Genomic DNA, 57,671 nt, shown 5'->3' with positions numbered 1-57,671 from the left:
CAAGGAATTGGTATTATGGAAAGTCTGCACCGAATTTTGACTTTCCGTATGAAGAAAAATAGTAAATACTGGGGAAGAGGTTTAGAGGCAATGGCTTGGTTATTGACCACGAAACGCAATGGTACACTAAAAGAAATCTTTTTAGAGAAGTGGAAAGAAGCCTTTGCGTTGGATGATCGCTTGGTGGCAGAGCTAGGAAATTGCCCAAATCACTTTTTCGAGGACGAACGGCAAAAAGTAGACGATGTAAAAACCTATGCCATCAACTATCACAACCCCTCCAAACGAACCAAAGAACGCTTGGATTGGTACAAAGGCAACGAAAACTAAAAAAACTCTTTGCAGAAAGTGCAAAGAGCCACGTAAACTAGTCGCGCACTGCAATCAGTCTACTTAATCGTTCTTTAATTTAGACAAACTAATTTTACTTTGTTTTTGCGCTATTTACAAGGGGGAACGTTAATTCCCCTTCGTCATAAAATAAAACGTTTAGAAAAAATTTTTGACTTCTTACTTGAAAAACGAGCGAAATATGTTAAAGTAAAAGGGAAGAAAACAGTCAAGGAATAAATAAAACGTAAATAAAATAACAAAAGATAAAAGCATGCGCACAGCGTGTTTTTAATCTATCTTTAATTTAGACGGGAGAAAAGAGCTTCTGGGAAAATTAGAGACACATACTAAATAACAAACAGACTTTACAAATAAAGTAGAAAGTCCTATAATAGATTTGTTTCAGGCCAGCTTAGCTCAGTTGGTAGAGCAACGCACTCGTAACGCGTAGGTCACAGGTTCGATCCCTGCAGCTGGCATCTAAAAAAACAGACAGGCACTACCATCTGGTAGTGCCTGTCTGTTTTTTTAGATAAAATATTGGATTAGTGCAAATGAAGCAATGCCTACCAGTACAATAAGCAATAAGTTTTTAGTAAGTATTGCGGCTAAAATGGTAGGAAATGAAGCGAATAAATAAGGAAGATTGAGGCTTGGTAAATGTCCTATTCTTTGTTCAAATAAGCTACTAAACCATAAGGCGGACATAATCACAATGGGAACAAAACTTAGATATTCTAATAATTTCTGTGGCAGACAGATTTTTTTTAAAAGTAAAAATGGCAGTATTCTTGAAAGCCAGGTTGCAACGGTACAGCCTAAAATTGTTAAAAAGAGATACTCAGAAGAAGGCATGTTTTATCATCACTCCTATTCCACACCCGATTAACGTGACAACTAAGACAATTAAATTACTGGGAATAAAAATTAGTCCAATAGACATCAACCCAAAAGTAATCAGGACCATGATGAGTTGTAAAGCGATTTTCATGGAACGATCACTAATTATCTGCAGATAAAGTAAACCAATGAACATAGCCACGACCGCAAACTCAAGACCTAATGCTTGAGGGTTTGCAATAAAGCGCCCTAGATAGGCACCGATAATCGTCGAAAAAAACCAAGTCGCATAGGAAATCAAATTGGCAGCATTAAACCACTCAAAACTTAAACGTCCTTTGGTGTGGTTTAATTTATTCATTCCTAGTGCAAAACTTTCATCCGTCAGTAAGGTTCCCAACCAGAGATTTTTACCGAGAGATTCGGCTTTAAAGTAAGGCGCAATGGTCATTCCCATAAGAATCATACGTGCATTTACTAAGAAAGTCGCTAACACAATAGATAAGATAGGGCTGCCGCCAGTCAACATACTAACTGTTACAAACTGAGCAGATCCTGCAAAAATAAAAAACGACATCGCACTAACAATAAGAGGGGAAAAACCTGCTGCTTGTCCTACGATACCAAAAGCAATGCCAATACCAATATAGCCAAAAACCGTTGGCAAGGCTTCACGAATGCCAGTGCGTGCATCTAATTGGTGGTTCATTCTCTTTTTTTCCTTCTTTCTGTATAAAATTTAAACACGTGTGTATGAAAATCTAGACCTTCGATAATGAGACACAACGAGCGAATGAGCGTTTTCATTATTAACCACTCCTTTTGAACAACTAAGATATATATTGTATAATACAATAAAGAATACTTTTGTTCAATATATTAAACTTTTGGATGATAAAAAGAAACAGAAGGAGCAACTATTTTGGAGATTAATACAATTATTGGCAATAATTTAAAAAAAATTAGACAAGAAAAAAAACTTACGTTAGATGAACTAGCTGGGATAACCGGAGTGAGTAAAGGGATGCTTTCGCAGATTGAAAAAGGAACCACCAATCCTACCATAAATACAATTTGGAAAATAAGTAATGGACTCAATGTTCCATATACGTATTTATTAGAAGATGACTATGTTAAAGAAAATCCCGTGGTTAAAAAAACTGAGACGGTAACACAACATTCTGAAGATCACTCCTATCGAGTCTTTAATTACTACTCGGACAACCAGGAAAGAAACTTTGAACTCTTTCAGTTTGAATTAGATCCAGGGAAAAAGTATCAAGCTGTTGGGCATTCAAAACGTTCGACAGAATATGTCATGGTTATTCAAGGAGCATTAGCTCTTGAAGTGGGCGGTCAGAGATACCTTCTTCCAAAAGACGCCGCTATGTATTTTGATGCTAATCAAGTACACACGTATATAAATGACGGAACAGAGAAAGTCCAAGCTGTCGTCATTAACTATTATACGTAACAGTGGAAAATAAACATTAGGAAATTGCTGCATCTGTTATTTTATGGACAAAAAAAGTAAACAATGCTACCCTAAAAATAATAGAAAATGAAAGATAAAAGAAGAGGTCAAAATGAATAAAAAAATTGAAAGTCTTGGTAATACAGCATTAAGTTTACTAAGTAATACGATTATTGTTGTGCCTTATTTACTTTACATTCAATTGAGTGATGGACACAACCTTCTAACAATTTTACCATTTGTCTTATTTTATACATTGCGTATGACAGGCATTTTTCTGGTTCGAGGAATTAATTTGTCTTTGACTAGTCTAGGTCTACTAAAGATTTCTCTATTGCTAGGCTTGGCAGGTTCCTTAATTGGGATCGCCGGCGCTTTTTCTTTCCCGCTTTATAGTATTTCAGGAATGTTGTTAGGACTTAGTGGGGCGTTGTTGCCACCAAGTAATCAATCAATTCGCTTTTTCTTGAAAGAAGAAGGTCAAAAAATTAGTCACAGCAATCTTTTAACGACAGTCTTATTGACCGCTGTTTTATTTGGCGCTTTATTTTTTAAAGCGACTGAGATTGGACTGGCGTTATTGGTGTACGCGCTCTATTTTCTGGTTGCTTTAGTAGCAATCAAGAGCTATCCTGTTTCATTAAACGAGCTAGAAGAAGAATCAGCAGAAGTTTCACGAAAAGAATTAATTCTGTTTGTTATCTTTTTTGTGTTATTACTTTTATTAAGAAGTGGTCGCTTATTAACGAATGCGGTGGAATTTGATTATGCGATTGTTGGCGCCTGCTGTTTCTTTGTGGTGGCTGTCCTTTTCGTTAGTCATTATGGCAAACGCGGCGCATATAAAGTATCATTAGAAATGAATCTTGCGACCTTGATTAACGGGATTGTGGGGAACTATTTATTTTTATTTGGTTCCATTTATGTTGCAGGGGTTTACGGCAGAGCTCATATGGGCATCTATCTCTATTTACCTTATGTTTTAGGGATGATTTTTGCAATGATTGCAGCTAGTAAAACGAAACAATGGTCAAACAACATACCAATGGTTGGTCTGGCGGGAAGTTTGGGAATATTACTTTTTACCTCGTGGACTATTTTAGGCCTGTTTCTCTTGAGTTTTTTCAAAAGCACATTGAACAGCTTTTTAGCTAGGCGATATTATCAAGAGACAGATTTGCCTAAAGATAGCCGCATCCTTATCAAATATACAACACAAACAAAAGGGAGTTTATTCCATCAATTTATTTTGATGGCGCTTATGTTAGTCACTGTAGTAGGCAAAGGTGGTACGACACAATTTTTATTAGAATTGACTGGCGGCAAAGGCATTTCAATGCAAACAAGTCAATTTTTAACTTTCATTAAAAATAGTAACTCGCTCTTAGTGTTATTGTTTATTGCAGTTTATTTCGTGGTCGTTTTTCGTCAAAAGAAACGATAATTTACAAATATTAATAAAAAAATACTTGGAAAAACAGTGATTGTAGCTGATTTTCCAAGTGTTTTTTTATGAAAAGATGTTTTTTTTTTCGAAGATTCAAAAAAAATTAATCAATTGTTTCATTTTTAACAAGCTATTATTAGGTTATATGAATTTTATTGAAAGGGGATTAGTATGAAGAAAAAAACTTTTTCTTTTGTGATGTTGAGTATACTTCTCGCACAAAATTTCGGGTTTGCCGCAAATGCCTATGCTGTAACAACGACAGAAGCACAAACAGAGACCACTGATACAGCAAAAAAAGAGGCAGAGTTATCGAACTCAACACCATCTTTACCTTTAGCAACAACGACTACTTCAGAAATGAATCAACCAACTGCAACAACTGAATCGCAAACCACAGAGGCGAGCACAACAGCTTCCAGTGATGCTGCTACACCATCTGAACAACAAACAACGGAGGACAAGGACACCTCACTTAATGAAAAAGCCCTACCAGATGTTCAAGCGCCAATTACAGATGAACTACTTGACAGTATGAGTCTTGCGCCGATTGGTGGAACAGAATACAGCCAAACAGAGGTTCACCGCGAATTAAATACAACACCGGTAACCGCTACGTTCCAATTTGCTGTTGGAAACACAGGTTATGCACCTGGATCAGTTTATACAGTTCAATTACCAGAACATTTAGGTTATTCAACTGTCAGCGGAGAAGTGACAGGCATTGGCGCAACTTGGGCAGTCGATGCGGCGACCAAAACATTAAGTATTACGTTTAATCAACGAGTTTCAGATACTTCCTTTAAAGTAGAACTAAAAAGTTATCTAACAACACAGGCGGAACCATTAGTCAAAATTGAAACTCCAGGAAAAAATAAAAAAACCTACTCGTTTGATTTATATGAACAAGTGGAACCAATTCAATATAACGAACGAACCAGAACGACGGGGTTAGATGGCGAAATTTTTTATAATTTAGACCGGACATTAACTGGCAATCAAACATTAGAATTATTAACAACAGAGACGCCAGGCGCTGTCTTTGGAAAACAAGATAACTTGGAACCTCAAGTTTTCAGTTACGATGTCGATATTAGTGGTCAAATTTTACCAGAAACGCAAACCTTGTTAACACCTGGCAAAGATTATACATTAAGCGATAATTCACTCGGGCGGATTGCTGTAACTGTTCCAAACATGAATCAACAAAAAGCCTATTCCTTATCGATTAATCGGACAATTTATTTAGAGAGTGCTTCGGACTATAACTACTTATATTCGCAGCAGTATCCAACAACAAAAATTGGGTCAATTTCTTTGAAAAGTACGACAGGAACTAAACAAACAACCGATTTTACTGCTAAGACGAGTCAAACAAGTAAAGTAATTGCTGATCGTGAAATGCGTAGTATGTCCTATATCAGTTTTCAAAGCAAAGGGAAATATTATGTAACAATTTATGGCACATTAACAGAAACAAAAGTGGGTCAACAAATCGTATTAGAGAGTACAAATGGTCAAGAAATTAAGAATCCTAAATTTACGGCGTATGGTCCTTTATATGAAAATGTAAAATTGGAAGACTATTTTGATATTAAAACTGAAGGTGGCAAGCTTACCTTAACGGCCACAAAAGATAGCTATTTAAGAATAAATATTTCTGATTTAACAATGGATTTTGACAAGAAGGACATTAATCTATCATTAAGTACACCTGTAATTGGTCCCAATAAAGCCATTCAATTAGTATCCGATCAATATATTGAACCAATTAGTGTTGTTAATCCTTTGAATGCTGAAACTGCTTGGGGTAATTATGATCAAAATGGTGCCTATTCATCAAGAACAACTGTCTCAGTTATGGGAAGCAAAGAGACACCGATTCAAAATTTAGAAATTAAAGTAAAGCATCCTAATTATCTTTCATTACGAGCTACAAAAGAAATTTATTTTTATTACAAGTTAGGAACGGATTATACAGTAACGCCAACGTCAGATGGTTCAGTTATTAAGTTCACTACGCCAATAACCAACGAAATCCAAATTCCAATTGGTTTTAATTATGTGCCCGATAGTTTGCCAAAAGATAAAAGTATCCCAGTCGATACGATACCGATAACAATGAGTGCTGAAGGTTTAACTCCAGTTGATACGACAGTAACTACTAATAGCAAGCGTGGTTCTGAACGAACACTTCAAAGTAGTAAAAATCAATTCCTTGTCAATGCACGAAATGATTCTTTTGACTCACTAAGCGTCCGTACAAAAATTCCAGCTGGCGCCGATGTTCTTTTTGACATTTATGATGTTTCAAACGATCAGGTAGATTCAATTTATCCACAATACTGGGATCGTGGCTATTATTTTGATAAACCAATGTCACCAGACAGTCCTGGATACCCAACGATTACTTTTGACGAAAATACCAATAGTTACACGTTTGATTTTGGAAAAACCAACAAACGTTACATTATTGAGTATAAAAATGCCAATGGCTGGATCGACGTGCCAACTCTTTATATAACAGGGACAGCTAAAGAACCACAATCGAATAATAATGAAGGGTCTGCTTCGGTTTCTGTTCAAAATGAAGCGTTAGACATTTTGAGTGCAACACAAGCGGCGAATCCAACATTAAAAAATGTAACAAAAACGACAGTAACAACAAAAAATATTGATAATAAAACACATCGTGTGAAAAATCCAACGATTGAATTAACACCAAAAGGCACAACCAATGCTCAAATCGATTTGAATTCTATTACCGTGAAAGGCGTGCCAGAAGATGCTTATTCATTAGAGAAGACTACAAACGGTGCGAAAATTATTTTTAAAGACTATACATTGACAGAAAACATTACGATTGAATACAATACTGTCTCTGCAAACGCTGGCCAAATCTATACAGAAACAACAATCGACTCTGAAACATTGAACCAGATGTCTGCTAGCAAGAAAAAAGTCACCACTGCACCAATCACATTGAAATTCTCAGAAGGCGATGCGGAAGGCATTGTTTATTTAGCAACTGCCACATTCTATACGCATAACATAGAGGATGAAAACCAAGCAATTGCGAAGGTTTCTTTTGAACTAATTGATAATGTCACGCATACAGCAACCGAATTTACAACAGATGAAAAAGGTCAATACTCCTTTGATGCCATCATGACAGGTGATTATACTTTGCGAGTAACGAATGTACCGCAGGAATATTCCGTGGATGAAGAGTATTTGACAGGAAAAGCCATTAAGCTGGTCAAAGGAGACAATCAACTAAAAATTCCATTAACTAAAACAATTGATCACAGTCGCTTACAAGTCAAAGATACAACGATTTATGTCGGCGATTCATGGAAACCAGAAGAGAACTTTGTTTCAGCAACAGATAAAACAGGTCAAGATGTTCCCTTCGAAAAAATCACTGTTTCAGGTCAAGTTGATACTAGCAAAGCAGGCGTTTATCCAATCGTATACAGTTACGAAGGTAAAGAAGAAACAGCTAATGTGACCGTCAAAGCCGACCAGTCTAAGTTAGAGGTCAAAGATACAACGATTTATGTCGGCGATAAATGGAAACCTGAAGATAATTTCGTTTCAGCAACAGACAAAACAGGTCAAGATGTCCCGTTTGAAAAAATTGACGTTCAGGGAACAGTGAATGTCGATAAAATAGGCGATTATGAAATTGTCTATAAAAATGGCACAAAAGAAGCGAAAGCAATCGTTCATGTTCGTGATGACAGTCGCTTACAAGTCAAAGATACAACGATTTATGTCGGCGATTCATGGAAACCAGAAGAGAACTTTGTTTCAGCGACAGATAAAACTGGTCAAGACGTTCCCTTCGAAAAAATCACTGTTTCAGGTCAAGTTGATAACACCAAAGCAGGCGTTTATCCAATCGTATACAGTTACGAAGGTAAAGAAGAAACAGCCCATGTGACCGTCAAACCCGACCAATCTAAGTTAGAGGTCAAAGATTCAACGATTTATGTCGGCGATAAATGGAAACCTGAAGATAATTTCGTTTCAGCAACAGATCGTGACGGTCATGCTATATCCTTTGATAAGGTTCAAGTAAAAGGGGAAGTTGATACAAAGAAAACAGGAGAGTACCAGATTTCCTATACCACTGAGCCAGTTAATGAAACCAAACCAGCTGTGCAGTCACGACTTTTCTCAATGTTTTCAAACGAAACACCTCGTCAATTAACGACAGTAGCAACTGTTCATGTGATTGATCGTAATCCTACACCACTACCAGATAAAAATGAGAACAACCAGACTAGTTCTTCAACGAATCAAACCACGATAAAAAGTAGTCAGTATGTCACACACATTGTGAAACCTGACAAGCAAGGACGTTATCCCAAAACGGGAGAACAAACTAATGGTTTATATCGTGTGCTAGGACTTGTTGTGTTACTTATTGTGATTATTAGTGGTATAGTCATCAAGAAGAAACGAAAATAATTAAATGAGCGTGGGGCAAAAGTTTAAAGTAACTTTTGTTCCACGCTTAAAAGATGAATAAGTGCATGAATGAGGGTAGCTGTTTCCTTGGAAAATAGGAAGTTTTACAAGTGACTTTTATTTTAAGAACAGCTATTAGCAGGTTTTTCTGTTAAGATAGTTATTTTTATGAAATAGTTTGGAGGAATAATAAACGAGATGAACCAGCGAACTATTTATTATGGTAGTATCGGCACAGCCTTATTTCTTTCTTCAGGAATGTTGATTGCTTCAGTGAATAGCTATGCAAACGAAGCGACAACACCAGGCAAATACACCGTGACTTATGAAGTGGATGGCAAAATTGAAACAGCAACCATTACGGTCAAAGAAAATCAAACGGAACTTAAATTAAAAGACACGTTTTTAGGAGTTAATCAAGCATGGTCACCCTTAGACAATGTCGTTTTTCTAAAAGATAAAGAGGGTCGCCCTTTAAATTTAGAAAATGTAATTATAGAAAATAATGTAAATACTCAAAAAGTAGGCCTTTATTTTGTAACCTTCCGTTACGAGTCATACCTTTCTATTGCGAAGGTGTATGTCAACCCTACTAATTTTGCTGCAGAGGGGAATATGCTTGCAGAGCTTCCTTATAGTCAAGCAATGATTGGCCCAGAAAGACCAATTATTGCCTCGAGACAGGACAAGGAGCAACAAACAAAACAGGAGAAAAAGAAAAATAAAATTGAACAGGAACGAGTAAATAAAAAGGTGCTGTTAAATGATGAGTTGTTGAAAAAAATAGATACGATAGCCCCAGTGGAAATTACTGGAGGAGCGGCAAGTGGGTCCTCTCAATTTGGCACCACTTTAAGCTTCCTGTCAGGCTCACTTTTGTATGGAACAAGGAGAGTTTAAATGGAATTCTTGTTATTAGATGATCGGGAAAATTTAAAATTAGCGATTATTAGAAAGTTAGAGCAACAATATTCATTTTCTGAACGAAAAGATCGTTTATGTAAGCAATTAGCTATTTCTCCTTATTTGCTAGAACGGAACATAACAGAAATCAATGCAGATTTGCAACGCTTTGGTCTGATTAATGAGATGGAAATCAGTGAAAAAAATAATGAAATTTTGTTATCTCAAAGCCTTCGTATTTCTTCAAGTATTATTGAAGAATATTATTTAAAAGACTCGTTAGAATTTAATCTATTAAAAACGATTTTCTTTCATCAGTTTACCTCAATCAAAAAATACGGTGAAAAGCACGGGATGAGTCGAACGGTTGTATACAAAATTGTTGACCATATCCGGAAAGAATTAGGTCAATACGGTATTAAGTTATCCAAAAATTTACAACTTAGCGGCAATGAAATGGCGATTAGACAATATTTTACTATGCTTTATTACCGAATTTACAAAGATTCTGAAGAATTATATAATCAAACAGATCTTCGCGCAGTGAACCAATTATTGGCTCAATTGAAAGGCTCTTATGAAAATATCACTAATTTTCATTTATTTAAACATTATGTATTGGTGGCGTTAGAACGAACGCAAAGAAAAGCTAATTATTTTTTATCCCAAGAAGAAAATCCATTCGTTTTTGACGAAGAAAGTTCGATTTATCAAGAAATTCAATGTTGGATCAACGAAGTGATGAAGGCGACTCATGCAGAGAAAAACGCAGAAATTCAAGGGATTATCGGCAATTTATCGGTCTATCAAAGTGAACTTATTTCGGAACATTTGCTGAGTTCTCACAATGAGGCAATTACGGCTACGAAAACATTATTCTTTTCTTATATGCCGTTTACAATTTCGGACGAAGAATTTTATCAAGAAATTGTTCCGATTATTTATCAACATCGTTTTATTACGCCGTTCATCGATATCACCTTACGAATTATGGATTTAGAATTTTTTCAGGAACGCTACCCAATTGTTTTTAATAGCTGTCGTCAGTTTTTATTTGCGTTGGATTGCTCGGCGTTTGAGTTTAGTAAGCTTTCTTTATTTTTTGATTTGCTATTAGTGTTATCCCGTCTTTATGACCAAAGGAATGAAAAAAGCACGATCAATCTTTATGTGAATTTTACGCAAGGAGAAAAATATACTCAGTTTATCAAAGAACAAATCAAAATATTCGAATCTTTCAGCATTCACTTTCATTCAGCGATTCGACCAGATACTGATTTAGTAGTTTCGGATTATTTACCAAAAACGTTATTTTCAGTAAAATGTTTAATTTGGCTAGCGCCCCCGCGAGCCAGTGACTGGCAAAATTTTGGCAACGAAATTGTCCGAATTAATAAAGAGCTACAACAAACGAAACAAAGAAAAAGCGAATAAAAACAGTCGCAACGTGTTTTAGTTGCGACTGTTTTTTGTTACTGAATGTTTATAGTAAACTTTCTCATTATCACTGATGTAAAAAATTTTAAATAAAAGCCAAATAGGATTGAAGAAAAAGAAAAAATTGCTAGTGAAGGACCAATTCTCTAAAGTTTTTCTCAAATATAGTAGAATTCCTTTCTTTTCTTCTGTGAGAAAGATATAATAAAAAACGTATGAACAAAGGAAAAGGGATGACGAATGAATAGAAAAGAGAAAACAAATTTAGATAGTCGAATTGATTACGGCGTGATATTACCAGTTTTTCTTTTATCACTAATTGGTATGCTATCGCTTTACGTAGCGCTTTACAATGATCCAAGCAAACCTAAAATTGGTAGCTTGTTAATGAAACAAGGACTGTGGTATTTAGTAGGAGGATTAAGTATTGTCATTATTATGCATTTTAGCTCAAAATTACTCTGGCGGTTAACGCCCGTTTTTTATGCACTTGGATTAGTATTAATGGGATTACTACTGAAATTCTATGACCCCGTGCTAGCAGAGCAAACAGGTTCTAAAAACTGGATTCGCTTTGGTGGCACCACATTCCAACCATCGGAATTGATGAAGATTGCGTTTATTTTGATGTTGGCCTATATAGTGACCATGCATAATGTTAAATATGTGGACCGAACACTCAAAAGCGACTTTTGGCTAATCGCTAAAATGCTATTAGTGGCGATTCCGGTAATTGTTTTAGTACTTTTACAAAAAGACTTCGGGACGATGTTAGTTTTCTTAGCCATTTTTGGGGGAGTTTTCTTAATGTCTGGCATTACTTGGAAAATTATTGTGCCAGTTTTTATTTTAGCTGCTCTAGTGGGGGCAGGAACTATTTACTTGATTACAACAGAAACAGGTAGAGATTTATTGTCTAAGTTAGGGGTCGAAGCCTATAAATTTGATCGGATTGATTTATGGCTAAATCCTTTCCATACAGATCCAGATCGCTCATTCCAACCAGCGCTAGCATTAACAGCAATTGGTTCTGGGGACCTTTTCGGAAAAGGCTTTAACGTGAGTGATGTGTATGTCCCTGTTCGTGAGTCAGATATGATTTTTACAGTTGTTGGTGAAAACTTTGGCTTTATTGGTGGCTGTTTCATTATTTTGTTGTATTTTATTTTAATCTACCGCATGATTCGCGTTTGTTTTGATACAAATAATGAATTCTATGCCTACATTGCCACAGGAATTATCATGATGATTTTGTTCCATGTTTTTGAAAACATTGGAGCGAATATTGGTTTACTACCATTAACTGGGATTCCATTACCGTTTATTAGTCAAGGTGGTTCTTCCATTTTAGGTAACATGATTGGGGTGGGCTTAATTATGTCCATGCGTTACCAACAAGAAACGGTTCGTACCAGAAGTGGTCGTTAAAGAAAGAAGAAAGAAGGGGTAGAAATGTACACACTTTATGAATATCCTAAATGCTCAACTTGTAAAAAAGCGAAAGCGTGGTTAGACCAACAAGGCGTTAAATACCAAGCAATTGATATTAAAGCAACACCGCCTAGTAGTGAACAATTAGCAAAATGGATGAAAGAGACCGGCTTGCCTGTTCGTCGTTTTTTTAACACAAGCGGGGTTTTATATAGAGAACAAGGCTTAAAAGATCTTGTTGACAGTTTTTCTATTGAAGAAGCAAGTCAGCGTTTAGCTGCGGATGGCATGTTGATTAAGCGTCCAATTCTCTTAAAAGACAATACATTTCTAACGAATGGTTTTAAAGAAGCAGATTACGAAGGAGTGCTTGGAAAATGAGTGAAATGAAACAAATCGATCAATTATGGATCTTACCAACAGAAGCAGGTTATAAAATTGGTTTAACCGCCGAAGCCCAAGAGGATTTAGGGAAGATTACTTTTGCGACATTTCCCAAAGTCGGACAAACATTAGCTAAAGGTGATTCTTTAATTGAATTAGAAGCAGAAAAAGCAGTCAGTGAATTCAGTAGTCCATTATCTGGTAAGGTAGTTGCGATTAATGAAGCGGCTGATCAAGAGCCAAGTGCATTAGATGAAGAAAATGCCTGGATTGCTGTTTTAGCAGATGTTGAACCAACAGAATTTGAAAATCTTTAGTCTTACGTTGACAAGGCCAATGATTATTGCTATAATTTTCTCAATCTAATCAAAAGAAAGCTTTGAAAAGAAGAGTACATGTTAAGGACGTTTGAAGAGAGCCCTGTTTGCTGAGAATGGGTAACAGATTTAAGATGGAAGATGGTCTTTGAGCAGAGTAAGTGAGCGAAGCAGTGAACTTACTACGGGGCGCCCGTTACAGCCAACGGTATGCGAAGAATCAAGTACCGTATGAGGTTATTATTGAGAAATAATAGCGAATTAAGGTGGTATCACGAAATGACAAACTTTCGTCCTTTTTGCTGTAATAGCAAAAGGATGGAAGTTTTTTTGTTTTTATTAAGCAAATTCGTTTCATAAAAAGTGCGAAACCTTCAAAATAAGAAAGTAGAACAGAAAGAAGAGGAGAACAAAATGGCATTAATTGAATTACGTCATGTAAAAAAAGAGTTTTCCGGTAAAGCGGGTAAAGTCACGGCTTTAAAAGATATTGATTTAACAGTTGAATCAGGTGATATTTATGGCATTATTGGCTATTCAGGTGCAGGAAAAAGTACGTTGGTTCGCCTATTGAATGGACTTGAAACACCTACAGAAGGTGAAGTAGAAATTCAAGGACAAGATATTGCATTGTTGCCAAATAAAGAACTACGAAACTTCCGTAAAAAAATTGGGATGATCTTTCAACATTTTAATTTATTATGGTCACGGACGGTCCTAGAAAATATCATGCTCCCATTGGAAATTGCTGGCGTTCCAAAACAAAATCGGAAAAGCCGCGCAGAAGAGTTAATCAAGTTGGTTGGTTTAGAAGGACGGGAAACCGCCTACCCAAGTCAACTCTCTGGTGGGCAAAAGCAACGAGTGGGGATTGCCCGTGCCTTAGCTAACAATCCTGACATTTTGCTTTGTGATGAAGCAACGAGTGCTTTGGATCCGCAGACAACTGATGAAGTGCTAGAATTACTACTAAAAATCAACCAAGAATTAAATTTAACGGTTGTATTAATTACCCACGAAATGCACGTGATTCGTAAAATTTGTAATCGCGTAGCTGTGATGGAATATGGTGAAATTGTTGAAGAAGGTAAAGTGATCGATATTTTCAAAAAGCCTCAAACAGAAATTGCGAAACGCTTTATCCAACAAGAAGCGGATAAAAACATTGAAGAAACGGAACTGGTTGTTGAAGAAATGTTGGAACAATATCCGAATGGAAAAATTGTTCGCCTGCTTTTCCACGGTGAACAAGCGAAATTGCCAATTATCTCGCATATTGTCCAAGAATATCAAGTAGAAGTTAGTATTATTCAAGGGAACATTCAGCAAACAAAGCAGGGTGCAGTGGGTTCTCTTTATATTCAATTATTAGGCGAAGAGCAAAATATTCTAGCAGCCATTGAAGGATTACGTAAACTTCGTGTAGAAACAGAGGTGATTGGAAATGAATAATCGTGGCTTAGCAAGTTTCTTTGATTTTTCCCAAATTGATATAAGTAAACTACAAGAAAAAACGATTGAAACACTTTATATGACAGGGATTTCAATCATAGTGGTCGCCATTTTAGGGCTGATTTTAGGACTACTACTTTTTGAAACGTCAGGCAGAAAAGGGATTTTGAGCCGATTACTGTATTGGCTAGTGGCCATTTTTGTAAATATTTTCCGTTCGATTCCGTTTATTATCTTAATCGTTCTGTTAATTCCTTTTACAAAAATTATTTTAGGGAGTATGTCTGGTGTCAAAGGTTCCTTACCAGCATTGATTATTTCCGCAGCACCTTTTTATGCTCGCATGGTCGAAATTGCTTTTCGTGAAGTCGATAAAGGCGTGATTGAAGCAGCCAAAGCAATGGGGGCCAATCGTTTCCAAATAATTTGGAAAGTGCTATTACCAGAAAGTCTGCCAGCACTTGTTTCTGGCTTAACCGTTACAACCATTTCTTTAGTGGGCTACACTGCAATGGCGGCTGCTATTGGAGCGGGCGGTTTAGGAAGTTTGGCGTATCAAGATGGCTTCCAACGTGGTCAAAATACAGTTACCTTAGTAGCAACGATTTGTATCTTAATTATTGTCTTTGCGATTCAATGGCTTGGGGATACAGTCGCTAAAAAAATAGATAAACGATAAATGGAGGGAATAAGATGAAAAAACGTACATTATGGTCAGTAATTACTGTAGCAGTAGCTGTCTTAATTTTAGGGGCTTGCGGCAATAAAAAGAGTGATGACTCGGTCTTGAAAGTTGGGGCTTCACCGGTTCCACATGCAGAGATTTTAGAACATGTAAAACCTTTATTAGAAAAAGAAGGCGTAAAACTAGAAGTGACGACTTATACAGATTACGTGCTACCTAACAAGGCGTTGGAAAGTGGCGATATCGATGCCAACTATTTCCAACATGTGCCGTTCTTTAATGAAGCGGTTAAAGAAAATGATTATGACTTTGCGAATGCAGGTGCGATTCATTTAGAACCAGTTGGGCTTTACTCGAAAAAATACAAATCGTTACAAGAAATTCCTGATGGTTCAACGATTTACGTTAGCTCTTCTGTTTCAGATTGGCCACGTGTTTTAACGATTTTAGAAGATGCTGGTTTAATCACGCTGAAAGAAGGGGTAGACCGGACAACTGCTACTTTCGATGATATTGATAAAAATACTAAAAAGTTGAAATTCAATCATGAAAGTGATCCAGCAATCATGACCACTCTTTATGACAATGAAGAAGGGGCTGCGGTTTTAATTAACTCAAACTTTGCCGTGGATCAAGGATTAAATCCGAAAAAAGATGCGATTGCCTTAGAAAAAGAAAGTTCACCTTATGCCAATATTATTGCGGTTCGTAAAGAAGACGAAAACAACGAAAATGTAAAAAAATTAGTCAAAGTGTTACGTAGCAAAGAAGTCCAAGATTGGATTACGAAAAAATGGAACGGTGCCATTGTTCCAGTCAATGAATAAAAAGAAAAAGACAATAGAATAAAAACTTGAGGTCGGGACAGGCGTGTTAAGCTTCAAGAAATAAGAAGAAAGTTCTGAAAGATGCTTTTTGTCTCTCAAGGACGTTCAGCTTATTTCCGAAGAAGCTGCTCCTGTCCCGTTGTTTATCTAAAATTTTAGGGCTAGGCAGATACATCATGTTGATTTACTTGCCAAGTCTAAGTTTTTTTCTTTTAAAAAAGGACCATAAATGATAAAGTTACAAGGAATTTCTTAATTATCAGGAAAATTCAGGGACTATGCATAGGCATTTGCATTAGTTATTGTTATAATAATTAAGATAGATTTTTTGGAATGGAGGGAAAAAGATGTTACGTTTTTTTCCGCAAAAAAATAAATATGTAGAAGAAGCAAGCCAGTACGCCTTTGATAAAGAAGGCCAAATTCCGCAGCACATTGCCATTATTATGGACGGAAATGGCCGGTGGGCACAGAATCGAAGACTGCCGAGAATTGCTGGACATAAAGAAGGCATGGATACGGTTAAAAAAATAACGAAGCATGCTAGTCATTTAGGCGTTAAAGTTTTAACACTTTATGCATTTTCAACGGAAAATTGGAAGAGACCAACAGATGAAGTCAATTTCTTAATGCAATTGCCTGTTGATTTTTTTGATACATTCGTGCCTGAATTAATTAAGGAAAATGTTAAAGTCAATGTAATGGGCTACCAAGAGTTTCTACCAAGCCATACGCAAGATGCTGTTAAGCGCGCCATTGAGCAAACCAAGGACAATACGGGCATGGTTTTGAACTTTGCTTTAAATTATGGGGCGCGTGCGGAGCTACTAACTGCCATGAAACAGATTGCTGCAGAGGTTTCAGAAAAAACATATACGGCAGATGAGATTACAGAAGAAACGATCGCAGATCACTTAATGACTGGCTTTTTACCCACGGAACTTCGTGATCCAGAATTGTTGATTCGAACAAGTGGGGAAGAGAGAATTAGTAATTTCTTGCTATGGCAAATTGCTTATAGCGAGTTGTTTTTTACAAAAGCATTATGGCCTGATTTTTCAGGAGACACTTTAGAAACCGCGATTGCTTCTTTCCAAAATCGTAATCGTCGTTTTGGTGGTCTAAAAGAAACTACAGAAACAGAAGGGAGCGATCCGCAGTGAGACAACGTGTCATCACAGCTATCGTCGCATTAATCATCTTTATTCCAATTATCTGGTATGGTGGTTTTGCAATTGAGATTGCCGCTGTTGCTTTGGCAGTAGTCGGCGTGTACGAGTTATTCCGTATGAAAGGATTAACGTTATTAAGTTTTGAAGGTGTTTTATCAGCATTAGGGGCCGTTTTTTTAGTTATCCCGACAATTAAATGGTTAAACTTTTTGCCGGAAATGCAAACAAATTTCATTTTATTTTATGTCACTGTAATGTTGTTGTTAGGTGCTTCGGTAATTTCTAAAAATACATATACGATTGAAGAAGCTGGCTTTCCAGTTATTGTCAGTTTATATGTAGGGATGGGGTTCCAGAACTTTATTAGTGCCCGTTCCGCAGGTTTTGAAGTCTTGTTATTTGCTTTATTCATTGTCTGGGCAACGGATATTGGTGCATATCTATTTGGACGCCGATTTGGTCGTCATAAATTGATGCCAGATGTTTCACCCAACAAGACAATAGAAGGTGCACTTGGTGGTATTTTATCAGCCGTCGTTGTAGCAGCGTTGTTTTTAGTTTTCACAGCTAATAAAGGGCTATTTCCTTATCCAATGCCGGTGATGCTTGTATTGACGGTTCTATTTTCTATAGTAGGGCAATTCGGTGATTTGGTTGAATCTTCTATCAAACGTCATTATGGCGTGAAAGACTCTGGTAACATCTTGCCAGGTCATGGTGGTATTTTAGATCGTTTTGATAGTTTATTATTTGTTTTCCCAATTATGCACTTATGTGGATTATTTTAAATTGATTAACAAAATTTAAAAAAAGTATCGTTAAATAAGCAAAAATCCAGAAGAGAGACTCTTCTGGATTTTTGCTGTTTATTGGGTTAGTTTAGGTACCTTGTGAGTTATTTAATTTATAAGAGTAATTGTATAAAGGCGGCTAAAGTTTCTAAAAATTAAATAGGTGATCGGATGTTAAATATCTGAACATTCAGAGGGAAAGTCGATTGTTAAAAATTAAATTATAACAATCGAATAACACTGGAATGTTTATTTCAATAAAGCCATTGACGTTTAGCATAGATAAATTTATACTTAAAAGAAGAAAAGCAAAATAATGTATTTTACATGCTTGTTCAATCGTGGTGAGAGTTATTCATAAATTTAAGCAAGTAAAGAGAAGAGAATTTAGAGATTTGTGAACGCGTTCTTCATACAAAATTATAGATTAGGATTATATTTTTGATAATCTAATGTAAAGGATTAATTCAATGAAAAAATTTTTAGAGAATAGTATGCACCAAGCCGTAAAAGCTTGTTTTTTCTTTTTAGGTAAACTACCTAAAAAGAAGTTATTTATTTTTGAAAGTTTTCATGGAAGACAGTATAGTGATAATCCACGTGCAATTTTTGAGTACATAAGAGATAACTGTCCTGAATATCAATGTATTTGGGCAGTCAAAAAAGGATATGAGATGCCTTTTGTGGAAGAGAATGTTCCTTTCGTCAAACGATTAAGTTGGAGATGGCTATGGTTGATGCCAAGAGCTCAGTATTGGGTTTTTAACACGCGGATGCCAGCTTGGATGTATAAGAATCAAACAACAATCTATATACAGACGTGGCATGGGACCCCTCTAAAGAAACTGGGCTTAGATATTGAAACAGTCAAAATGCCAGAGCATGAAACAGAGAGCTATAAACTAGAAGTTATTCAAGAAGCAAAGCGTTGGGATTATCTCATCTCACCTAATGCATACAGTACTAGAGTGTTTCGACAGGCCTTTCATTATGAAGGGAAAATATTAGAAGTAGGATATCCGAGAAATGATTTGTTAGTTTGTGAAAATAAGGACAAAATAGCTTTTTCTGTTCGCAATCAGTTAGGCCTTTCAGCCAATCAAAAAATTATTCTTTATGCCCCCACGTGGCGCGATGATGAGTCTATCCGAAAAGGAGCCTATCGTTTTACCAATCATTTGCCAGTTGAACAACTTTTAGAAATTGATTCTTCTATTGTAATACTTACACGATTACATTATTTAATTGCAGAAAGTTTTGATATAAGTGCATTTGGTTCACGTGTAATCGATGTTTCTTCTTATCCAGATATCAATCAACTTTATTTAATCGCTGACTTATTAATTACAGATTATTCATCGGTTATGTTTGATTTTGCATTAACAAAAAAACCGATGCTATTTTTTATGTATGATAAGGAAAAGTATCAAAATAGTACAAGGGGATTCTATTTTGACCCAACAGCAATTTTGCCTGGGAAAATTGTGACAGATACGGATAGCCTAGTAACGTCTGTAAAAAACGTATTGTTTTCTAAAACGGAACAGGAACAACGTTTATATGTGCAGTTTTTTCGTGAATTTTGCCTTGAAAATCAGGATGCCACTAGACAGCTGATTTCAGAAATTTTAAAGAGATAAAAAGCCGGAGGGTGTAGGTTGGAAAAACAAAAAGAAGTCCAAAAAGAATATGAAGAGTATCAATATATGTTAGATAATGAAACGTGGAAAAAGGAGTTAAGTCAATTTAAGCTGTTTTCTTCAGAAAAAATATCAAAAAATCCTAAAGTCTCAATCATTATTGCTAATTACAATAATGCACCATATCTTAAAAAGATGATGGATTCTCTTGTTCAACAAACCATTGGGATTGAGCAATTGCAAGTGATGTTTATTGATGATTGTTCCACAGATCATTCGTTAAAAGTAATAGAGCCATATCTTGAAAGATATCCGAATATTGAAATTTATCAGCTACTTGAAAACACTGGAGGCGCTCACGGCCCAAGAAACGTAGGGATTGTAAATGCACGTGGTGAGTATAGTGTCTTCTTAGATGCAGATGATTGGTATGATTTAAATGCATTGAAATATTTATCAGACCTACTAGATGACTCTCACGATGATTTTGCTGTTTCTGGTCTAATACAGAGTACGGATGGCCACTTAATGTTAAAAAGTAAGCCATATTATGTGGATGGGTCATTTAAAAATCGGTCTATCCAAGAATTGCCAGCTGAATTTTATGGTTGGTTAGGACCGCAAGCTATCATGTTAAGAACTTCACTGATACACAATAATAATTTACACTTTGTTAATCAACGGGTGGCTGATGATGTGCTGTTCTTTTATGAAGCCATGCGATTTTCAAAAACCATTACACAAGGGGAAAGGTTAACGACTTATTTAAATCGAGATGCAGATAATGAAAGTTTAAGCAAATCAATTAATCGGACATTTATGCTTTCTTGGTTGCGTGCGTTAAGTTATATCAATCAACAGTTTCCAGATGATTTGTCTAAAGAACGGATGTTAGCACGCCGTTTAGAATGGCTAATTTATGACTTTTGTATTCGGAGGGATACTGGGTATCCATTCAGTAAAAAGCGATTACAAGACTTTAAAGTACAGATGGATCAGTATTTAGGCGAATTAAATTTTGATCCTAGCCCGTATTTTAGAAGTGATGTGCGCCAAATCATTTGGACATTTTTACAAACTAACGATATTGATGGTTTGTATTGGTTTATTCAATGTCAGTCCATTCGTTGGGTGTTAGTCAATCGCTTTGGTTATGTTTCAAAAACAGAGAGAAGTTATTATTATCCCAGATTATTGAAACGATTCCCAGCAGTTCGCATGAATGCTTATGCAGAAGCAACGCAACGTGAAGGCAATATGCTTTCTTTAAATGTGTATACACACCAAAAAATTACAGGATTTGAAATAAAAGAGCTGAAAAATCCTTTTGAAACAAGACAGAGGCTGGCGTTTAAAAAAATTAGTGAAACTAGTTATCAGGTAGAGTTGCCAGAAAAATTTTCAAATAAAGAAAGTAGATTTACGATAGTTTTTGATAATTATTTAGAAATTGGGGTTAAAGATTTTAGTAAGTTTTTTGCTTAAATTTTGTCCGTTTAAATCAAGATATTTTGAGTATACAACTATAAATGATAAGTGAGGGAAATTTGTTTTATGGAAAATGTGAAAGTGTCAGTCATTGTACCCGTCTATAACGTAGAAACCTATTTAGAAGAGGCATTAATGAGTTTGAAAAACCAAACATTGAAAGAAATTGAATTCTTAATTATTAATGATGGCTCTACTGATAATAGTCAAAAAATTATTGAAGAAATTGCACAAGATGATCCACGTTTTCGCGTTTTCAATGTTAAAAATGGGGGAATTGGAAAAGCCTTTAACTTGGGTGTTTCAGAAGCAAAAGGTGAGTATATTGCTGAATTTGAAAGTGACGATTATGTAGCGTTGCATGCCTATGAGCGTTTATACAATACGGCTAAAAGTCATCATGCAGATGTTGTCCGTTGTAACTGGGTTGAATTTTCTTCGGAAGAAGAGGTTGAGCGAGATATATTATGGCAACATCCCGATAAATACAATCAATTGATTGACTTAAAAACAACGGATTTAATTGTACAAGTTTATCCATGGAATGCCATTTATAAAAAAAGTATGATTGAGAAAGAAAACGTAACTTGGGATGAGGAAATTAAAAGTTATGGGGACACTGGTCTATTTTGGAAAATCAATTCAGCATCTCAGAATGTTATTTTTATTAAAGATTGTTTGTATTTTTATAGACAAGACAACCCAAATTCGACAGTAAATAATGTGGCAACAAAGGTTCCTTTCTTGTTTCAACAATTTAAACTAATTCGTTCAAACTTAATTGAACAAAATAAATTTGAACGCTACAAAGGTTATTTTTATAAACAAATGTTCGAAAAATACTTTTGGGCGATTGAAAAACTAACACATTTACGTGACGAGTCGGTTTATGAAGTGATTCAAAAGGTGGCTGTAGATTTTAAACAAGCTATAGAAATAGACCAGCTGAATGATATCGATTTTGAATACATCAAACAATTTTATCAAATTGCGAATGATCCAGTAGCTTATTATGAGGACTACTTGAAGAATCTGTATAAAGTTAGTGTAGTCATGCCGATTCACAATGCGTCCAAATATTTAAGACAAACATTAGAAAATGTTTGTGAGCAGTCTTTACGTGAGATTGAAATCATTTTAGTAGAGAATGGCTCTACGGATAATACAATGGATATTATTAACGAATTTGCAGTAAAAGATCCGAGAATTATGGGGATTTCTATTGGTAAAAGTAATCCTGGACACGCAAGAAATGTGGGCATTTCGATGGCACGAGGCCGGTATTTACAATTTTTAGATGCAGATGATCATTTTGAAGTGAATTTATTACAAGACGCTTATTATCGTGCATATGATAGTGCAACAGATATTCTTTTATTTGGTATGAAAGAAAAATTGCCAAATGGAGAAGTGCACGTGGTTCACAATCCATTACTAACTAATGGCGGACGTATGTCTGGTGAAGAAATTTCATTGGATGAAGTAACTCCTTATTTATATGACAAATTATTTTTATTAGAATACATCAAAGAAAATAACTTGGTAAACTTAGAACAATTTGTTGGCGAAGACGCTTATTTCACTTATACCGCATTATTAGGTACTGAAAAAATTGTTGCACTAAACAAATATTTGCTGACTCGAATTGTTAGACAAGATGGCTTGATGTCTACGTATGGAATGAATTATCGTGATGAGTTCAATTTACATGATAAAATGTTGGAGTACTTAAAACAACATGCTCCAAATCGGATTGAAGCATATCGTTTAAAAATTATTAATACATTAAACTGGTTTATTTTTGACATGAATCGTGTTGATCAAGCATTTAAAGAACGTTTCTATCAAGAATTAAAAGAGAAATACATCCAACAATTAGGGCTAGACTTAGTGAAAAAAGAAAAATATTCTAATGATCCAGAACAAGTAGAGCGTATCACACGAATCCAAAATATTTTACAATACAATCTAGAAATATATCAAAATATTTATAAAGATTTTGGGATGAAAAAAACCTTCATTATTCCGAATGTTCATATTCAAGAGCGTGGAGGTAAAGTAATTTTTGGACAAGAGAAAGCCCATGGAAATGGGACGGCAATTGAAATGTTTTCAATTATTATTGCAGATAACGATACAAGTAATGCCAGTGGAGTGATTGATTTCGTTTATATGGGTGACAATACAAAAATAATTCATGATAGTTTATTAGTATCTTTATTAATTAAAAAAGAAGGTACTACTTTAAAATCGATTGTTTTACAAGCCGAGTGGGAAAAAGGCTATACCTTACTACAAGAAAATATGTATTATACTTTCGTAGACAATGTTTTTACAATTTGGGCGGGCTATACTCAAAAATATGCAGCATTTGATTACAGTGTTCGAATTTTGACCTCTCGAGAAGGGGAAACACATTTTAGTGTCGTTCGACAAAACCAAGGCTATATCCAAGATACAATGACAAGTATCGGTAACGAATTAACACCTATCAATAAAATTGAAGGAAATGAACCTACAACAATTAAAAAAGCTGTATCAAAAAGTCTTAAAAAAGCAAAAGGGTTGTTGAAATAACATGTAAAAAAGATTCTTAAACATGAACGAATAATAAGTAATTAACAGAGAAAGTAGGAGCGGAAGAATGAAAAAAGCAGCAATTATGGGCTGGTGGTATAACCAAAATTATGGATCAATCTTAACATACTATGCTCTAAACAAGTATGTACAGAATAAAGGGTACGAGACGGTTATGATTGATGGACCACTAGGTTATAAAAACAGAAGTAACTTTCGAGCATGGATGCCTTTAGCGTATAATTTTTTTAAGAAAAATAATATGCCCTATACTGAACAATTAACAAAAGAAACGTTACCGACATTGAATGATTTAGAAAATCTAGATACCTTTATTTTAGGCTCTGATCAAATGTGGAATCCGTGGAATGGTTGGGTAGACGACGATGATTTCTTAGATTTTGTTTATCCTCGTAATAAAACAATTGCTTATTCTGTTTCATTAGGAAAAGCAGATACAAGTAAATATGATCCCAAATGGGTTGCAAACCGCAAAAAAGATATTACACAGTTTAATCATGTTTCTATGAGAGAAGATTTTTCTGTACAAATTATGAAAGATATTTTTCAAGAAGAAGTTATTCAGGCTTTGGATCCAACCTATCTTGTTGAAAGAAGTGAATATGATTCTTTAGCTGATCAAGCTACGTTTAAACGACAAGAATCAGGAGATTATATGGCTGTCTTTTTCTTGGATATTAACAAGGAAAAAGTTCGTGTAGCACTAGCGATCGCAGAAAAATTGGGACTGAAATTAGTGGTCTTGCCTAATCCCTTAAAAGGACGTGAACTAGCGAAAAAAACGTTTCCTAATACAGTAGAATATGTTTCTGAAGATACACCAGAAAATTTCTTAGCTGTTTATCGAGAAGCCAAATATATTATTACTGATTCGTTTCATGGCACTGTTTTTGCGACTATTTTCCAAAAACCGTTTTCAATTTTTTATAATGAACAACGTGGAATTGACCGCTTTAATAGCTTGATGAACCTGTTTGAGCTTGGCGAAACTAGACGTGTCTATGAGCAAAACACAAAACAAGAAATTGAAGAAAATAAAAATATTAGTTTAGCACTTGACTATCAAAAGACCGCTGGAAAGATTGCTAGAGAAAAAGAGATTTCAGATAAGTGGTTAACTGATGCGTTGACAAGTAAATTTAGCCCAGATGAAGACGAAGTATATGATGAATTTAGACGATATATTATCAATAAACCTTTGGATTTTTATCGAGCTAAAACAACTGTTCCGATTTCCGCAGCAATTATTTTATCGCCAAATGGTACGATAAAAAATTCCAACCCTAATGAAAGCTTTTGGAAGCTAACAGATAAAGAATTAATTTTTATGAATAATCATCGTGAAGTCACCACAAGATTTAATCGTGAAAAATTTAAGGGAAAAGAAACGTTCAGTCCTTTTAGAATCGTCGGCAAATATGTGAAAGATGAAAAAATCGAACATGTTATGTATTTGCATCCGATACAAAAACCTAAGCCTAAACCGAAACAAGGTACAGAAAAGAAAGCATTAGCAATTCCAGAGAATCTTTTAACAAGAAAACAATTAATTATGAAAATTGTACAAAATAAGAGAATTCGTTCGTGGAAACAAGATCTTTTAGAAGAATTACCAGATTTGGAATTATTTGTAGGTCGTGAGTTAAAAGAATATGCTTCGAATTTCGTTGGTGGTCCAGCAGACCTTTTAATTTTTCCAAAAACGATAGAAGAAGTTGCTTTAATTGTAAAATATGCTAAAAATAATCAAATTCCTTTAACTGTTATCGGTAAAGGTTCAAATATTTTAGTCCGTGATGGTGGTATCCGCGGGATTACTTTAAATATGACTGCGTTGAATTATCGTAAAATTACGGGGAATGTTTTAACAGTTTCGGCAGGTGCAAGTTTAATTGAAACATCTTATTATCTACTAGAACACTTGAAATGCGGTTTAGAATGGGCAGATAATATTCCAGGAACCATTGGTGGCGCAGTTTATATGAATGCTGGGACAGTTAAGGATATTAATAGTATGTTTCTTGAAGCTACGATTGTAGATGAAAATGGAGAAATTAAAGTTTTAAATAAAGAAGATGTTCAATTTAGTCATCGCTATAGTTCATTTATGGATCATCCTGAGTGGATTATTCTAGAAACTAAATTACAGATTTCAGAAGGTAATTTAGAAAACATGGTAAATGACATGGTAGGAACTGTCGAAATTAGAGAAAGGATGCACCCACTAACACATCCAAATCATGGGTCAACTTTTACTTGGGGACGGGCGCCTCGATTAATTCAACAAGCTGGCTTAGTTGGTACTAGAATTGGCGGAGTAAAAGTATCTGAAAAACATCCAGGTTTCTTTATCAATGTTGAACAAGCCTCTGCTCAAGACTATGAAGCATTAATTTATTTAATTATTGCAAAAGTTTATGAATTTTCTGGATTTTTATTAAAACCAGAAGTGAGAATTTTAGGTGCAAATATGTGGGAAGCAAGTTTAACTTTTAAATAAACGGAGGAGTGTGTGACATGAAAAAAATAATCACGATAATTGTGTCTTTAGCAATTGGTATCGGTTGTGGTTTTTGGTCAGGATATTACATCAGTAAAAAATATTCAGAAAACCAAGAGACAACTATTTCTAAAAGTACTAACTCAGAACAACCTTTGATTGCAAATGGAGAGTATCAAGTAACAGCTAATTGGGATTGGAAAACATTAGTTGTTAAAGATAATGTGTGGACACTGGATGGCAAACGTATTTATGATGTTTCCACTACAAATGATAATATTGTGATTTTAAAGGGAAAAAATTTGAAATCACTTGTAGTTTATAAAATAGAAAAAGATAACGAAAAAATCAACTTATATTCTTACACAAAAGAAGGCGTTGGTAAAAAAGTACTGGCTACTTTAGTGAAAAAATAAATAATGCATTTAGTGTTTGAAATAAATTGAAAGTAACTTTGTTAGGAGAAGTTAGTTAATGAAATACAATACGAAAAATTATGACTATTTAATTGTTGGTTCAGGACCTTTTGGGGCAACGTTTGCATGTGAAGCAGCTAAACGAGGAAAAAAAGTATTAGTTATTGAGAAACGTGCTCATATTGGTGGCAATATGTATACACATAAAGAAAATGGCATTAATGTCCATGACTATGGTGCTCATATTTTTCATACTGACAATAAAGAAGTATGGTCTTATGTCAATGAATTGACGGAATTCAATGGCTACATCAATCAAGTAGTTGCTAATTACAAAGGAGAGCTCTACAACCTACCATTCAATATGAACACGTTCTACCAAATGTGGGGGGTAAAAACGCCAGCTGAAGCACAAGCAAAAATTTCAGAGCAACGGGAGGCAGCTGGGATTAAAGGAGCTCCAAAAAATTTAGAAGAACAAGCGATTCGTTTGATAGGAACGGACATCTATGAAAAATTAATTAAAGGCTATACAGAAAAACAGTGGGGACGTAAGGCTACGGAATTACCAAGTTTTATTATTCGTCGTTTGCCAACTCGTTTTACTTTTGATAATAATTACTTTAACCATCGCTATCAAGGCGTACCTGTCGACGGTTATACAGCTATGTTTGATAAATTATTAGAGAGTGAATTAATTGATATTCAATTGAATAAAGACTTTTTGGCAGAGAAAGAAACTTACTTATCAGAGTTTCCAAAAATTGTTTATACAGGGATGATTGATGCATTCTTTGATTATTCTTATGGCGAACTAGAATATCGTTCAGTACGTTTTGAAAATGAAACAGTAGATTCAAACAATGCACAAGGTAATGCCGTAATTAATTATACAGATGCGGAAACTCCCTATACACGGATAATGGAATGGCGACATTTTGATCAAAAGGCCGATGAAAACAAAACAATTTTGACGAAAGAATACCCACAAGATTGGGATCGTTCAAAAGAAGCGTATTATCCTGTTAATGATGAGAAAAATTCGCTTTTGTTTAGAAAATACAAAGAAAAAGCAAACGCTCAAGAAAAAGTTATTTTTGGTGGACGTTTAGCCAATTACCAATACTATGATATGGACCAAGTTTTCGGAGCAGCTTTGAAGGCAGTCGCTAAAGAATTTGGTGAAATGGCCAACTAGTGAACGGTTAGACTCGGAGGAACAAATGGAAAAAGAACTGAAAGTTAGAACAAAATTACTTACCAAAGAATACAGTTTAGCGCAAACACGTATTGACAAATTGAAGACACTTTTTAGTATTTTTCAAAACAAAGTTCCCACATTTTGGGCGTTAAAAGGTGTTAGCCTCGACGTATATTCTGGAGAAACAATTGGTATTATTGGTTTAAATGGTTCAGGCAAATCCACTTTATCAAATATTATTTCAGGCATCACCCCTCAAACATCAGGAGAACTTGAAATAAATGGTGAAGTGTCAATTATTTCGATTGGTGCAGGACTAAATAATAATTTGACAGGACGAGAAAACATTCGAATGAAATGTTTAATGTTGGGAGAAAAAAATAAAGAAATTGATGCCAAAATCGATGATATTATTGAATTCTCAGAATTGGGTGTTTTTATCGATCAGCCTGTTAAAACTTATTCTAGCGGTATGCGTGCTAAGCTTGGTTTTTCAATTGCGGTTCATCAAAATCCAGATATTTTAGTGATCGATGAAGCGTTATCTGTAGGAGATCAAACCTTCTATAATAAAGGCTTAAAAAAAATGCTTGCATTTAAAGAGCAAGGCAAAACTATCTTTTTTGTCTCTCATTCTATTCAACAAGTAGAGCAAATTTGTGATCGTGTCGCTTGGATGCATTATGGGGACTTACGTGCATTTGGTGAAACTAAGCATATTTTAAAAGAATATCGTGCTTTCTTGCACCGTTATAATCATTTCACTGAACCGCAAAAAGAATCGTATCAGAGAGATGGCAAGGCCAAACAGAGAAATTTTTCTTTGGAACAACTTCAAGAAACAATTCTTGAAAAAGCCAATCAACAAGTAGGCAGTCGCCGGACGACTAAAGAAGTCATAAAATTTACTACTAAAAATAAGATTGGGGATAAAATGACTCTTGGTACGAAGAGCTTGTTAATTTTGCTACTTTGTATGATTTTTTATGTAAGTCTTACCTTTGTAAAGGGTATTTCATTAACAACAGCTTTCATTCATCCAGCGGAAACAATTCAACGTATATTTGTTCCTGAGAAAGTAGCAGGGAAGGATACAAACGCTGTGAAAACTACTAAAACTAAACCAGCTTCAACAAAAGAATCTAGGCAGCAGGAGGAAGTTCAGCCTAGCTCAACGAACGTACCAGAAAATAATAATAGCGAACAAGCTGTGTCAACGTATACTGTGGAAGTTGGAGATTCAGTCAGTTTGATTGCTGAAAATCACGGACTCACTATAGAACAACTTCAAACTTTGAATCCAGAAATCATTGAGGTACCTATTTATCCTGGACAAGTGTTGAAATTGAAAGAGGTGACTGAATAATGCGCGAGGTAAAATTAATTTTAGCGGAACAGTTTTCATACTTAGGCGTTGCACAACGAATTGCTAAATACAGTAATAAAGCATTATACCAAAGCCACATCTTAGGAAATTTATGGCAAATTTTAAGTCCTTTAATTCAGTTAGGTGTCTATTATTTTGCTTTTGGGATTGCCCTTGGTGGTGCTCGAACCGTAAAAGGAGGAGTATCCTATATCGCTTGGTTGATGGTAGGATTAAGTACATGGATTTTTTTAAGTACAGTAACGAAACAAGCTTCTAGTTCTGTTTATATGCAAGTTGGCATGGTCTCTAGAATGAAGTTTCCAATAAGTATTTTGCCAATGGTTAAAATATTTTCTGAGTTACCAAGTTATTTTGCATTCACTACGTTAGCAGCAATTGTGTCAATCTCGACAGGCGAAAAGATTTCTATTTATTGGATTCAGCTACCTTACTATATTGTAGCGATGATTATCTTTTTATATAGTTTTAGTCTAATTAATTCAACGATTGCTGCATTAATTAGGGATTATCAAATTTTCTTGAATTCTATTATCCAAGTATTAATGTATATGTCAGGGGTCTTTTGGGATTTGAGTACAAAGAACTTACCGTCTTGGTTATCAAAAATTCTTATGTTGAATCCTTACGCATATATTATTAATGGATTTCGAGATACATTTTTCTATAAAAGATGGTTTTTTGAAGATAAGCCCCAGCTTGTTGTTTTTTGGCTAACAACATTAGTAATATTTATCGTAGGAGCTCATTTACATGTTAAGTTCAGAAGCAAATTTGTTGATTATATGTAATATATGAAGAAGTAAAACCACCGTATACTGACAAGAATACGGTGGTTTTACTCTTTAATTGACAATAGCCTTCTCTTTAAAGAGAAGGCTATCTAACGAATCAATATTATTATTTTAAAGTTGGATCAGACTATTTCTAGTATTCAAGTATTTTTCATTTAAGCGATGTATTCCCTACCTCTAATACATCCTTGTATCTCTCTAGACACGCCAGTTTTGAATAAAATCATCAAAACAATTGAATGGTTCGTTTAAAAATATTTTTCGTGTTCTAATTATTATAACATAAAACTCGTCAACTGACCACTAGCTGACGAGTTCATAATTTTTCCAGATAAATAGACAGCCGTTTTCCGCCGACTGTCTAAGATTAAGATAGATTTGTAAAGAAGTGAATAAATGCTTCCTACTATCTCTTTATAACATGAGGAAAAGAAAACTGCAAAAGATAGCTGTGTTTTTTGAAAAAAAGATCAGCTGGTTTCCGCCAGCTGATCATCCGTTGAAAAGAGATATAAAGAAGTGAATAAAGCTTGCTTTACCTCTATTTTATACCATGTTTTGATTCAAATAACTATTCAGTATTAGTTATACTTAAATAATAAATATGTATACGGATGTATTATTTTGAGGTATAGTCATAGAGAAAAGAGGGAACGTTTATGAAAAAATTTTGTTTAAGTTATAGCTCTGGTAAAGATTGTTTATTGGCGATGGATCGATTGATACAAGCAGGAAATCAGCCAGTAGCGTTAGTGACAACACTAAGTGATGAAATTAATCGTTCTTGGTTTCACGGGATACCAATCTCCGTCTTAGAAGCAGCGGCTGAAGCGTTAGATTTACCACTTGTTATCTCACATAACAATGAAACAAATTACACAGAAAAAGTGGTTGAGGCACTGCAGGAAACCCAAAAATTAGGTGCAGAAACGGTTTGTTTTGGCGATATAGATATTGAACAAAATGGTGCTTGGGATCGCCAAGTTGCATTAAGTGCTGGACTTAAACCACAATTACCTCTTTGGCAGGAAAATCGCGAAGCACTTGTGAAAGAATTCTTGGCAAAAGGGTACACAGCAATTATCAAAACGGTCAGCAAAGAGGCAGGCATTCCAATAAAATTTTTAGGAGAACCGTTAGATGAAACATTTATCACGTACCTTAAAGAACATCAATTAGATATTTGCGGAGAAAACGGGGAGTACCATACGTTGGTAATTGACGGCCCGCTATTTAAAAAGAGGCTCAATTATTATACTTCAGGAATTTATGAAAGTCCTTATGCTTATTCTTTGATTATTGATGCTTAAATGAAAGTAAAAGGACACAAGCTGCCACTTTTTCTAGCGATATGCTATAATTGACTTAAGAAAAGTAGAGAAAGTGAGTGGTTAATTATGGAAGAAACTGTCTTTTTTAATTTAGGAAATGCCCTTGCTTCAAAAAGAGATCAAAAAGAATTAATTAAAGAAGCCCAAATTGCGAAAGATACTCGAAAGATTCCAGGAAAACTGATTATCGTTGAAGATGAAGAAAATGGTACCCATATTTTATTTGAATTAGCTGATCAAACAGAACCGTCTGCTGAAACAAAAGAATTCAAAGTGAAAAAAGTGATTGATTAATAAAAAAGCAACTAATTTTTCTAAATTCGTAGTGCGCCCCCAAAGTTAGATTTTTTGGTCTAACTTTTGGGTCTCACTACAATTCGTTGCTTTTTTATATTTTTTTACACAAATGATACAAAAAGAATATCAAAATCAAATAAATGATTAGTATACTTGAAGAAACAAATAGGAAGCAAAGAAAACGTTTTGAGGTGTTCTTTCATGGAAAATCGAGGAATTTTATTTGATAAAGATGGTACGTGTATTCGTTTTGATACTCTTTGTCAAGCAGGTTTGAAAGCTTGTTTTGAAACACTAAGTATGTTAGCCCCTCATCATTCAGCAGAAATAAAAAAGATATTAGCTATTCAGGAGCAACGTTTTTTGCAAAAACATTTACTTGATGAAGTCCTTTATCAGGAACTTTATCAGGAATTGGCGCAATTTGAGGAATTAGTCGAACAGGGAATCAGCAGTCGATGGCTGGAGCAATTTTTTTATGATTATTTACGAAAAAATCTGAAAAAGATTGAACCAATTGGTGATTTAAAACAGTTATTTCTTGAGCTGAAACGGAAGAACTATAAAATTGGATTAGCAACTTCAGATACTTTGCCAGCGACTATGTTGATTATGGAATATCTTGGTTTAACAGAAATGTTTGATTTTATTGCGACAGGAGATCGTTACTTACCGAAACCAGATGCGGCCATGCTCCAAGCCTTTTGTCAGTCATGTCAATTGAAGCCGACAGAAGTAATTATGGTAGGTGATTCGCTCGTGGATGTTTTCATGGGAACTTGTCATGGTAAAGCGGGAATTGGTGTTTTAACAGGTAACTGCCAGTCAACTGATTTTGAAAAGTTTGAAGTAGCCTATTTTCGTGATATCCATGAAATACCTTATCAAGAATTATGGGAAAATACCAAGAATAAAAAAATCCTGAAAAGATGACGAGTCTTTTCAGGATTTTTTTATTAATCTAATTGAAGCAATTGCCGTTTCTTTTGTTGAAATTCTTCTTCTGTTAGAATTCCTTCATCAACTAACAGTTTTAAATTTCTTAACTCAGCCATTACGTCTTCAATAGCGCTAGGTGAGTTTTTTTGTGAATCAGATAGCTTTGGTTCAATCGGTTGGTTTTCATCACTCTTTATAGGAGTTGGTATTTCTTTTTCTTTTATTCGACGAACAATAGTGTCTAATGATGAAAGGGCTCGTTCGGCGTTGAAACGGGCTCTATCGATCGCTAATTGACGATCAAATTCAGTGGTTTGCTCACTAAGTGTCTTTAAAAAGGAAATAGTGATGGTTGGGCGTTGCAAATCATCTAGATTAATCAAAATATAGACACTACTGACGCGATCATAAGGTACGTTTTCTTCGGTGAAATGGGTATTTTTTTTCTCTAAAATTTTGTAATCAGCGATAATGCTTACTGGCAAAATTTTTGATGAACCAACCAGTCGAAATTTTTTTTCAGGTTCATCGAATTCAATCGAGCCAGCAATAGTTGTTGTAGGATTGAATAGCCGGTTGTCTTCTTGGACATTTCTTAAATCCGTCAATGTCCAAGTTTGGGTATATCCTTGTCCTTGGACACCGAGTTGACCTGCACATTTCTTACAGATTTGGTAATTATCTGAAGTTAAATATTTTCCTTTATTATCCTGACAAAGAGCACATAGATTTCCATAAACTTCAGCATTTTTTTCATTTGCTTTTGCGATTTCAGACTGCTTGTTTATTAACTCTTGTATTTGTTGTAAATCAGCTAAACTTTTTTTATCAACGGACCAAGTGGATACTTTAAGTTTTTTTAAACAGCTTTTTCCTACGCGATAAAAATCACTCGTAAAGTACTTGCCAGTTTCCTCTTCGCAAAGATAACATAAATTTCCCTTTGCTTGCATTGCTTGATCCTTTTTTATAATTTCTTCTTGACGTTTTATAATACTTTCCATTGTTCGATCTTTAATTTCTTTTGGTTTTAACTCTAAATGTTCTGCACAATGTTTACAGATACCGTGATTATCAAAGGTGATGATTTTACCAGGATTTAGATCACACAGTTCGCACATACTTTTCATGGGATGACTCCTTTTGGTTAAGATAAATTAATTTTACCATTCAACTCTATGAAGAACAAACCAAAAAAGCAAGTAGAACTAAGTGCCTACTTGCTTACAGACTATTTAATTGTAATTTCTTCAACAGCGATAGGATCTCCCATGCTGAACATACTGTCTCTGAAAGTAAAAGTTACAGGTTTTGTTTCATCAGCAAATTCATAAGGGTATGCTGCTTGGACAGTTGCGCCAGGATTAACTTTTTTATTTAACATGTCAATTCTATCTTTAATCGGAGAATCATTAACAATTCCATAAGTTAAATCTTCTGTTGTATCGCCGGTATTTTGTGATACGCTAACAAAGCTAGAGTATAACATTTGTACATCTTGTGCTTCCTTAGTGTTATTCGTCAAATCAAATAGTACATAAAAGATTGGTTTACCATCGAAACTTGTACCTTTTTGGAATTCGGTGATTTTTAATATACCATCAGGAACAGTCAATGTTCGATCTTTATAAGTCCCTTTATCTTCTTTAGCTTTTGTTTCAGTTGTTGCGGTAGCAGTACTTGAAGTTTTTTTAGTTTTATTAGTGTTGTTTGTTCCAGAACCACATGCACCTAAAATCAGAGTACTAATTAAAACTAATCCTAACATAGAAAATTTTTTCATTTTCACTTTACCTCCCATAGTTTAGTTAATGATTTGTAGCGCTTACTAAATAGTTGAAAACAATCCCCAATTAAATAACTTTGGACTACAAATCACTTAGTTTAAATGAAAATAAGTATACCGTCCTGTGTAAAAATAACACACCACAGTATACTTATTTTATCATTATTCCATAAAAATAACACCATTATTTTTATGAAATAATGAAAAAAGATAAAAAATCTAAAAACTTCGACCGCCGCCACCGAATGTGCCGCCGCCAGTTGAGTGGGTGGTGCTGCCACCACCGCCCATTCCGCCACTGCCGCCATTGTTTTTAGGAATACGACGAGTAGTGATGAAAGAGTTGGTTAACTGATCTGTGCGGGAGGTTAATTTTAACGTTGTTTTTTCCCTAAAAGGATATTGATAACTTGAAAATTTTAATTGATATTTAGAAATATTGATGCCTAAGAAGACCAAGCTGAGTATCAGCGCAGCAGCAAAAGCAATTACCATTTCCAGCGGGGTAATGACTTTATAACGAGTGATTTTACCTGTTTCGCTGTCCACACGATAGTGACCCCCAGGAATCCCTTTATCAACAAATGCTTGAGTTTCCTGAACAAAGGTTTGAGCAGCCGCAAAATAATTTCCTTGACTCATTCCATCCATTACTTTATCTAAGGTATCATCAATTCGTGCATCCGTCATATAATCAATCATGTTTCCAGAAGTAGAGATGTAGACTTTCCGTAAGTCCATATCAATGAGAAAAAGAATCGCATTTTGATCCTTACCAACTTTATTTAAAAGATAATGATCTGCATAGTCTTGTTCATCACCATAAGTATTATTATTTGTGGTCACAATAAAGACAGAGGCTTTGGTCTTTTCTTCTAAAGGTTGTATCTCTTGTTTTAGTTGGTTGATTTGATCAGGTGTCAGTAATTGTGCACCATCATCAATTGAATTTTCAGCCGCCGAAACGGGTAGGGCAAGGCCAAAGGCAAGAAGTATTAGGAAAAAAATAGGTAAAAGTCGTTTTTTCATAGGAAATAACCTCCTAATAAAAAGAGTGCTAAGAGTCCAGCAAAAATGCCTAACGTTGCTAGCCCTAAACGAGTGTAACTAATTGGAAGTACACCGCTTACTTTACCTGTTTGTCCATTCATGGCGTAATAATAAACCTTTTTTGATTGTTCCTGACTGCGATAGGTGACTAACCAAATTGGTAAAAGCATATAGTGATTATTTTCTTGGTTTAGAGAAATATCCGTGCGAACATTTGTCAACGTAGTATAACCAGAAGCAGAGTCCCGTAACAATGATTCCGAATAATCTTGTAATTCTTGTTGGACGTGTTTTTTGATTGCTTCATATTCAATATCGCGTTTTTCTGCTTGAAAACCTGCTAGGTATTGGCTTTTGAAAGGCACTGCTTGATCAATTAAAAATGGTTGAACGCCTTCCACCATTTTTTGTTGGACGTTTTTTGACAAGGCATTTTTAACTAATTCTTTAAACGATAATTTTCCTGAACGTCCCACATTGAAACGTTTTGTTTCGGTGTATTCAATATCACCTACGCACCAAATGCGAATACTTGTGCCAGTAGCTTGGAGTTGTCCATCGACTTCTGCATCAACGACCCAATAGGGGAAGTAAACCCCAGTTAATTTATCAATTTGATTTTTGCTGAAAAAATCTCGGGGAATGAACCATTTTTTCTTGGTCCAAGCGAGAAATTTTTCAATCGCTTCGTCTTTTTCAATTGTAAAGGGTAAGACGTTTTCTGGTAAAAATTCGCCACTTAATCGACCAGCCAAGACAACTGGATTATGGCAATAATAACAGTATGTGGCTGCTGTTGTTGCATCGGTGACAATTTGAGCGCCACAGCTTGGACAATTAAAAATTTCCATTGTGCCTGCATCGGCAGTTGTTTCATTCTCAGTGGTCTCTGTTTGTTGCGTGGCGGAGGATTCTTCTTCCGCTGTGAATGTCAAATTTTCCTCGGCGGTCGTTGTTGAGGGATTCTCTAAATGTGCCTCATGTTGCTGTTGCTCATAACGAGTCACTTCTTCTTCCGTGTAAATATTTAAACAATATTCACAATGAAATTTTTGATCTTTGGGATTAAATAAGAGCGGGCCGCCACAGTTGGGGCATTTATGGGTAAATGTTGTTTCCATTGCTACCGTCCTTTCTAATAGAGTGAGTAAATAACAGGAATCTGATTCAAAGAAAAAGGGTAGACTTGTGCCTGACCCTTTTCTTTAATTGTTCACTACTTGCTTATAAAGGAACCTCTTGGAATGGTTTACCACAATGTGGACAGAACTTAGGAATACCATTACTTAAGTCAACAATTTCGCTACATTCACTACATTTCATTTCTAATTTTGGCTTCTCGTTTGTTGGTTTTGGTGTACCACAGTTTGAACAAAACTTCCCAGTGTTTTCAGTCCCACATTGTGGGCAAGTCCAAGTGTCTGTAGACCCTTGTGCGTTTTGCTGGTTTTGTTTTTCTTGCATTTGTTGTTGGTTTGTTTGAGACGCTTGTGCAAAGTAGTTGCCATTCGCATTCATGCCCATACCAACGCCCATAAAGCCGCTCATAGCGCCACCTTCATTTTTACCAGCAGCCTCCATACCACGAGCCAAGGAACCTTGAACATAGCCTTCGCGAACACCTGGATCGCTGAGCATAGCTCCTTCATTTCGCATGTTGATTAATTTTGTTGAATCATCTGTATAAGAAATGCTCGCAACTGCTACAGAAACAATTTCCATGCCGCGATTGGTGCGCCAATCCTCATCAAGTGCAGTTTGCATATATTTGCTTAATTCAACACTTTTTGAGGGAACATAAGAAATACGTTGCCCATCAGCAGACATTTGATTGATTGCTGCTTGCAATGCTGTAATGAACTCTGCCAAATATTGTTCATTAATATCATTAATATCTACTTGCGTTTGGTTTTTAGGAATCGCATTAGTATAAAATAGTAAAGGATCTGTAATTTTAATTGAGTAATTTCCGTGTGCACGTAAGAAAAGTTCGGCATTATAAAAATTATCAAAATAGTTTAATGGCGCAGGTGTTCCAAATTTAATGCCTTTAATTTCTTGCAAGTTAATATAAAAAACTTGTTGTTTTTGTGGAGTTACGCCACCAAATTTGAAACGACTGAAGGTCTCTGCAATCGCATCTTTTAAAGAACCGTTAAACATTGAAGGCGCAGAATCATTTTTGACTGTATAATAGCCTTCTTCAGCAGTGTAATCGATGATTTTGCCCCCATCGACAAGAAGCATCATCATGTTGGGATAGACATGTACAACAGAACCATCTGTTAAAACATCGTCCGTTCCTTTACGATTAGAACCACGTTTATCATCTTTACGCACAAAAACACCTTTTGTCATGACGGTTGTGTCCCCCATATTATCAGGTTCAATAACCTCTAGCCATTGATCGGCCAAGCCACCGCCAACTGAACTTGTTGCTGCTTTAATAAGTCCCATGTTCATTCCTCCTAATAAAAAACTAATTGTTACAGCTAGTATACCACACAATGAATGCAGAGAAATCCAACGAAAGCCTGATGAAATGGAAAAAATTGATCAAACTTTATTAAGAAATTAAAAAAAGTATAGGTGAAACACAAGCATTTTAAAAAAAGTTACGTATAATAGAAGAAAAGACATATTATATAGTTAGGGGATTATTGAATGGAACGAAGCAATCGTAATAAAAAATCTTCAAAAAAACCACTTATTCTTGGTGTTTCTGCCTTGGTTCTAATCGCTGCTGCCGGTGGCGGGTATTATGCTTATAGTCAATGGCAAGCCAAACAAGAATTAGCCGAAGCGAAGAAAACAGCTAATACATTTTTAAATGTATTGTCAAAACAGGAATTTGATAAGTTACCGTCCGTTGTTCAAGAAGCTAGCTTAAAGAAAAATGGCTATGATACTAAATCTGTTGTTGAAAAATACCAAGCAATTTATTCAGGGATTCAAGCAGAAGGAGTCAAAGCTAGTGATGTCCAAGTCAAAAAGGCGAAAGACAATCAATACACATTTACCTATAAATTATCGATGAGCACTCCTTTAGGCGAAATGAAAGATCTGTCTTATCAATCAAGTATCGCCAAAAAAGGCGATACCTACCAAATCGCTTGGAAGCCGTCTTTAATTTTTCCAGATATGTCAGGAAATGATAAAATTTCGATTCAAGTAGATAATGCCAAACGTGGAGAAATTGTCGATCGTAATGGTAGTGGGCTAGCAATTAACAAAGTGTTTGACGAAGTGGGCGTAGTGCCTGGCAAACTCGGTTCTGGCGCAGAAAAAACAGCCAATATCAAAGCTTTTAGTGATAAGTTCGGCGTTTCTGTTGATGAAATCAATCAAAAGTTAAGCCAAGGGTGGGTCCAAGCAGACTCCTTTGTACCAATCACAGTTGCTTCTGAACCAGTGACAGAATTACCAACAGGGGCTGCGACAAAAGATACAGAGTCACGTTATTATCCACTGGGGGAAGCAGCTGCGCAATTAATCGGGTATACGGGCACCATTACTGCAGAAGATATTGAAAAAAATCCAGAGTTAAGTAGTACGGGTGTAATTGGTAAAACTGGCTTAGAACGAGCGTTTGATAAAGAGTTAAGAGGGCAAGATGGTGGCTCACTAGTTATTTTAGATGACAAAGAGAATGTCAAAAAAGCTTTACAAACCAAAGAGAAAAAAGATGGTCAAACGATTAAATTAACGATTGACAGTGGCGTACAACAACAAGCCTTCGCTATATTTGACAAACGTCCTGGTAGTGCGGTCATTACCGATCCTCAAAAAGGCGATTTATTAGCAACGGTTAGTTCACCTTCGTATGATCCTAATAAAATGGCCAATGGTATTTCTCAAAAAGAATATGATGCTTACAATAACAACAAAGATTTACCATTCACAGCACGTTTTGCGACAGGCTATGCACCAGGCTCTACCTTTAAAACAATTACCGGTGCCATTGGTTTAGATGCAGGGACATTGAAGCCAGATGAAGAGCTAGAAATTAATGGCTTGAAATGGCAAAAAGATAAATCTTGGGGCGGCTATTTTGCAACACGTGTAAAAGAAGCAAGTCCAGTCAATCTGCGTACCGCTTTAGTTAATTCAGATAATATTTATTTTGCCCAACAAACATTACGGATGGGGGAAGACAAATTTAGAGCAGGTCTTAATAAATTCATTTTCGGTGAGGAACTAGATTTACCAATTGCCATGACGCCTGCTCAAATTTCAAATGAAGATAAATTTAATTCTGAAATTCTTTTAGCAGATACGGGCTACGGCCAAGGCCAATTGTTAATTTCGCCAATCCAGCAAGCTACCATGTATAGTGTTTTCCAAAATAATGGAACATTAGTCTATCCAAAATTAGTTTTAGACAAAGAAACGAAGAAAAAAGACAATGTAATCAGCGCCAACGCAGCGAATACAATTGCCACAGATCTTTTAGGTAGTGTGGAAGATCCTTCAGGTTATGTTTATAATATGTACAATCCGAACTTCTCATTGGCTGCTAAAACAGGAACAGCTGAAATAAAAGATAAACAAGATACAGATGGCAAAGAAAACAGCTTCCTTCTAACGTTAGATCGTAGTAACAATAAATTCTTAACAATGATTATGGTTGAAAATTCAGGAGAAAATGGTTCTGCAACAGATATCAGTAAACCATTAATTGATTACTTAGAAGCAACCATTAAATAGAAAGAGAAAATGAACGAAACGAGGTTTCTGTAAAAAGAAACCTCGTTTTCCCTTTTTAGAAAAAGGAAAATGTGCTACAATGAAGCGACTAAATTGTAGAAGGAAAGGGATTCGTGTGCGAATTTTAGCAATAGATACATCTAACCAAACATTGAGTATTGCTGTGTGTGAAAATCAAAAAATTCTGGGAAGTTATACAGCAACGGTTAAAAGAAATCATAGCTTAACATTAATGCCGGCAATTGACTATTTGATGAGTCAATTGAACTTGGCGCCAACGGCAATTGATCGTTTTGTCGTAGCAGAAGGACCTGGATCATACACTGGCTTACGTTTAGGCGTGACGACTGCCAAAACATTGGCCTATACTTTAAAGAAAGAGCTAGTAGGCATTTCCAGTCTACAAACGTTAGCTGCCAATTGTGTTGGGCAAACCGGTTTAGTTGTGCCTCTTTTTGATGCGCGTCGTAAAAACGTCTATGCTGGTGCTTATCGGTTTGTCGATGGCGTGTGGCAAAATGAGTTACCGGACCAACATATTTCATTGCGGGAGTTATTAGAACAACTAAAAAATGAACCAAATCTTTTTTTTGTTGGTGAAGATGTTGAAAAATTCACTGAAGAAATAGCTCAAATCATTCCTCATGGGGAAATTTGTGATGTCCCGCAATGGCAAATTCCTAATGCTGCAGTTTTGGCTGCGTTAGGTAGTGTGGCTGAACCTGTTGAAAATGTTCATGGGTTCTTACCTGCATATTTGAAAAAAGTAGAAGCGGAAGAAAATTGGTTGAAGACACACACGCCTAATGGAGAAAGCTATGTGGAAAAACTTTAATTTTGTGACAAAATACTTTACAAAAAGACGGCAACGGTATATAACTAAAACCATTGCAATGAACCAGCAAGAATTTCAATTGCGTGAAATCACCTACCAAGATATTAAGGATTTACTAGCAATTGAACGTGAAGTTTATGCTGGGAAACTTCCTTGGACGATGTCTGCTTTCATGGCAGAACTTGGCTCAAAAGCGCCGCATCTCTATTTGTTAGCGGCAATTAACGGAAAAACAGTTGGCTTTATTGGTTGTCGGATTCAAGGAACGGATGCACACATTACGAATGTTGCTGTTCACACAGAATACCAAGGCTTAGGTTTAGGTCGTTCTTTAATAGAAGAAACGCGAATTTTTGCCAAGAAAAATCGTTGTGAAACCTTATCGCTAGAAGTACGAATGAGTAATGTTAAAGCCCAACGTTTATATCGAAAAATTGGCTTTGCCTCACAAACGGTGAAAAAAGGCTATTATGACGAAAATAATGAAGACGCACTAGAAATGATAATTGATTTAAAAGAAGAGTGAAGAAAAAATGTTAGTAACAAAAAAAGAAATATCTGTAGCAAATATTGGTGAAGAATTATGGCGTTTTAGTAATTCTTCTTATACAACTGGCTCCCCTTGGACAGAAACACAATTCGCGGAAGATTTTGCTCAGGAAAATAGCGAATATCTTTTTTTAGTTGAAAATGGCCAGTGGTTAGGTTATATTGCCTATCATTTTATTTTAGATGAAGCAGAAATTAGTCACGTTGTTGTGAATAGTCAGAAACAACACCGAGGAATTGGTTGTCAATTAATGAAAGCTTTTAAAGAATATGTTAAAAGTCGTGACATTACACAAATTTTCTTAGAGGTCAGAGAATCGAATACATTAGCTCAAAAACTTTATGAGAAAACAGGATTTCGGAAAGTAGCTGTTCGAAAAAATTATTATAAAGAACCGCAAGAAAATGCCTTTGTAATGTGTGCGAAATTAAGGAAGGAAGCCCAATGACAATTTTTACAAAAGAACGTAAATTATTATTAGCTGTGGAAAGTAGCTGTGATGAAACAAGTGTGGCTGTCATTGAAGATGGCGACAAAATTCTTTCCAATATCGTAGCTTCGCAAATTAAGAGCCATCAACGTTTTGGTGGAGTCGTTCCGGAAGTTGCGAGTCGTCATCATGTTGAACAAGTGACGATCTGTATTGAAGAAGCATTAACAGAAGCAAAAGTCACACCAGAAGAACTCAGTGGCGTTGCTGTGACCTATGGGCCTGGGTTAGTCGGTGCTTTATTAATAGGACTTTCTGCAGCAAAAGCATTTGCTTGGGCGCACCAATTACCACTTATTCCAGTCAATCATATGGCTGGGCACATTTATGCTGCCCGTTTTGTGGCACCGCTCGAATTTCCATTGATGGCCTTACTTGTTAGTGGGGGACATACGGAATTGGTCTACATGAAAGAAGATGGCTCTTTCGAAATTGTTGGTGAAACACGTGATGATGCAGCTGGTGAAGCGTATGATAAAGTCGGACGGGTGTTAGGGTTGCCTTATCCTAGTGGCAAAGAGATTGATGCTTTGGCCCATGAAGGCACAGATACCTATCAATTTCCACGGGCGATGCTAAAAGAGGATAACTATGACTTTAGCTTTAGTGGTTTGAAAAGTGCGTTTATTAACACGGTTCATAATGCAGAACAACGTGGTGAAGCACTGTCTACAAAGGATTTAGCCGCAAGTTTTCAGGCTAGTGTGGTAGAAGTATTAGTGACTAAAACCATTCGTGCTTGTCAAGAATATCCTGTTAAGCAATTGCTAATTGCTGGGGGCGTTGCTGCGAATCAAGGATTACGAGAAGCAATGAGACATGTAATCAGTGAACAATTGCCAACAGTAACATTACTTATTCCGCCATTAAAACTTTGTGGGGATAACGCGGCGATGATTGGCGCTGCCGCTTTTATCGAAGCTGAAAAGAATCATTTTGCTTCGTATAACTTAAATGCAGAACCTGGCGTTAGTTTTATGACAATTAGTGAAGAAGGCTAGCCAGCTAGACAAAAATTTGCTATAATGAAGCCAGTTTAACAATGACATTCGATGATAAAGAGAGTACTTATTTCAACATCAGCTTAGCGATCTTGGGAAGGTGGGAGCCAAGAGTGATCGGAATGAGGAAGCGCACTTTTAGAATTCTGCTGAAAGCAGACGGCAATCACCGTTATCGATGAAGCAGGTCTATCCAAGTAGTATAGACAATTAGAGTGGTACCGCGGGTAAATTCTCGTCTCTGACAAAACAAAATATTTTGTTTTGTCAGAGACGTTTTTGTTTTTTTATACTTACAAATTAATCAGGAGGGTTCTTATGAACAACAAAGAAATCGTAGCAAAAGCGTTACATGATGTTTTAAATGAAGAATTAACGATGGATCAAATCGAACAATTATTGGAAAATCCTAAATCTGTTGATCATGGAGATGTGGCTTTTCCAGCCTTTTCATTAGCTAAAATTTATCGTAAAGCACCACAACAAATTGCAGCAGAATTAGCAGAAAAAATTGATGGCACAAATTTTGAAAAAATTGAAGTGGTAGGACCTTATTTAAACTTTTTCATGAATAAAGAAGCAGTCAGTCAAGCTGTCATTGGCGCAGTAGTCAAAGAAAAAAACAACTACGGAAACAGTACCTTTGGTAATAATGGCAATGTTCCTATTGATATGTCTTCACCAAACATTGCTAAACCAATTTCTATGGGGCACTTACGTTCTACGGTAATCGGGAATTCAATTGCCTTTATTTTAGAAAAAATTGGGTATCAGCCAATTCGGATTAACCATTTAGGTGACTGGGGTACACAGTTTGGTAAGTTAATTGTAGCTTATAAAAAATGGGGTTCTGAAGAAGCAGTCCGCCAACAACCAATTAATGAATTATTGCGCTTATATGTGCAATTTCATGAAGAAGCAGAAGAAAAACCAGAATTAGAGGACGAAGCACGTGCTTGGTTTAAAAAATTAGAAGAAGGAGACCAAGAAGCTAATGAATTATGGAAATGGTTCCGTAGCGAGTCTCTAAAAGAATTTGATAAAATCTATTCCATGTTAGAAGTTGAATTTGATTCTTATAATGGCGAAGCCTTTTATAATGATAAAATGGATGAAATTGTTACTTTATTAGAAGAAAAACATTTATTAACAGAAAATCAAGGCGCAGAAATTGTTGATTTGACAGAATATAATTTAAATCCAGCACTTATTCGTAAATCAGATGGTGCGACCTTATATATCACACGGGATTTAGCTGCTGCGCTTTACCGTAAACGGACGTATGATTTTGCCAAATCACTTTATGTAGTCGGCAACGAACAAAGCAATCACTTCAAACAATTAAAAGCAGTCTTGAAAGAACTAGGATTTGAATGGTCAGATGATATGGAACACATTCCGTTTGGTTTAATTACTCAAGGCGGTAAAAAATTATCCACACGTAAAGGGAAAATTGTTTTATTAGAAGAAGTATTGAATGAAGCTGTTACTTTAGCAGGAAATCAAATTAACGAGAAAAATCCAGACTTAGCAAATCGTGAAGAAGTGGCGAAACAAGTAGGTGTAGGTGCAGTTATTTTCCATGACCTTAAAAATAATCGTCTAAATAATTTCGATTTTGTATTAGATGAAGTTGTTCGTTTTGAAGGAGAAACTGGGCCATATGTTCAATATACACATGCTCGTGCGATGAGTATTTTACGTAAAGCAAACTTTACACCAGACGCCACACAACGTTATGCACTAAATGACAAGGATAGCTGGGAAGTCGTGAAGTTGTTACAAAAATTCCCTGAAACTGTGATGCAAGCTGCTGAAAAATATGAACCATCTGTTATTGCGAAACATAGCATTCATTTAGCACAAGCGTTCAATAAATATTATGCCCATGTTCGGATTTTGGATGAAGATGATCAAAAAGAGGCACGCTTAGCGTTAGTTTATGCAGTAGCTACTGTTCTAAAAGAAGATTTACGTTTACTAGGGTTACATGCACCAGAAGAAATGTAGAAGTTTTTGTGAAAATTTTACTGCGTTGAACGCTAAACTTATTAAGCAAATATTAAAGTTAAGTTACAGATTGAGAAATTCATAGTAATTAAATAGCTGGGGTGCTATACTCGAGTCAAGTTATAAAAGGATTAGAAAAGGTGGCACCCAATTATATGACAGAAAAATGGCGTGAAGACGAAGAATATCTTTCTTATGTAGAAGATTTATTAGCAACCGAAGAAGTCCAAAAATTAGCAGAATACACACAACATATGCATTCAACTCGTTTAGAACATTCAATTAGTGTTTCCTATCATAGCTATAAATTAGCAAAGCGTTGGAACGGCAATGCTCGTGCAACAGCTCGTGCTGGATTATTACATGATTTGTTTTACTATGATTGGCGCACAACAAAGTTTGACGAAGGCTCTCATGCCTATGTTCATCCACGAATTGCAGCCAAAAATGCTGAAAAAATTACAGAGTTGTCTGATTTAGAGCGAGACATTATTATTAAACATATGTGGGGCGCAACTATTGCACCACCAAAATACAAAGAAAGTTACATTGTAACCTTTGTTGACAAATATTGTGCTGTGAAAGAAGCAGCGTTGCCGATGACGACAGCCATGAAAACTAAATGGCGTCAGTATTTTGGCCAACAGTCAATCTAATAAAAAGCTTATCCGGAAGGATAAGCTTTTTTTGTTTAACGTTGACTAAAAAGTCTAACATTCATCTATTTAAAATAAATATTAAAAGTAATTTTGTTCTGTTAATTTCTTTTGAGCATATCGATAGACTGCTTCTTGATTTTCAGTTGTCAATTGTTTGTAAACATTCATAATATTGGTCGGGACAACAAATGGCGTTTCTTCCGTTTCAGGAATACCTAAGATTTCAAGAGGTGATACATCTAAAACTTTAGATAAGGCGACAATTTTATCCCTCCCCATATTTTCAATCATTCCAGTTTCCCATTTCCTGACGGTACTTTTTCCAACACCAACAAAATTTCCAACTTGTTCTAATGTAAGATTTTTCTCCATCCGTTTTTGCTTTAAAAAATTCTCTTTCAAAAAAATCACCTCCGTAAAAACATTCTAGCACAAAAAGTGTCGCAAAAGAAACATGTTTTTTTGAAAGTAGATATAACAAATATAACAAAAAAGTTATTTGATTTTAATGATATTGACGTTTTTTTCACAAAATGATATAATTTCTGTGTCTTATTAGACACTAAGAGTGAAAAAGGGGGAGAGTAAAATGGAATCAAATTTAATACACTCAAAATTGAGAATGAAAGGAAAAAATGTTGAGTGGTTGGCAAATGAAATGACTGCATACGGACAACCAATATCCGCTTCAACGATTTACAAAAAATTAAAAGGAGAAGTTGTTTTCAAAGCAGCGGATATTAAATTGATTTCACAGTTGTTGGATTTGAAGAATGAAGAAATTATGACTATTTTTTTTAGTGAATTGGTGTCTAAAAAGACACATGTTGATATTGAAAGGATTGTGATGAATGAAAAAAATTATTAATAAGTTATTTTCACTTTGTTTAATTATCTTTATTATTTTAGGATCTAATACAAGTATTATTTCTTATGCGATGGATAATGAAAGTGGACAGCAAATTCGGTCTATATCTGTGGAGTATCCAGAAAATAAGACGGAAATAGTTGCAACAAAAGATTGGGCAACTGTTTCCTTGGCATTATCAATTTCCGAATTAACAAAGGGCGAGGTCCTTACGTTAAAAATGGCTAGTGAAAAATATTCCTATTCAATGACGCCTTTTGAAATTGGAGATGCACTTCAAGTGATTCCAAACGATGATGGTACTTGGACGATTAAAGCCTTACAAACGCTTACAGATTACTCAGCAGATTTGCAACTGAAGCTACGATATAATCAAAATTTATCAGAAGATTTTGAAGATCAAGTCGTTTTTACTTTTGGTGATTCACAAAAAATTGTCAAAATTAATATCGGGCAATACGTGGAGAAAGTTCCGCCAACTGAACTGGTTCGAAAAGTCCCGTTAGGATTTACCTCAGAGGGAAGAATTGCCTGGGTCATTTATTTTAACTATAATCAAGCAGGTCTTTCAGGTTCAGAAAAAACAACCTTTAAATTTTTAGATAATGTAGGTCCAAACCAAACATTAGCTATTGACAGTATTGCTGCATATCTCACCAAGCAGCCTATTTTAGAAACAAATGGTGAAATGATTCGGAATTTGGAACATGACGAATATAGCTATGATGCCAGTCAATTTTTCCAAAAAAATGCCTCTGAATCTGGATTTAATTATGAAGCAGAAAAATTTGAAGGAATACCAACGACCACGGGCAGTTATCTTTCCAATAAAAATGCCTATTATATTTATTTAGAAACGATTCCAAATGAAAATATTCCAAGTGATGCCGTGCTATCAAATTACACGTATATGCGTATTTCTAGTGAGGGATTCGATGCTTGGGAAGATGATGATATTGCCTACATCACAGCAGACGAGAGTAGTGATGGAACAGGTCGAGGGGGTGTCGTTTTAGAAAAAATTGATGCAGTAACTGCTAAAGTTTTAGAAGGTGCTGTTTTCAAAGTCGTGAACACAAAAACACAACAAGTTGTTCAAGAAACCTTAACCACCAATCAAGCAGGTCAAATTCGTTTAGCTGGTTTGGAAGCTGGTCAGTATGCATTCATTGAAACAAAAGCACCAACTGGTTACAAGTTAGATGCAACACCAGTTCCATTTGAAATTAAGTTAGAACAAACACAGACGATTCGCTTGAAAAAAGAAAATACGCGTTTAGAAAACCAGTTAAAAGTAGAAAAAGTAGATGAAAATAATGAGGCGAAACATTTAGCAGGTGCTGAATTTTCGTTGTATGACCAAAAAAATAATCTAATAGAAAAAGGTGTCACGAATGAAAATGGCGAGCTGTTATTTTCAAATTTATCACCTGATGGAGAATATTATTTAGTTGAAACGAAGGCGCCTAATGGCTATGAATTAGACGAAACTAAACATCCTATTTCATTTGCTGGAAAAGCCGACTACACTTTAACATATCGGGTGAAGAATAAGCAGCAAGTACAAATTGGGTCCATCAAAATTGTTAAACAAGATAAAGAAAGCAAAAAACGTTTAACAGGCGCAGAATTTCAGTGGAAAGATACGGTGACAGGAAAAACAGGAATAGTGACAGTTGGAACCGATGGAATGGTCACAATTCCCAATTTAGTAGTTAATCGTACGTATGAACTCACGGAAACGAAGGCACCTACAGGTTATGTACTAGACAAAACTGTGCATAAAGTCACTCTAACAAGTGCACAAGCCAATAAAGTAGTGACAGTAACCATTGATAATGTAGCGCAAAAAGGCGCCATCAAAATTGTTAAACAAGATAAAGACAGTAAAAAACGTTTAACAGGCGCAGAATTTCAGTGGAAGGATATAGTGACAGGAAAGACAGGAATAGTGACAGTTGGAATCGATGGAACCATCACAATTCCCAACTTATCCGTCAATCGTACGTATGAAATCACAGAAACGAAGGCACCTACAGGTTATGTACTAGACAAAACCGTGCATAAAGTCACTCTAACAAGTGCACAAGCCAATAAAACAGTGACAGTAACTGTTGATAATGTAGCGCAAAAAGGCGCCATCAAAATTGTTAAACAAGACAAAGACAGTAAAAAACGTTTAACAGGCGCAGAATTTCAGTGGAAAGATACAGTGACAGGAAAGACAGGAACAGTGACAGTTGGAACCGATGGAACCATCACAATTCCCAACTTATCCGTCAATCGTACGTATGAAATCACAGAAACGAAAGCACCCACAGGTTATGTACTAGACAAAACCGTGCATAAAGTCACTCTAACAAGTGCACAAGCCAATAAAGTAGTGACAGTAACTATTGATAATACAGCGCAAAAAGGTAGTCTAGCAATAATCAAAGTAGACAAAGATTCAAGAAAACGTCTAGCAGGTGCGGAGTTTAAATGGCGTGATACGGTGACAGGAAAAGAAGGAACAGTTGTAGCTGACAAAAACGGACAAGCCCTGATAACGAATTTGCCAGTCAATCGTGTATACGAAATTACAGAAATTAAAGCACCAAACGGCTATATCTTAAATAACAAGACTTACCGAGTTACCCTAACGACTAATTTTGCTGACAAGATTGGTTATTATACCATTGAAAATGTTGCGCTACGTGGCAATTTAAAATTAATTAAACAAGATGGTTACTCAAAACAACGTTTAGCAGGCGCACAATTTAAATTCCGAGATACAACCAATAATTATACTGCAACGTTTACAGCGAATAGGAACGGTGAAGTACTGATTACTGGATTAGCCGGTGATCGTATCTATGAGGTCACAGAAATAAAAGCACCGAATGGCTATATCATAGATAGACGTGTTCATAAAGTAGATTTACGTGGACAAGGTGGTAAAACCTATACATTAGTCTTAAATAATCAAGCACAAAAAGGTGCCATCAAAATTGTTAAGCAAGATGGATATACGAAACAACGTTTAGCAGGCGCACAATTTAAATTCCGAGATACAACCAATAATTATACTGCAACGTTTACAGCGAATAGGAACGGTGAAGTACTGATTACTGGATTAGCCGGTGATCGTATCTATGAGATCACAGAAATCAAAGCGCCGAATGGTTATATCATAGATAGACGTGTTCATAAAGTAGATTTACGTGGACAAGGTGGTAAAACCTATACATTAGTCTTAAATAATCAAGCACAAAAAGGCGCCATCAAAATTATTAAGCAAGATACGGATACAAGAAAACGTTTAGCAGGAGCGAAATTCAGATTTCGCGATACTACCAATAACTATACGGCAACATTTACAGCAAATGGAAATGGTGAAGTACTGATTCCAGGATTATCGTCGGATCGTATTTATGAAATCACCGAGATACAAGCGCCAATTGGGTATGCGTTGGATAGTAGGGTCCATCGGATTGATTTACGAGGTCAAGGCACAAAAACGTATACGTTAGTGTTAAACAATAAAGCAAACTATGGTGCTATCAGAATTATTAAACAAGATGTTGAAACAAAAGCACGTTTAGCGGGCGCTGTTTTTGAATGGAAAGATACAACTAATGGCTATACACAAAGAGTAACAACAGGTTGGGATGGTACAGTCACTATTAGTGGGCTATCTGTCAACCGGGTATATGAAATTAGAGAAGTTCAAGCGCCGGCTGGTTATTCACGAAATACTACGCCAACACGCGTCAGTCTGACGCAAAATCATGCGGGTCAAACAATTGCAATTGTTCGAGAAAACCGAAAAATACCGGTTTATAATCCGCCACCACCAACATATTGGCCAGGATATATTCCGCCAGTTACGTACTATAATCCACCTGTGTACTATAATCCTCCAAAGTATTATTATAGGGGGTGTGTGATGGTCATCGTGGTGGTGTGTTGGTAAAAACAAATAGAGAGAAAGGGGTATTTAATGAGCCAATCAGCTTTACCGAAACTTGGGGTAATTTCAACAGGCGCCTTTTTTGTGGTTGATTTAATTGGCGTTATTCTAGTTTCGATTGTCACTGCCTACATTCTATACCGTTATTTTTTTAAAAGAGGTCAAATTACATGATTTATTTGTATCAGTTATACAAAGTAATTATGTTCATCTTCTTAACCTATTTATTTACAAGTTTATTTCTCAGTTTTCGAACAAGAAAAAAAACAAGAAGAGAAGTCGAAGTAGCAGAAGAATTTTTCTGCTACTTTCTTGTACCGTGTGTAAACGAGGAGAAAGTCATCGGAGAAACATTAAAAAAACTGGTTGCTTTACCAATTAAGAAAAAAATAATTGCGATTGATGATGGATCAACGGACCAAACCAAAGCAATGATGGACAGTATTGCTGGTCCAATCCAAGTTCTGTCTCGTCAATTTCCCAATGCGCAACAAGGCAAAGGGGCCGCTTTGAACCACGCTTTCCAAATTGTATTAACAGATGCAGAAAAAGGACACTATTCTTGGGATCAAGTTTTAGTGGGTGTGGTAGATGCAGATGGTTTTTTTAGTGAAAATATTGTCAATGAGCTAACTGCTGTTTTCACAGATACAACAGTCTGTGCTGCGCAAACAAGGATCAAAATGAAAGATGTCACAAATTTTATGTTTATTGCACAAGATGTTGAGTTTTTTACGATTAATAATTTTATTCAAAAAGCGCGTCGAGCAACAAAAACCATCGGACTTGGTGGCAATGGTCAGTTTTTTCGGTTATCAATGATTACCGAACACTTAGGCTATCAGCCTTGGGGAAATGCTTTGTTGGATGACTATGAGTTAACCATTAAATTAATGCTGAAAGAGTTATCGATTGCTTATATTGACGAGGCCTTTATGGCTCAAGAAGCACTGAGAGATGTGAAACGTTTTATTCGTCAACGAAGTCGTTGGGTTCAAGTAAATTTAGATTGTCTAGCGTATTTACCCAGGGTGATTAAATCAAAGTCATTAACGCTAAGGCAGAAGTGTGGAATCTATTATTTTTTAGCGCAACCCTTTATTAATCTCGTAGCGGGGATGCTCGTTTTTGTCTTAACTGGGCTTCAACTACAACACTTGTATAGGTTAGGCTTTTCGTTATCGCTTGTCATTAGTTTTGTTTTGGCCGTCAGTATTTCGTTAGTTTTCGGCATTTTTTTTACAATCAACTATTATCGCGAGTTGAAAAATTTTCAACTAAAAGTACCTGCAAAACTGGGGCTGATTATTTTGCCTTTTACTATTTCCTACATGTACTTAATTTTATTCGTTAGTGTGGTGATGGCTTATTATCGGTTTATCAAAGGTAATAGCACGTGGATAAAAACGGAACGCAATTGATTTTTTATTGCACTTTCCAGAGTTGCGTGGTATTATTTTTATTAGTTTAATAGCAACATGGTGATGGTGTTCACCACGAACTATTTATTGGACGAATAAATTAATGACGCCTACCAAACGGGAGAAGTGTACCCTTTGGTAGGCTTTTTCTGTACGCTAGGATTGGCGATAAGAAAATTGTAAAGGAGCATGTAAAGTGAAAAAAGAAACAAAGCAACTACTATCAATCGGCGGTTATATGGCAAAATGGTTGCTCATTACCGCAATTATTGGTTTATTTATGGGGGCGTTATCCGCCTTTTTCTTAAAGAGTCTCACCTATGTAACAGATGTTCGTTTAGCAAATCCTTGGTTACTCTTTATCCTCCCCATTAGCGGTGTCGTTTTTACGTATTTCTATACGCGTTTTGGGAAAAATGCTAGCCGAGGAAATAACTTAGTGATTGAACAAGGCAATGGCGGGGAAGAAGATATTCCCTTGCGCTTAATTCCTTTAACATTGTTTGGCACGATTACTACGCACTTATTTGGTGGTTCTGTTGGTCGTGAAGGGACGGCGGTGCAAATGGGGGGCGCAATCGCAAATGCTGTAGGAAAAGTCTTTAAACTGTCCGCTTTGGAACGACAAGTAATTATTATTAGCGGAATTAGTGCAGGTTTTAGTTCTGTTTTTGGCACACCATTAGCGGGAACGGTTTTCGGATTAGAAGTTTTGGCGATTGGAAAAGTTCGTGCAGAGGCACTTTTCCCAAGTTTTTTTGCAGGCTTATTTGCTAATTTTGTAACTGAAAGTTTTGGTGTAACACATACGCATTATCCGATGGGCAAAATTCCGACTTGGTCGGTTGAACTATTTGTAAAATTATTTTTGGCATCGATTTGTTTTGGTTTGGCAGGTTGGGTTTTTAGTCGTTCCATTGTCTTTTTAAAAAAGACCTATGCAAATTGGTTTGCTAATGTCTACCTTCGTGCGTTTCTTGGCGCTGCCATTGTCGTTCTGTTTGTGCTCGTCTTAAACAACCAACGTTATTTAGGCTTGAGTTTACCTTTACTAGAAGATGCTTTTGCAGGTAATGCGCAGCCTTTTGATTTTGTTGGGAAATTATTCTTTACGGTGTTATCCTTGGGCGCCGGATTCCAAGGAGGAGAAGTGACGCCATTGTTTGAAATTGGGGCTACGTTAGGGAGTTCTTTGGCCCCTTTGTTACATCTATCAATTCCTTTTTTAGCAGGTTTAGGATTTATTGGTGTTTTTTCTGGCGCCACGAATACGCCGATTGCTTGTTTCATTATGGGAATTGAACTATTTGGTAGTGAAGCGGCGGTCTATTTTTTCATGGTTTGCTTAATCAGTTTTATGTGTTCAGGAAATAGCGGTATTTATGCTTCACAACAAAGTTTGTATCGCAAAGGAACAGCAGAATATCCTCTCTTTAATGCATTAAAAAATCGACGTAAATAAGATGTTTTTTTATGAAAATATGCTAAACTAGAGAAGATGAGGTGAAGACATGAAAGACTATCAATATCCATTAGATTTAGATTGGACGACAGAGGAAATGGTGATTGTCACTAATATGTGGACAGCAGTTGAGCAAGCCAACGAAACAGGCTTGCCTGTTGACAAATTTTTAACAACTTATCAACAATTTAAAACGGTCGTTAAAAGTATCGGCGAAGAAAAACGCTTAGGTCGTGAATTTGAAAATGCTTCAGGATATTCGTTATATCGTACGCTTCAACAAGCTAAAAAACAGGGAAGCGGTAAATTAAAGCTGGGGGATGATTAGATGACTGAAACGCAAAAATTTATTCAAACAATTCAAAGTTGGCTTTTTGAAGCAGCCGATGTGATTCGAATGAACTTGGAATCAGAGTTAACCGTTCAACAGAAAAATGGCCGCACCGATTTAGTGACAAATATGGATGAACAAACCCAAGAATTTTTAATGAATAAAATTCAAACAAATTTTCCCGAAGATCAAATTTTAGGGGAAGAAAAAGGCTACAATACTTTAAAAAGTTTTGCTGGTCGCGTGTGGATCATCGATCCGATTGATGGCACAATGAATTTCGTGATGGAAAGAGAAAATTTTTGTATTATGTTAGCTGTTTATGAAGACGGCATTGGTAAATTAGGTTTTATCTATGATGTGATGCGAGAAGAACTTTATTGGGGCGGCAAAGGGCTTGGCGTTTATCGGAATAATCAATTATTAAAAGCGCCTACTATGAAAGCCTTGGCAGATGGATTATGGGGCATGAATGCTTACATGCATGGAAAAAATATTCATCACGCAACGGAAATCGGACAAGCAAGCATGGGCGTGCGTATTAGCGGTTGTGCAGGTTTGGAAATTATTGCTATGTTAAAAGGCAACCATCATGGCTATTTATCTAATCTAAGTCCTTGGGATTATGCAGCAGGCTTAGTACTTTTGGAAGAATTTGGGTTTAAATACTCTGGTATTACAGGAAAACCATTAACTTTTGCGGGTCGTGAATACTTTATTGCAGCAACTCCTGAAACCTATGATGAAGTATTTACCCGATATTTAAATGAATCGGAATAATCAAAGAAGAGCGTTGCTGAAAGGTAAGGCTCTTCCTCTTTTAAAAGAGAAAAATTTGTAAAAAAATGTCCTTGTTTTCAGAAAAAGCCGAATAATTTCTAAAACTTTCATTATTTTTGCAGGCGAAAGCCTTTTTTTAATGAAAAAAGTTTGCTATAATAAGCAGTCGGCTTTTATGGACTTAAGTAACATAAGCGTATATAGATAAGGAGCAATTAAATTGAAATACAGAGATGATATTCGTAACGTGGCAATTATCGCCCACGTTGACCATGGTAAAACAACCTTAGTAGATGAACTTTTAAAACAATCTGACACTTTAGATGGACACACACAATTACAAGAACGTGCAATGGATTCCAATGCACTTGAAAGTGAACGTGGAATTACTATCTTAGCAAAAAATACAGCCGTAGATTATAACGGTACACGTATCAACATTCTAGATACACCAGGACACGCGGACTTCGGTGGTGAAGTAGAACGTATCATGAAAATGGTAGACGGTGTTGTTTTAGTTGTCGATGCGTATGAAGGAACAATGCCTCAAACACGTTTCGTATTGAAAAAAGCATTAGAACAAAAAGTAACACCAATCGTGGTTGTTAACAAAATTGACAAACCTTCTGCTCGTCCTGAACACGTAGTAGATGAAGTTTTAGAGTTATTCATCGAATTAGGTGCAGACGACGATCAATTAGATTTCCCAGTTGTTTATGCTTCTGCTTTAAACGGAACTTCAAGTGAATCAGATGATCCAGCAGATCAAGAGCCAACAATGGCCCCAATTTTTGATAAAATTATTGAACATGTGCCAGCTCCAGTTGACAATTCAGACGAACCACTTCAATTCCAAGTCTCATTACTAGACTACAACGATTACGTTGGACGTATTGGGATTGGCCGTGTGTTCCGTGGCACAATGAAAGTCGGCGACCAAGTTGCGTTGATGAAATTAGATGGCAGCGTGAAAAATTTCCGTGTAACGAAAATTTTAGGTTTCTTTGGCCTACAACGTGTGGAAATTGATGAAGCAAAAGCGGGCGATTTAATTGCCGTTTCTGGAATGGAAGACATTTTCGTTGGGGAAACAGTTGTAGATGTTCACAATCAAGAAGCATTACCAATTCTACACATTGATGAGCCAACCTTACAAATGACTTTCTTAGTTAACAATTCTCCATTTGCGGGACGTGAAGGAAAATACATTACCGCTCGTAAAATCGAAGAACGTTTAATGGCTGAGTTACAAACAGACGTATCTTTACGTGTTGATCCAATTGGCCCAGATTCTTGGACTGTATCAGGCCGTGGCGAATTGCATTTATCAATTTTAATTGAAAACATGCGTCGTGAAGGCTATGAATTACAAGTTTCTCGTCCAGAAGTTATTGAACGTGAAATTGATGGGGTTAAATGTGAACCATTTGAACGTGTTCAAATTGACACACCTGAAGAATACATGGGTAGCGTGATTGAATCCCTAAGTTTACGTAAAGGCGAAATGCAAGATATGATTAATGCCGGTAACGGACAAATGCGTTTAATCTTCTTAGCACCAGCTCGTGGCTTAATTGGTTATTCAACAGAATTCTTATCAATGACTCGTGGTTATGGTATTATGAACCACACCTTCGATCAATACTTACCAATGATTCAAGGAACGATTGGCGGCCGTCATCAAGGTGCGCTAGTTTCAATCGATACTGGTAAGGCAACGACTTACTCAATTATGAGTATTGAAGAACGTGGTACAGTTTTCGTTGAACCAACGACAGAAGTTTACGAAGGAATGATTGTTGGGGAAAACAACCGCGACAACGATTTAACTGTGAACATCACAAAAGCTAAACAAATGACTAACGTTCGTTCGGCAACGAAAGACCAAACATCAGTCATCAAAAAACCGAAAAAATTAACGTTAGAAGAATCATTAGAATTCTTGAATGAAGATGAATACTGTGAAGTAACACCAGAAAGCATCCGTTTAAGAAAACAAATTCTTAACAAAAACGAACGCGAAAAAGCAAACAAGAAAAAGAAAAAAGCTGAATAATTTTTTTGAAAAGTACAAAATGCCGATGGCTATTGTACTTTTTCTTTTAATAAGTAAGGGAGTTGTGTGGATAAGTGAATAAAATCGCCAAATCTCTGATAGTAGGGGTATTTCTATTAACTGGTTGTGCTAATAGTTCTGTTGAACGTTTATTACCTAAAAACCAGACACAAATTATAGCTCATCGTGGAGATCATAATAAAGCACCAGAAAACACTGTTGAAGCAATTAATGAAGCAGCTAACCAGAATTATAATGGTGTAGAAATTGATGTTCGTAGCAATAAAGATGGTCAATTATATTTAATGCATGACAATACATTGGATAGAACAACGAATGGACAGGGAAAATCAGAAAAATTTACCATGAAACAATTAAAAAAAGTAAGTATAAAAACGGCTAGTTATCCTAAATATGAAAACACATCAATAAAAATTCCGACGTTTGAAGAAGCAATTGAAGCAGCTGCAAATAATGGATTGATGGTTAATGTTGATGGATCCAAAGGAAACTGGTTAGATGAACATTTTGTTAAAAATGTCATGGACATCTTAAAAAAATATGAAATTTATGATCGTAGCTTTTTTGTGATTAGTGATGAACCAAGTCGAAATTTTGTGATTCAAAAGTATCCAGATGCTACTGTCTCATGGCTATGTGACAAAAAAGAAGATATTCCTAAAGAGATAAAAAAAATTAAATCATATAAAAACGCATTATTATCTGTTGCTAATGATATTGCGGATGAAGCGGTCATTGAGAAACTCAATGTTTCTGGAATTCGTTATCAAGTATACGGTGTTCAAACTTCAGAGCGATATCAAGAATTGAAAAAAATGAAAGTGCCTTTAATTGAAACAGATAAAGTTGTACCAGATAAAGCTGAATAATTTTTCGACAAATAAACATTTAAACCAACTATGCTCGTTTTACTACGAAAATAGTTGGTTTTTTTGATGGCAAAAACGAATTAATGCGTATTTTAAGATAAGGTTATTTTTTTATGTGTGGATAACTACTCGTTATCCACAACAAGCAAATGTCGTTATTTTTGAAAGCTTTTGACAGCAAGCTTTCACAATTTTTCATTCTTTTTGATGTTTCACGTTAACTGGTGTTTCACGATTGTGTCTTGTTTTAACACACCTTGTTC

Annotated in this window: 49 protein-coding genes, 1 tRNA gene, 1 riboswitch and 2 other annotated features (1 of these 53 cut by a window edge); of the genes, 42 read left to right on the top strand and 8 right to left on the bottom strand. The window is 35.8% G+C overall.

Annotated features, from left to right (window positions below):
* A protein-coding gene (locus IGJ63_RS09450) for an ISLre2 family transposase (RefSeq protein WP_263307290.1) crosses the window boundary here: on the top strand, positions 1 to 330 show its 3' portion. It extends 1,056 nt beyond the left edge of the window; the window shows 330 of its 1,386 coding nt (coding positions 1,057–1,386); its start codon lies beyond the left edge, outside the window; the stop codon is at positions 328 to 330.
* 409 nt (positions 331 to 739) lie between these two features.
* Positions 740 to 812, top strand: a tRNA-Thr gene (locus IGJ63_RS09445).
* A gap of 49 nt (positions 813 to 861) precedes the next feature.
* Here IGJ63_RS09445 and IGJ63_RS09440 read toward each other — a convergent pair.
* Both IGJ63_RS09440 and IGJ63_RS09435 read right to left on the bottom strand, forming a co-directional pair.
* The gene (locus IGJ63_RS09440; RefSeq protein ID WP_023894471.1) at positions 862 to 1,188 is read right to left on the bottom strand and encodes an AzlD domain-containing protein; all 327 of its coding nucleotides are present in this window, start codon (positions 1,186 to 1,188) and stop codon (positions 862 to 864) included.
* The gene (locus IGJ63_RS09435; RefSeq protein ID WP_002379698.1) at positions 1,175 to 1,882 is read right to left on the bottom strand and encodes an AzlC family ABC transporter permease; all 708 of its coding nucleotides are present in this window, start codon (positions 1,880 to 1,882) and stop codon (positions 1,175 to 1,177) included. Before IGJ63_RS09435 ends, IGJ63_RS09440 begins: the two co-directional genes overlap by 14 nt.
* A gap of 213 nt (positions 1,883 to 2,095) precedes the next feature.
* On the opposite strand from IGJ63_RS09435, the gene IGJ63_RS09430 reads away from it, so the two are divergent.
* The 24 genes from IGJ63_RS09430 to IGJ63_RS09315 all read left to right on the top strand — a co-directional run bounded on the left by IGJ63_RS09430 (position 2,096) and on the right by IGJ63_RS09315 (position 32,554).
* Positions 2,096 to 2,647 carry a helix-turn-helix domain-containing protein gene (locus tag IGJ63_RS09430; RefSeq protein WP_002362234.1) on the top strand — a complete coding sequence of 184 codons (552 nt, stop codon included), beginning with the start codon at positions 2,096 to 2,098 and terminating at the stop codon, positions 2,645 to 2,647.
* A 112-nt stretch (positions 2,648 to 2,759) separates the two neighbouring features.
* Positions 2,760 to 4,091 carry a hypothetical protein gene (locus IGJ63_RS09425; RefSeq protein WP_173968652.1) on the top strand — a complete coding sequence of 444 codons (1,332 nt, stop codon included), beginning with the start codon at positions 2,760 to 2,762 and terminating at the stop codon, positions 4,089 to 4,091.
* A 174-nt stretch (positions 4,092 to 4,265) separates the two neighbouring features.
* Positions 4,266 to 8,570 carry a bacterial Ig-like domain-containing protein gene (locus tag IGJ63_RS09420; protein WP_438746350.1) on the top strand — a complete coding sequence of 1,435 codons (4,305 nt, stop codon included), beginning with the start codon at positions 4,266 to 4,268 and terminating at the stop codon, positions 8,568 to 8,570.
* A gap of 198 nt (positions 8,571 to 8,768) precedes the next feature.
* The gene (locus tag IGJ63_RS09415) at positions 8,769 to 9,470 is read left to right on the top strand and encodes a bacterial Ig-like domain-containing protein (RefSeq protein WP_002356634.1); all 702 of its coding nucleotides are present in this window, start codon (positions 8,769 to 8,771) and stop codon (positions 9,468 to 9,470) included.
* Positions 9,471 to 10,907, top strand: coding sequence for a helix-turn-helix domain-containing protein (locus tag IGJ63_RS09410; protein ID WP_002380625.1), 1,437 nt, complete (start codon positions 9,471 to 9,473; stop codon positions 10,905 to 10,907).
* Between the two features lie 243 nt (positions 10,908 to 11,150).
* Positions 11,151 to 12,338 carry an FtsW/RodA/SpoVE family cell cycle protein gene (locus tag IGJ63_RS09405; protein ID WP_438746347.1) on the top strand — a complete coding sequence of 396 codons (1,188 nt, stop codon included), beginning with the start codon at positions 11,151 to 11,153 and terminating at the stop codon, positions 12,336 to 12,338.
* A 24-nt stretch (positions 12,339 to 12,362) separates the two neighbouring features.
* Positions 12,363 to 12,722: an arsenate reductase family protein gene (locus tag IGJ63_RS09400; protein WP_002359675.1), complete on the top strand. Its 360-nt coding sequence runs from the start codon at positions 12,363 to 12,365 to the stop codon at positions 12,720 to 12,722.
* Between the two features lie 5 nt (positions 12,723 to 12,727).
* Positions 12,728 to 13,042, top strand: a complete 315-nt coding sequence (locus IGJ63_RS09395; protein WP_011109554.1) for a glycine cleavage system protein H — start codon at positions 12,728 to 12,730, stop codon at positions 13,040 to 13,042.
* Positions 13,043 to 13,095: 53 nt separating this feature from the next.
* Positions 13,096 to 13,343 (top strand) — a binding site (T-box leader).
* Positions 13,344 to 13,456: 113 nt separating this feature from the next.
* Positions 13,457 to 14,494 (top strand): methionine ABC transporter ATP-binding protein, encoded by a 1,038-nt coding sequence (locus tag IGJ63_RS09390; protein WP_002356639.1) that lies wholly within the window; start codon positions 13,457 to 13,459, stop codon positions 14,492 to 14,494.
* Entirely contained in the window at positions 14,487 to 15,173 is a 687-nt protein-coding gene (locus tag IGJ63_RS09385) for a methionine ABC transporter permease (protein WP_002356640.1), read from the top strand. Before IGJ63_RS09390 ends, IGJ63_RS09385 begins: the two co-directional genes overlap by 8 nt.
* A gap of 14 nt (positions 15,174 to 15,187) precedes the next feature.
* Complete coding sequence (locus IGJ63_RS09380) at positions 15,188 to 16,006, top strand: MetQ/NlpA family ABC transporter substrate-binding protein (protein ID WP_010823063.1); 819 nt, start codon at positions 15,188 to 15,190, stop codon at positions 16,004 to 16,006.
* A gap of 347 nt (positions 16,007 to 16,353) precedes the next feature.
* Entirely contained in the window at positions 16,354 to 17,169 is an 816-nt protein-coding gene (locus tag IGJ63_RS09375) for an isoprenyl transferase (RefSeq protein WP_002356646.1), read from the top strand.
* Complete coding sequence (locus tag IGJ63_RS09370; RefSeq protein ID WP_002359680.1) at positions 17,166 to 17,966, top strand: phosphatidate cytidylyltransferase; 801 nt, start codon at positions 17,166 to 17,168, stop codon at positions 17,964 to 17,966. Before IGJ63_RS09375 ends, IGJ63_RS09370 begins: the two co-directional genes overlap by 4 nt.
* Before the next feature lie 473 nt (positions 17,967 to 18,439).
* A complete protein-coding gene (locus IGJ63_RS09365) occupies positions 18,440 to 19,609 on the top strand; it encodes a CDP-glycerol glycerophosphotransferase family protein (protein ID WP_010710630.1) in 1,170 nt (389 codons plus the stop codon).
* An 18-nt stretch (positions 19,610 to 19,627) separates the two neighbouring features.
* A complete protein-coding gene (locus IGJ63_RS09360; RefSeq protein ID WP_010777853.1) occupies positions 19,628 to 21,094 on the top strand; it encodes a glycosyltransferase family A protein in 1,467 nt (488 codons plus the stop codon).
* A 69-nt stretch (positions 21,095 to 21,163) separates the two neighbouring features.
* Positions 21,164 to 23,674, top strand: a complete 2,511-nt coding sequence (locus IGJ63_RS09355) for a glycosyltransferase family 2 protein (protein ID WP_438746345.1) — start codon at positions 21,164 to 21,166, stop codon at positions 23,672 to 23,674.
* Positions 23,675 to 23,741: 67 nt separating this feature from the next.
* Positions 23,742 to 26,195 (top strand): UDP-N-acetylmuramate dehydrogenase, encoded by a 2,454-nt coding sequence (murB, locus tag IGJ63_RS09350; protein WP_010827634.1) that lies wholly within the window; start codon positions 23,742 to 23,744, stop codon positions 26,193 to 26,195.
* A gap of 17 nt (positions 26,196 to 26,212) precedes the next feature.
* Positions 26,213 to 26,611 carry a lipoprotein CpsH gene (cpsH, locus tag IGJ63_RS09345; protein ID WP_002382696.1) on the top strand — a complete coding sequence of 133 codons (399 nt, stop codon included), beginning with the start codon at positions 26,213 to 26,215 and terminating at the stop codon, positions 26,609 to 26,611.
* 58 nt (positions 26,612 to 26,669) lie between these two features.
* The gene (gene glf / locus IGJ63_RS09340) at positions 26,670 to 27,809 is read left to right on the top strand and encodes a UDP-galactopyranose mutase (protein WP_002382697.1); all 1,140 of its coding nucleotides are present in this window, start codon (positions 26,670 to 26,672) and stop codon (positions 27,807 to 27,809) included.
* Positions 27,793 to 29,178 (top strand): ATP-binding cassette domain-containing protein, encoded by a 1,386-nt coding sequence (locus IGJ63_RS09335; RefSeq protein ID WP_002419508.1) that lies wholly within the window; start codon positions 27,793 to 27,795, stop codon positions 29,176 to 29,178. Before glf ends, IGJ63_RS09335 begins: the two co-directional genes overlap by 17 nt.
* Positions 29,178 to 29,990 carry an ABC transporter permease gene (locus IGJ63_RS09330; RefSeq protein ID WP_002362627.1) on the top strand — a complete coding sequence of 271 codons (813 nt, stop codon included), beginning with the start codon at positions 29,178 to 29,180 and terminating at the stop codon, positions 29,988 to 29,990. Before IGJ63_RS09335 ends, IGJ63_RS09330 begins: the two co-directional genes overlap by 1 nt.
* A gap of 662 nt (positions 29,991 to 30,652) precedes the next feature.
* Complete coding sequence (locus IGJ63_RS09325) at positions 30,653 to 31,303, top strand: diphthine--ammonia ligase (protein ID WP_101731698.1); 651 nt, start codon at positions 30,653 to 30,655, stop codon at positions 31,301 to 31,303.
* 87 nt (positions 31,304 to 31,390) lie between these two features.
* Positions 31,391 to 31,618: a hypothetical protein gene (locus IGJ63_RS09320; RefSeq protein WP_002362220.1), complete on the top strand. Its 228-nt coding sequence runs from the start codon at positions 31,391 to 31,393 to the stop codon at positions 31,616 to 31,618.
* 204 nt (positions 31,619 to 31,822) lie between these two features.
* Positions 31,823 to 32,554: an HAD family hydrolase gene (locus tag IGJ63_RS09315; protein ID WP_002382703.1), complete on the top strand. Its 732-nt coding sequence runs from the start codon at positions 31,823 to 31,825 to the stop codon at positions 32,552 to 32,554.
* Positions 32,555 to 32,577: 23 nt separating this feature from the next.
* Here the strand turns inward: IGJ63_RS09315 and IGJ63_RS09310 are convergent, their stop codons facing one another.
* The 5 genes from IGJ63_RS09310 to IGJ63_RS09290 all read right to left on the bottom strand — a co-directional run bounded on the left by IGJ63_RS09310 (position 32,578) and on the right by IGJ63_RS09290 (position 37,853).
* Entirely contained in the window at positions 32,578 to 33,690 is a 1,113-nt protein-coding gene (locus IGJ63_RS09310; protein ID WP_002415882.1) for an SHOCT domain-containing protein, read from the bottom strand.
* 101 nt (positions 33,691 to 33,791) lie between these two features.
* Complete coding sequence (locus IGJ63_RS09305) at positions 33,792 to 34,343, bottom strand: DUF5067 domain-containing protein (protein ID WP_257877984.1); 552 nt, start codon at positions 34,341 to 34,343, stop codon at positions 33,792 to 33,794.
* Positions 34,344 to 34,565: 222 nt separating this feature from the next.
* Positions 34,566 to 35,375 carry a TPM domain-containing protein gene (locus IGJ63_RS09300; protein ID WP_101731696.1) on the bottom strand — a complete coding sequence of 270 codons (810 nt, stop codon included), beginning with the start codon at positions 35,373 to 35,375 and terminating at the stop codon, positions 34,566 to 34,568.
* Positions 35,372 to 36,517 (bottom strand): ATP-binding protein, encoded by a 1,146-nt coding sequence (locus IGJ63_RS09295; RefSeq protein ID WP_101731695.1) that lies wholly within the window; start codon positions 36,515 to 36,517, stop codon positions 35,372 to 35,374. The genes IGJ63_RS09300 and IGJ63_RS09295 overlap by 4 nt, the downstream gene beginning before the upstream one ends.
* 103 nt (positions 36,518 to 36,620) lie before the next feature.
* Positions 36,621 to 37,853, bottom strand: coding sequence for an SPFH domain-containing protein (locus IGJ63_RS09290; RefSeq protein WP_101731694.1), 1,233 nt, complete (start codon positions 37,851 to 37,853; stop codon positions 36,621 to 36,623).
* A gap of 207 nt (positions 37,854 to 38,060) precedes the next feature.
* Here IGJ63_RS09290 and pbp4 point away from each other — a divergent pair, with 207 nt between their 5' ends.
* From pbp4 to IGJ63_RS09255, 7 genes are all read left to right on the top strand, one after another.
* Positions 38,061 to 40,103: a penicillin-binding protein PBP4(5) gene (gene pbp4 / locus IGJ63_RS09285; RefSeq protein WP_101731693.1), complete on the top strand. Its 2,043-nt coding sequence runs from the start codon at positions 38,061 to 38,063 to the stop codon at positions 40,101 to 40,103.
* Positions 40,104 to 40,218: 115 nt separating this feature from the next.
* Positions 40,219 to 40,938, top strand: a complete 720-nt coding sequence (tsaB, locus tag IGJ63_RS09280) for a tRNA (adenosine(37)-N6)-threonylcarbamoyltransferase complex dimerization subunit type 1 TsaB (protein WP_002362637.1) — start codon at positions 40,219 to 40,221, stop codon at positions 40,936 to 40,938.
* Positions 40,910 to 41,464 (top strand): ribosomal protein S18-alanine N-acetyltransferase, encoded by a 555-nt coding sequence (gene rimI, locus IGJ63_RS09275; protein WP_180758863.1) that lies wholly within the window; start codon positions 40,910 to 40,912, stop codon positions 41,462 to 41,464. The genes tsaB and rimI (IGJ63_RS09275) overlap by 29 nt, the downstream gene beginning before the upstream one ends.
* Positions 41,465 to 41,471: 7 nt before the next feature.
* Positions 41,472 to 41,936: a ribosomal protein S18-alanine N-acetyltransferase gene (gene rimI / locus IGJ63_RS09270; protein ID WP_101731692.1), complete on the top strand. Its 465-nt coding sequence runs from the start codon at positions 41,472 to 41,474 to the stop codon at positions 41,934 to 41,936.
* Entirely contained in the window at positions 41,933 to 42,979 is a 1,047-nt protein-coding gene (gene tsaD / locus IGJ63_RS09265; protein WP_101731691.1) for a tRNA (adenosine(37)-N6)-threonylcarbamoyltransferase complex transferase subunit TsaD, read from the top strand. The genes rimI (IGJ63_RS09270) and tsaD overlap by 4 nt, the downstream gene beginning before the upstream one ends.
* 42 nt (positions 42,980 to 43,021) lie before the next feature.
* Positions 43,022 to 43,225, top strand: a binding site (T-box leader).
* Positions 43,226 to 43,297: 72 nt separating this feature from the next.
* Positions 43,298 to 44,989, top strand: a complete 1,692-nt coding sequence (gene argS / locus IGJ63_RS09260) for an arginine--tRNA ligase (protein WP_438746338.1) — start codon at positions 43,298 to 43,300, stop codon at positions 44,987 to 44,989.
* A gap of 155 nt (positions 44,990 to 45,144) precedes the next feature.
* Entirely contained in the window at positions 45,145 to 45,645 is a 501-nt protein-coding gene (locus IGJ63_RS09255) for an HD domain-containing protein (RefSeq protein WP_002356666.1), read from the top strand.
* 81 nt (positions 45,646 to 45,726) lie between these two features.
* Here IGJ63_RS09255 and IGJ63_RS09250 read toward each other — a convergent pair whose 3' ends face one another.
* Positions 45,727 to 46,059 carry a helix-turn-helix domain-containing protein gene (locus tag IGJ63_RS09250; protein WP_002382719.1) on the bottom strand — a complete coding sequence of 111 codons (333 nt, stop codon included), beginning with the start codon at positions 46,057 to 46,059 and terminating at the stop codon, positions 45,727 to 45,729.
* A gap of 178 nt (positions 46,060 to 46,237) precedes the next feature.
* Between IGJ63_RS09250 and IGJ63_RS09245 the strand changes: the two genes are divergently transcribed.
* From IGJ63_RS09245 to IGJ63_RS09205, 9 genes are all read left to right on the top strand, one after another.
* Positions 46,238 to 46,516, top strand: a complete 279-nt coding sequence (locus IGJ63_RS09245; RefSeq protein ID WP_010715384.1) for a hypothetical protein — start codon at positions 46,238 to 46,240, stop codon at positions 46,514 to 46,516.
* Positions 46,500 to 50,471: an MSCRAMM family protein gene (locus IGJ63_RS09240; protein ID WP_438746334.1), complete on the top strand. Its 3,972-nt coding sequence runs from the start codon at positions 46,500 to 46,502 to the stop codon at positions 50,469 to 50,471. Before IGJ63_RS09245 ends, IGJ63_RS09240 begins: the two co-directional genes overlap by 17 nt.
* Before the next feature lie 27 nt (positions 50,472 to 50,498).
* Positions 50,499 to 50,642 (top strand): hypothetical protein, encoded by a 144-nt coding sequence (locus IGJ63_RS09235; protein WP_002356674.1) that lies wholly within the window; start codon positions 50,499 to 50,501, stop codon positions 50,640 to 50,642.
* Positions 50,639 to 51,889 (top strand): glycosyltransferase family 2 protein, encoded by a 1,251-nt coding sequence (locus IGJ63_RS09230; RefSeq protein WP_438746332.1) that lies wholly within the window; start codon positions 50,639 to 50,641, stop codon positions 51,887 to 51,889. The genes IGJ63_RS09235 and IGJ63_RS09230 overlap by 4 nt, the downstream gene beginning before the upstream one ends.
* A 50-nt stretch (positions 51,890 to 51,939) precedes the next feature.
* Positions 51,940 to 52,009, top strand: a riboswitch (Fluoride riboswitch).
* A 76-nt stretch (positions 52,010 to 52,085) separates the two neighbouring features.
* Positions 52,086 to 53,351 (top strand): voltage-gated chloride channel family protein, encoded by a 1,266-nt coding sequence (locus tag IGJ63_RS09225; protein ID WP_002362212.1) that lies wholly within the window; start codon positions 52,086 to 52,088, stop codon positions 53,349 to 53,351.
* Between the two features lie 49 nt (positions 53,352 to 53,400).
* A complete protein-coding gene (locus tag IGJ63_RS09220; RefSeq protein WP_002356679.1) occupies positions 53,401 to 53,679 on the top strand; it encodes a UPF0223 family protein in 279 nt (92 codons plus the stop codon).
* The gene (locus IGJ63_RS09215) at positions 53,680 to 54,462 is read left to right on the top strand and encodes an inositol monophosphatase family protein (RefSeq protein WP_002356680.1); all 783 of its coding nucleotides are present in this window, start codon (positions 53,680 to 53,682) and stop codon (positions 54,460 to 54,462) included.
* 220 nt (positions 54,463 to 54,682) lie between these two features.
* The gene (typA, locus tag IGJ63_RS09210; protein WP_010715382.1) at positions 54,683 to 56,518 is read left to right on the top strand and encodes a translational GTPase TypA; all 1,836 of its coding nucleotides are present in this window, start codon (positions 54,683 to 54,685) and stop codon (positions 56,516 to 56,518) included.
* Between the two features lie 74 nt (positions 56,519 to 56,592).
* The gene (locus IGJ63_RS09205; RefSeq protein WP_002382728.1) at positions 56,593 to 57,408 is read left to right on the top strand and encodes a glycerophosphodiester phosphodiesterase family protein; all 816 of its coding nucleotides are present in this window, start codon (positions 56,593 to 56,595) and stop codon (positions 57,406 to 57,408) included.
* Positions 57,409 to 57,671 lie beyond the last annotated feature (263 nt).

It is taken from the genome of Enterococcus sp. DIV1375a, from assembly GCF_051712205.1.
GTDB classification, from domain to species: Bacteria; Bacillota; Bacilli; order Lactobacillales; family Enterococcaceae; genus Enterococcus; species Enterococcus faecalis.
The sequence above is the reverse complement of the archived record's forward strand: the minus strand, read 5'-3'. Positions and strand labels throughout refer to the sequence as shown.

Excerpts from the sequence above, each read along its gene's own strand:
- IGJ63_RS09440 (WP_023894471.1), bottom strand. The coding sequence starts at position 1,188 with ATGCCTTCTTCTGAGTATCTCTTTTTAACAATTTTAGGCTGTACCGTT.
- IGJ63_RS09435 (WP_002379698.1), bottom strand. The coding sequence starts at position 1,882 with ATGAACCACCAATTAGATGCACGCACTGGCATTCGTGAAGCCTTGCCA.
- IGJ63_RS09425 (WP_173968652.1), top strand. The coding sequence starts at position 2,760 with ATGAATAAAAAAATTGAAAGTCTTGGTAATACAGCATTAAGTTTACTA.
- IGJ63_RS09420 (WP_438746350.1), top strand. The coding sequence starts at position 4,266 with ATGAAGAAAAAAACTTTTTCTTTTGTGATGTTGAGTATACTTCTCGCA.
- IGJ63_RS09415 (WP_002356634.1), top strand. The coding sequence starts at position 8,769 with ATGAACCAGCGAACTATTTATTATGGTAGTATCGGCACAGCCTTATTT.
- IGJ63_RS09410 (WP_002380625.1), top strand. The coding sequence starts at position 9,471 with ATGGAATTCTTGTTATTAGATGATCGGGAAAATTTAAAATTAGCGATT.
- IGJ63_RS09405 (WP_438746347.1), top strand. The coding sequence starts at position 11,151 with ATGAATAGAAAAGAGAAAACAAATTTAGATAGTCGAATTGATTACGGC.
- IGJ63_RS09400 (WP_002359675.1), top strand. The coding sequence starts at position 12,363 with ATGTACACACTTTATGAATATCCTAAATGCTCAACTTGTAAAAAAGCG.
- IGJ63_RS09395 (WP_011109554.1), top strand. The coding sequence starts at position 12,728 with ATGAAACAAATCGATCAATTATGGATCTTACCAACAGAAGCAGGTTAT.
- IGJ63_RS09390 (WP_002356639.1), top strand. The coding sequence starts at position 13,457 with ATGGCATTAATTGAATTACGTCATGTAAAAAAAGAGTTTTCCGGTAAA.
- IGJ63_RS09385 (WP_002356640.1), top strand. The coding sequence starts at position 14,487 with ATGAATAATCGTGGCTTAGCAAGTTTCTTTGATTTTTCCCAAATTGAT.
- IGJ63_RS09380 (WP_010823063.1), top strand. The coding sequence starts at position 15,188 with ATGAAAAAACGTACATTATGGTCAGTAATTACTGTAGCAGTAGCTGTC.
- IGJ63_RS09375 (WP_002356646.1), top strand. The coding sequence starts at position 16,354 with ATGTTACGTTTTTTTCCGCAAAAAAATAAATATGTAGAAGAAGCAAGC.
- IGJ63_RS09365 (WP_010710630.1), top strand. The coding sequence starts at position 18,440 with ATGAAAAAATTTTTAGAGAATAGTATGCACCAAGCCGTAAAAGCTTGT.
- IGJ63_RS09355 (WP_438746345.1), top strand. The coding sequence starts at position 21,164 with ATGGAAAATGTGAAAGTGTCAGTCATTGTACCCGTCTATAACGTAGAA.
- murB (WP_010827634.1), top strand. The coding sequence starts at position 23,742 with ATGAAAAAAGCAGCAATTATGGGCTGGTGGTATAACCAAAATTATGGA.
- cpsH (WP_002382696.1), top strand. The coding sequence starts at position 26,213 with ATGAAAAAAATAATCACGATAATTGTGTCTTTAGCAATTGGTATCGGT.
- glf (WP_002382697.1), top strand. The coding sequence starts at position 26,670 with ATGAAATACAATACGAAAAATTATGACTATTTAATTGTTGGTTCAGGA.
- IGJ63_RS09330 (WP_002362627.1), top strand. The coding sequence starts at position 29,178 with ATGCGCGAGGTAAAATTAATTTTAGCGGAACAGTTTTCATACTTAGGC.
- IGJ63_RS09325 (WP_101731698.1), top strand. The coding sequence starts at position 30,653 with ATGAAAAAATTTTGTTTAAGTTATAGCTCTGGTAAAGATTGTTTATTG.
- IGJ63_RS09320 (WP_002362220.1), top strand. The coding sequence starts at position 31,391 with ATGGAAGAAACTGTCTTTTTTAATTTAGGAAATGCCCTTGCTTCAAAA.
- IGJ63_RS09315 (WP_002382703.1), top strand. The coding sequence starts at position 31,823 with ATGGAAAATCGAGGAATTTTATTTGATAAAGATGGTACGTGTATTCGT.
- IGJ63_RS09310 (WP_002415882.1), bottom strand. The coding sequence starts at position 33,690 with ATGAAAAGTATGTGCGAACTGTGTGATCTAAATCCTGGTAAAATCATC.
- IGJ63_RS09305 (WP_257877984.1), bottom strand. The coding sequence starts at position 34,343 with ATGAAAAAATTTTCTATGTTAGGATTAGTTTTAATTAGTACTCTGATT.
- IGJ63_RS09300 (WP_101731696.1), bottom strand. The coding sequence starts at position 35,375 with ATGAAAAAACGACTTTTACCTATTTTTTTCCTAATACTTCTTGCCTTT.
- IGJ63_RS09295 (WP_101731695.1), bottom strand. The coding sequence starts at position 36,517 with ATGGAAACAACATTTACCCATAAATGCCCCAACTGTGGCGGCCCGCTC.
- IGJ63_RS09290 (WP_101731694.1), bottom strand. The coding sequence starts at position 37,853 with ATGGGACTTATTAAAGCAGCAACAAGTTCAGTTGGCGGTGGCTTGGCC.
- pbp4 (WP_101731693.1), top strand. The coding sequence starts at position 38,061 with ATGGAACGAAGCAATCGTAATAAAAAATCTTCAAAAAAACCACTTATT.
- rimI (WP_180758863.1), top strand. The coding sequence starts at position 40,910 with ATGGAGAAAGCTATGTGGAAAAACTTTAATTTTGTGACAAAATACTTT.
- rimI (WP_101731692.1), top strand. The coding sequence starts at position 41,472 with ATGTTAGTAACAAAAAAAGAAATATCTGTAGCAAATATTGGTGAAGAA.
- tsaD (WP_101731691.1), top strand. The coding sequence starts at position 41,933 with ATGACAATTTTTACAAAAGAACGTAAATTATTATTAGCTGTGGAAAGT.
- argS (WP_438746338.1), top strand. The coding sequence starts at position 43,298 with ATGAACAACAAAGAAATCGTAGCAAAAGCGTTACATGATGTTTTAAAT.
- IGJ63_RS09255 (WP_002356666.1), top strand. The coding sequence starts at position 45,145 with ATGACAGAAAAATGGCGTGAAGACGAAGAATATCTTTCTTATGTAGAA.
- IGJ63_RS09245 (WP_010715384.1), top strand. The coding sequence starts at position 46,238 with ATGGAATCAAATTTAATACACTCAAAATTGAGAATGAAAGGAAAAAAT.
- IGJ63_RS09240 (WP_438746334.1), top strand. The coding sequence starts at position 46,500 with ATGAAAAAAATTATTAATAAGTTATTTTCACTTTGTTTAATTATCTTT.
- IGJ63_RS09235 (WP_002356674.1), top strand. The coding sequence starts at position 50,499 with ATGAGCCAATCAGCTTTACCGAAACTTGGGGTAATTTCAACAGGCGCC.
- IGJ63_RS09230 (WP_438746332.1), top strand. The coding sequence starts at position 50,639 with ATGATTTATTTGTATCAGTTATACAAAGTAATTATGTTCATCTTCTTA.
- IGJ63_RS09220 (WP_002356679.1), top strand. The coding sequence starts at position 53,401 with ATGAAAGACTATCAATATCCATTAGATTTAGATTGGACGACAGAGGAA.
- IGJ63_RS09215 (WP_002356680.1), top strand. The coding sequence starts at position 53,680 with ATGACTGAAACGCAAAAATTTATTCAAACAATTCAAAGTTGGCTTTTT.